At 63.1% G+C, this 56,106-nt stretch carries 54 protein-coding genes and 2 pseudogenes; 16 read left to right on the top strand and 40 right to left on the bottom strand.

What is annotated here, in order from left to right; translation table 11 throughout:
- Positions 1-20: 20 nt before the first annotated feature.
- The 9 genes from ACX80E_RS11290 to argC form a co-directional block, all read right to left on the bottom strand.
- The gene (locus tag ACX80E_RS11290) at positions 21-755 is read right to left on the bottom strand and encodes a maleylpyruvate isomerase family mycothiol-dependent enzyme (protein WP_459302035.1); all 735 of its coding nucleotides are present in this window, start codon (positions 753-755) and stop codon (positions 21-23) included.
- Between the two features lie 299 nt (positions 756-1,054).
- Positions 1,055-2,470 (bottom strand): argininosuccinate lyase, encoded by a 1,416-nt coding sequence (gene argH, locus ACX80E_RS11285; RefSeq protein WP_459302034.1) that lies wholly within the window; start codon positions 2,468-2,470, stop codon positions 1,055-1,057.
- Positions 2,471-2,472: 2 nt separating this feature from the next.
- The gene (locus tag ACX80E_RS11280; RefSeq protein ID WP_459302033.1) at positions 2,473-3,678 is read right to left on the bottom strand and encodes an argininosuccinate synthase; all 1,206 of its coding nucleotides are present in this window, start codon (positions 3,676-3,678) and stop codon (positions 2,473-2,475) included.
- Between the two features lie 134 nt (positions 3,679-3,812).
- Entirely contained in the window at positions 3,813-4,349 is a 537-nt protein-coding gene (locus ACX80E_RS11275) for an arginine repressor (protein ID WP_459302032.1), read from the bottom strand.
- Between the two features lie 2 nt (positions 4,350-4,351).
- A complete protein-coding gene (gene argF / locus ACX80E_RS11270) occupies positions 4,352-5,320 on the bottom strand; it encodes an ornithine carbamoyltransferase (protein ID WP_459302031.1) in 969 nt (322 codons plus the stop codon).
- Complete coding sequence (locus ACX80E_RS11265; protein WP_459302047.1) at positions 5,317-6,567, bottom strand: acetylornithine transaminase; 1,251 nt, start codon at positions 6,565-6,567, stop codon at positions 5,317-5,319. The genes argF and ACX80E_RS11265 overlap by 4 nt, the downstream gene beginning before the upstream one ends.
- 32 nt (positions 6,568-6,599) lie before the next feature.
- Entirely contained in the window at positions 6,600-7,496 is an 897-nt protein-coding gene (argB, locus tag ACX80E_RS11260; protein WP_459302046.1) for an acetylglutamate kinase, read from the bottom strand.
- Between the two features lie 197 nt (positions 7,497-7,693).
- Entirely contained in the window at positions 7,694-8,863 is a 1,170-nt protein-coding gene (gene argJ, locus ACX80E_RS11255) for a bifunctional glutamate N-acetyltransferase/amino-acid acetyltransferase ArgJ (RefSeq protein ID WP_459302030.1), read from the bottom strand.
- Positions 8,860-9,906 (bottom strand): N-acetyl-gamma-glutamyl-phosphate reductase, encoded by a 1,047-nt coding sequence (gene argC, locus ACX80E_RS11250; RefSeq protein WP_459302029.1) that lies wholly within the window; start codon positions 9,904-9,906, stop codon positions 8,860-8,862. The genes argJ and argC overlap by 4 nt, the downstream gene beginning before the upstream one ends.
- A gap of 140 nt (positions 9,907-10,046) precedes the next feature.
- Here argC and ACX80E_RS11245 point away from each other — a divergent pair, with 140 nt between their 5' ends.
- The 3 genes from ACX80E_RS11245 to ACX80E_RS11235 all read left to right on the top strand — a co-directional run bounded on the left by ACX80E_RS11245 (position 10,047) and on the right by ACX80E_RS11235 (position 16,508).
- Positions 10,047-11,021 carry a quinone oxidoreductase family protein gene (locus tag ACX80E_RS11245; protein ID WP_459302028.1) on the top strand — a complete coding sequence of 325 codons (975 nt, stop codon included), beginning with the start codon at positions 10,047-10,049 and terminating at the stop codon, positions 11,019-11,021.
- Positions 11,022-11,225: 204 nt separating this feature from the next.
- A complete protein-coding gene (locus ACX80E_RS11240; RefSeq protein WP_459302045.1) occupies positions 11,226-15,107 on the top strand; it encodes a Pls/PosA family non-ribosomal peptide synthetase in 3,882 nt (1,293 codons plus the stop codon).
- 30 nt (positions 15,108-15,137) lie between these two features.
- Positions 15,138-16,508, top strand: coding sequence for a M1 family metallopeptidase (locus tag ACX80E_RS11235; RefSeq protein ID WP_459302027.1), 1,371 nt, complete (start codon positions 15,138-15,140; stop codon positions 16,506-16,508).
- Here ACX80E_RS11235 and ACX80E_RS11230 read toward each other — a convergent pair.
- Positions 16,505-17,206, bottom strand: coding sequence for a 4'-phosphopantetheinyl transferase family protein (locus tag ACX80E_RS11230; protein ID WP_459302026.1), 702 nt, complete (start codon positions 17,204-17,206; stop codon positions 16,505-16,507). The genes ACX80E_RS11235 and ACX80E_RS11230 overlap by 4 nt on opposite strands.
- Before the next feature lie 55 nt (positions 17,207-17,261).
- Here ACX80E_RS11230 and ppk2 point away from each other — a divergent pair, with 55 nt between their 5' ends.
- Entirely contained in the window at positions 17,262-18,146 is an 885-nt protein-coding gene (gene ppk2, locus ACX80E_RS11225) for a polyphosphate kinase 2 (RefSeq protein ID WP_459302024.1), read from the top strand.
- Positions 18,147-18,178: 32 nt separating this feature from the next.
- A complete protein-coding gene (locus tag ACX80E_RS11220) occupies positions 18,179-18,799 on the top strand; it encodes an MBL fold metallo-hydrolase (protein WP_459302023.1) in 621 nt (206 codons plus the stop codon).
- Between the two features lie 97 nt (positions 18,800-18,896).
- Here the strand turns inward: ACX80E_RS11220 and pheT are convergent, their stop codons facing one another.
- A complete protein-coding gene (gene pheT, locus ACX80E_RS11215; protein WP_459302022.1) occupies positions 18,897-21,440 on the bottom strand; it encodes a phenylalanine--tRNA ligase subunit beta in 2,544 nt (847 codons plus the stop codon).
- Between the two features lie 3 nt (positions 21,441-21,443).
- Positions 21,444-22,529: a phenylalanine--tRNA ligase subunit alpha gene (gene pheS / locus ACX80E_RS11210; protein WP_459302044.1), complete on the bottom strand. Its 1,086-nt coding sequence runs from the start codon at positions 22,527-22,529 to the stop codon at positions 21,444-21,446.
- 193 nt (positions 22,530-22,722) lie between these two features.
- On the opposite strand from pheS, the gene ACX80E_RS11205 reads away from it, so the two are divergent.
- From ACX80E_RS11205 to ACX80E_RS11185, 5 genes are read left to right on the top strand one after another with little or no spacing between them, the layout of a single operon-like run.
- On the top strand, positions 22,723-23,160 hold the full coding sequence (locus ACX80E_RS11205; protein ID WP_459302020.1) for a hypothetical protein: 438 nt from the start codon (positions 22,723-22,725) through the stop codon (positions 23,158-23,160).
- A gap of 28 nt (positions 23,161-23,188) precedes the next feature.
- Positions 23,189-23,806, top strand: coding sequence for a hypothetical protein (locus ACX80E_RS11200; protein WP_459302019.1), 618 nt, complete (start codon positions 23,189-23,191; stop codon positions 23,804-23,806).
- Positions 23,803-24,366, top strand: coding sequence for a hypothetical protein (locus ACX80E_RS11195; RefSeq protein WP_459302017.1), 564 nt, complete (start codon positions 23,803-23,805; stop codon positions 24,364-24,366). The genes ACX80E_RS11200 and ACX80E_RS11195 overlap by 4 nt, the downstream gene beginning before the upstream one ends.
- Positions 24,363-24,848 (top strand): hypothetical protein, encoded by a 486-nt coding sequence (locus tag ACX80E_RS11190; RefSeq protein WP_459302015.1) that lies wholly within the window; start codon positions 24,363-24,365, stop codon positions 24,846-24,848. The genes ACX80E_RS11195 and ACX80E_RS11190 overlap by 4 nt, the downstream gene beginning before the upstream one ends.
- Positions 24,849-24,863: 15 nt before the next feature.
- Positions 24,864-25,502 (top strand): SIMPL domain-containing protein, encoded by a 639-nt coding sequence (locus ACX80E_RS11185; protein WP_459302013.1) that lies wholly within the window; start codon positions 24,864-24,866, stop codon positions 25,500-25,502.
- An 85-nt stretch (positions 25,503-25,587) separates the two neighbouring features.
- Here the strand turns inward: ACX80E_RS11185 and ACX80E_RS11180 are convergent, their stop codons facing one another.
- Positions 25,588-27,087 carry a long-chain-fatty-acid--CoA ligase gene (locus tag ACX80E_RS11180; protein ID WP_459302012.1) on the bottom strand — a complete coding sequence of 500 codons (1,500 nt, stop codon included), beginning with the start codon at positions 27,085-27,087 and terminating at the stop codon, positions 25,588-25,590.
- 185 nt (positions 27,088-27,272) lie between these two features.
- On the opposite strand from ACX80E_RS11180, the gene ACX80E_RS11175 reads away from it, so the two are divergent.
- Positions 27,273-28,385 carry an Rv2578c family radical SAM protein gene (locus tag ACX80E_RS11175; protein ID WP_459302011.1) on the top strand — a complete coding sequence of 371 codons (1,113 nt, stop codon included), beginning with the start codon at positions 27,273-27,275 and terminating at the stop codon, positions 28,383-28,385.
- A 39-nt stretch (positions 28,386-28,424) separates the two neighbouring features.
- On the opposite strand, the gene ACX80E_RS11170 is transcribed toward ACX80E_RS11175, so the two are convergent.
- The gene (locus ACX80E_RS11170; protein ID WP_459302010.1) at positions 28,425-28,616 is read right to left on the bottom strand and encodes a DUF5302 domain-containing protein; all 192 of its coding nucleotides are present in this window, start codon (positions 28,614-28,616) and stop codon (positions 28,425-28,427) included.
- Between the two features lie 77 nt (positions 28,617-28,693).
- Complete coding sequence (locus ACX80E_RS11165; protein ID WP_459302008.1) at positions 28,694-29,122, bottom strand: (deoxy)nucleoside triphosphate pyrophosphohydrolase; 429 nt, start codon at positions 29,120-29,122, stop codon at positions 28,694-28,696.
- Between the two features lie 135 nt (positions 29,123-29,257).
- Here ACX80E_RS11165 and ACX80E_RS11160 point away from each other — a divergent pair, with 135 nt between their 5' ends.
- Positions 29,258-30,469 (top strand): MFS transporter, encoded by a 1,212-nt coding sequence (locus ACX80E_RS11160; protein ID WP_459302007.1) that lies wholly within the window; start codon positions 29,258-29,260, stop codon positions 30,467-30,469.
- Between the two features lie 38 nt (positions 30,470-30,507).
- The gene (locus ACX80E_RS11155) at positions 30,508-31,692 is read left to right on the top strand and encodes a cation:proton antiporter (protein ID WP_459302006.1); all 1,185 of its coding nucleotides are present in this window, start codon (positions 30,508-30,510) and stop codon (positions 31,690-31,692) included.
- Between the two features lie 109 nt (positions 31,693-31,801).
- Here ACX80E_RS11155 and ACX80E_RS11150 read toward each other — a convergent pair whose 3' ends face one another.
- From ACX80E_RS11150 to infC, 5 genes are all read right to left on the bottom strand, one after another.
- The gene (locus ACX80E_RS11150; RefSeq protein WP_459302004.1) at positions 31,802-32,734 is read right to left on the bottom strand and encodes a cation diffusion facilitator family transporter; all 933 of its coding nucleotides are present in this window, start codon (positions 32,732-32,734) and stop codon (positions 31,802-31,804) included.
- Between the two features lie 152 nt (positions 32,735-32,886).
- Complete coding sequence (locus tag ACX80E_RS11145; protein WP_459302002.1) at positions 32,887-33,798, bottom strand: TrmH family RNA methyltransferase; 912 nt, start codon at positions 33,796-33,798, stop codon at positions 32,887-32,889.
- Positions 33,799-33,865: 67 nt separating this feature from the next.
- Positions 33,866-34,249, bottom strand: a complete 384-nt coding sequence (gene rplT, locus ACX80E_RS11140; RefSeq protein WP_459302001.1) for a 50S ribosomal protein L20 — start codon at positions 34,247-34,249, stop codon at positions 33,866-33,868.
- A gap of 107 nt (positions 34,250-34,356) precedes the next feature.
- On the bottom strand, positions 34,357-34,551 hold the full coding sequence (gene rpmI, locus ACX80E_RS11135; RefSeq protein ID WP_459302000.1) for a 50S ribosomal protein L35: 195 nt from the start codon (positions 34,549-34,551) through the stop codon (positions 34,357-34,359).
- A gap of 103 nt (positions 34,552-34,654) precedes the next feature.
- On the bottom strand, positions 34,655-35,809 hold the full coding sequence (gene infC, locus ACX80E_RS11130; RefSeq protein WP_459301999.1) for a translation initiation factor IF-3: 1,155 nt from the start codon (positions 35,807-35,809) through the stop codon (positions 34,655-34,657).
- 277 nt (positions 35,810-36,086) lie between these two features.
- On the opposite strand from infC, the gene ACX80E_RS11125 reads away from it, so the two are divergent.
- Complete coding sequence (locus ACX80E_RS11125) at positions 36,087-36,494, top strand: DUF1844 domain-containing protein (protein ID WP_459301997.1); 408 nt, start codon at positions 36,087-36,089, stop codon at positions 36,492-36,494.
- 77 nt (positions 36,495-36,571) lie between these two features.
- Here the strand turns inward: ACX80E_RS11125 and ACX80E_RS11120 are convergent, their stop codons facing one another.
- The 9 genes from ACX80E_RS11120 to ACX80E_RS11080 all read right to left on the bottom strand — a co-directional run bounded on the left by ACX80E_RS11120 (position 36,572) and on the right by ACX80E_RS11080 (position 42,751).
- A complete protein-coding gene (locus ACX80E_RS11120; RefSeq protein WP_459301996.1) occupies positions 36,572-37,516 on the bottom strand; it encodes an MFS transporter in 945 nt (314 codons plus the stop codon).
- Between the two features lie 9 nt (positions 37,517-37,525).
- Positions 37,526-37,756, bottom strand: coding sequence for a hypothetical protein (locus ACX80E_RS11115; protein ID WP_459301994.1), 231 nt, complete (start codon positions 37,754-37,756; stop codon positions 37,526-37,528).
- A gap of 31 nt (positions 37,757-37,787) precedes the next feature.
- Positions 37,788-38,678 (bottom strand): SseB family protein, encoded by an 891-nt coding sequence (locus ACX80E_RS11110; protein ID WP_459301993.1) that lies wholly within the window; start codon positions 38,676-38,678, stop codon positions 37,788-37,790.
- Positions 38,679-38,681: 3 nt separating this feature from the next.
- Positions 38,682-39,416 carry a bifunctional 1-(5-phosphoribosyl)-5-((5-phosphoribosylamino)methylideneamino)imidazole-4-carboxamide isomerase/phosphoribosylanthranilate isomerase PriA gene (gene priA / locus ACX80E_RS11105; RefSeq protein ID WP_459301992.1) on the bottom strand — a complete coding sequence of 245 codons (735 nt, stop codon included), beginning with the start codon at positions 39,414-39,416 and terminating at the stop codon, positions 38,682-38,684.
- Positions 39,417-39,482: 66 nt separating this feature from the next.
- Entirely contained in the window at positions 39,483-39,632 is a 150-nt protein-coding gene (locus tag ACX80E_RS11100) for a hypothetical protein (protein WP_459301991.1), read from the bottom strand.
- Positions 39,632-40,312, bottom strand: a complete 681-nt coding sequence (hisH, locus tag ACX80E_RS11095; RefSeq protein WP_459301990.1) for an imidazole glycerol phosphate synthase subunit HisH — start codon at positions 40,310-40,312, stop codon at positions 39,632-39,634. Before hisH ends, ACX80E_RS11100 begins: the two co-directional genes overlap by 1 nt.
- On the bottom strand, positions 40,309-40,935 hold the full coding sequence (gene hisB / locus ACX80E_RS11090; RefSeq protein WP_459301989.1) for an imidazoleglycerol-phosphate dehydratase HisB: 627 nt from the start codon (positions 40,933-40,935) through the stop codon (positions 40,309-40,311). The genes hisH and hisB overlap by 4 nt, the downstream gene beginning before the upstream one ends.
- 175 nt (positions 40,936-41,110) lie before the next feature.
- The gene (locus tag ACX80E_RS11085; RefSeq protein WP_459301988.1) at positions 41,111-42,208 is read right to left on the bottom strand and encodes a histidinol-phosphate transaminase; all 1,098 of its coding nucleotides are present in this window, start codon (positions 42,206-42,208) and stop codon (positions 41,111-41,113) included.
- Positions 42,209-42,310: 102 nt separating this feature from the next.
- Positions 42,311-42,751, bottom strand: a complete 441-nt coding sequence (locus ACX80E_RS11080; protein ID WP_459301987.1) for a LysM peptidoglycan-binding domain-containing protein — start codon at positions 42,749-42,751, stop codon at positions 42,311-42,313.
- 275 nt (positions 42,752-43,026) lie between these two features.
- On the opposite strand from ACX80E_RS11080, the gene lexA reads away from it, so the two are divergent.
- A complete protein-coding gene (gene lexA / locus ACX80E_RS11075; RefSeq protein WP_459301986.1) occupies positions 43,027-43,770 on the top strand; it encodes a transcriptional repressor LexA in 744 nt (247 codons plus the stop codon).
- 147 nt (positions 43,771-43,917) lie between these two features.
- Here the strand turns inward: lexA and ACX80E_RS11070 are convergent, their stop codons facing one another.
- Both ACX80E_RS11070 and hflX read right to left on the bottom strand, forming a co-directional pair.
- Positions 43,918-45,945 (bottom strand): ATP-dependent DNA helicase, encoded by a 2,028-nt coding sequence (locus ACX80E_RS11070; RefSeq protein ID WP_459301985.1) that lies wholly within the window; start codon positions 45,943-45,945, stop codon positions 43,918-43,920.
- Positions 45,938-47,599, bottom strand: a complete 1,662-nt coding sequence (hflX, locus tag ACX80E_RS11065; protein ID WP_459301984.1) for a GTPase HflX — start codon at positions 47,597-47,599, stop codon at positions 45,938-45,940. Before hflX ends, ACX80E_RS11070 begins: the two co-directional genes overlap by 8 nt.
- Before the next feature lie 153 nt (positions 47,600-47,752).
- On the opposite strand from hflX, the gene ACX80E_RS11060 reads away from it, so the two are divergent.
- Positions 47,753-48,397 (top strand): class I SAM-dependent methyltransferase, encoded by a 645-nt coding sequence (locus tag ACX80E_RS11060; RefSeq protein ID WP_459301983.1) that lies wholly within the window; start codon positions 47,753-47,755, stop codon positions 48,395-48,397.
- 83 nt (positions 48,398-48,480) lie between these two features.
- On the opposite strand, the gene dapF is transcribed toward ACX80E_RS11060, so the two are convergent.
- From dapF to ACX80E_RS11015, 9 genes and pseudogenes are all read right to left on the bottom strand, one after another.
- On the bottom strand, positions 48,481-49,413 hold the full coding sequence (gene dapF, locus ACX80E_RS11055; RefSeq protein ID WP_459301982.1) for a diaminopimelate epimerase: 933 nt from the start codon (positions 49,411-49,413) through the stop codon (positions 48,481-48,483).
- A gap of 67 nt (positions 49,414-49,480) precedes the next feature.
- On the bottom strand, positions 49,481-50,398 hold the full coding sequence (miaA, locus tag ACX80E_RS11050) for a tRNA (adenosine(37)-N6)-dimethylallyltransferase MiaA (RefSeq protein ID WP_459301981.1): 918 nt from the start codon (positions 50,396-50,398) through the stop codon (positions 49,481-49,483).
- On the bottom strand, positions 50,395-51,876 hold the full coding sequence (gene miaB, locus ACX80E_RS11045) for a tRNA (N6-isopentenyl adenosine(37)-C2)-methylthiotransferase MiaB (RefSeq protein WP_459302043.1): 1,482 nt from the start codon (positions 51,874-51,876) through the stop codon (positions 50,395-50,397). Before miaB ends, miaA begins: the two co-directional genes overlap by 4 nt.
- 380 nt (positions 51,877-52,256) lie before the next feature.
- Positions 52,257-52,403, bottom strand: coding sequence for a helix-turn-helix domain-containing protein (locus tag ACX80E_RS11040; protein ID WP_459301980.1), 147 nt, complete (start codon positions 52,401-52,403; stop codon positions 52,257-52,259).
- A 17-nt stretch (positions 52,404-52,420) separates the two neighbouring features.
- Positions 52,421-52,780: pseudogene (locus tag ACX80E_RS11035) on the bottom strand (recombinase family protein).
- 750 nt (positions 52,781-53,530) lie between these two features.
- Entirely contained in the window at positions 53,531-53,965 is a 435-nt protein-coding gene (locus ACX80E_RS11030; protein ID WP_459301979.1) for a DUF2599 domain-containing protein, read from the bottom strand.
- 148 nt (positions 53,966-54,113) lie between these two features.
- Positions 54,114-54,482, bottom strand: a complete 369-nt coding sequence (locus ACX80E_RS11025; RefSeq protein ID WP_459301978.1) for a hypothetical protein — start codon at positions 54,480-54,482, stop codon at positions 54,114-54,116.
- A gap of 288 nt (positions 54,483-54,770) precedes the next feature.
- A pseudogene (locus ACX80E_RS11020) lies at positions 54,771-55,643 on the bottom strand (ISAzo13-like element transposase-related protein); the annotation flags it as partial.
- Positions 55,644-55,763: 120 nt separating this feature from the next.
- Complete coding sequence (locus ACX80E_RS11015; RefSeq protein ID WP_459301977.1) at positions 55,764-56,021, bottom strand: hypothetical protein; 258 nt, start codon at positions 56,019-56,021, stop codon at positions 55,764-55,766.
- Between the last annotated feature and the right edge of the window lie 85 nt (positions 56,022-56,106).

Below are 56,106 nucleotides of genomic sequence, written 5' to 3'. Positions count from 1 at the left end.
AAGGGAGGGGCGAGGGTGGGCTATTTGGCGGTGAACGCCGACGGCCACGGCAACAGCACCGGCAATTCCACCGAATCCGCAGCCGCCTCGGCCCGCAAACTGCCCATGGTGGGCGTGCGCCCGGACAGCCAGGCGGCAATGTCCGTCAGCATGCCCGAAACCGACACCGTGTTCGAACCCGAGCCCACAGTCATGGGCGGCAGCGCCAGCGGCAACAGCTTCAACTGAATCCCGGCGGGCACCCGGGCGCTCAGGAACTCGATCAGGTACAGGCAGAACTCCTTGGACCAGGTCTCGGGTCCGCGCCCCAACTGCAGGTCAGCCACATGAATGACCAGTTCACGCCAGTACGCCAACGCGGCGTCACGCACCACACCGTCGCGGTAGCTGATGGGCAAGTCCCACTGGGCATCGTCCAGGCCGTCGAGCACGCTCAAGGCACGGGTCAACCCGGCCGAAATGTACTCCCTGTGCTGCTCGGCCGAGTGCCCGGCGTTCATTTCGATCGCCTGCGTCCGTCCGCCCTGGCCGCCGTCGTAAAAATCTATCAACTCACCACGCAGGGCGTACTCAACCTGCCGAGCCACAGCGTTGGAAACATGGGCAATATGCGCCACAAGGTGGCCCCGGGTCCAGCCCGGCAAATCGGTGGGCACCAGGACGTCGTCGTCGCTCAAGCCCACCAACTTTGCGCTCACAGTGTCCGCCGCAGCCTTGAGGCGGTCCATCAGCTGCGCGTTTGAAATATCAGTCATGCCCCCCAGCATAGCGGCCGAGGGGCCCGCGCCGAGCTGGCGAGGGGTGGGAGGTCGCTGTGCGATAGCGGCCGAGGGGCCCGCGCCGAGCTGGCGAGGGGTGGGAGGTCGCTGTGTGATAGCGGCCGAGGGGCCCGCGCCGAGCTGGCGAGGGGTGGGAGGTCGCTGTGTGATAGCGGCCGAGGGGCCCGCGCCGAGCTGGCGAGGCGTGGGAGCTGATAGGCGCTAAAGCAGGAAATGCCCGCATCCACCATGGATACGGGCATTTCCTTGCGCTCACGTGCGCGGTACGACGCCGGTCAGGCCAGGAAGGCCCGGACCTCGCCCAGCTGCCCCTCAAGGGCCGCAAGCTGCGCCACCACCGCCGAGGGGGCGGTGCCGCCCTGGGCGTTGCGGCTGTTCAACGAGCCGTTGGTGCTCAGGACAGTGCGCACCTCGGGTGTGAGGTGATCCGAAATGCCCGCATAGTCGGCATCGCTGAGATCCCACAACTCCACGCCACGGCCTTCGGCGAGCTTCACAGCAGCACCGGAGAGTTCGTGGGCGTCACGGAACGGTACGCCCTGGCGGACCAGCCATTCGGCAATGTCGGTCGCTAGGGCAAAGCCCTGCGGCGCCAGCGACTCCATGCGCTCGGTGTTGAACACCAGCGTGGCCATCATGCCGGACATGGCCGGCAGCAAGAGTTCAAGGGTGTCAGCGGCGTCAAAGACGGGCTCCTTGTCCTCTTGCAGATCCCTGTTGTAGGCCAGGGGCAAGCCCTTGAGAGTTGCCAACAAGCCTGTCAGGTCGCCAATGAGGCGCCCGGCCTTGCCACGGGCCAGCTCTGCCACGTCGGGGTTCTTCTTCTGCGGCATGATCGAGGACCCCGTGGAGTACGAATCATGCAACGTCACAAAGGAGAACTCCTTGGTGGCCCACAGGATGACCTCCTCGGAGATCCGGGACAAGTCCACCCCGATCATGGCGGACACCCAGGCGAACTCGGCGAAGACATCGCGGGAGGCGGTGCCGTCAATGGAGTTCCATGCTGCAGAGTCAAAGCCAAGCTCAAGAGCGACGGCGTTCGGGTCCAGACCCAGGGAGGAACCGGCCAAAGCACCGGAACCGTAGGGTGAGACGGCTGCGCGCTTGTCCCAGTCAACCAGGCGCTGCACATCACGCAACAACGCCCAGGCGTGAGCCAACAAGTGGTGACTCAGCAGGATCGGCTGCGCATGCTGCAGGTGTGTGCGCCCCGGCATGGCGACACCGTGGTGCGCCTTGGCCTGCTCGACCAGGGCGTCAATCACGGAAAGCACCCCGGCGGCGATGATCCTGGCGTGGTCGCGAAGGTACATGCGGCCCAGCGTGGCGATCTGGTCGTTGCGTGAACGGCCGGCACGGAGCTTGCCGCCCAAGGCTGTTCCCGCACGCTCAATCAGGCCGCGCTCCAAGGAGCCGTGCACGTCCTCATCGGACTCGGCCGGACCGTAGGCGCCGGAGATCACATCGGCTTCGAGCTCGGCAAGGGCCTTGAGCATGCCCGCCAGTTCGTCGGCGTCAAGCAGGCCTGCCGTGCTCAGGACGCGGGCATGAGCCTTGGAGCCGGCAATGTCGTACAAGGCCAGACGCCAGTCAAAGTGTGTTGACTTGCTCAGTGCCGACAAGGCGTCCGCGGGGCCGCCCTGGAAACGGCCACCCCACAGCGCCCCTTCGTTGGTTCCATGAGCCATGGTTACAGGCCTGCGACGCGCTGGTCGCGGGTTGAGGCAACCTTGGAGGACATGCCCCACAACTCGATGAAGCCCTTGGCCTGTGACTGGTCGAACGTGTCGCCGGTGTCGTAGGTGGCCAGGTCGAAGTCGTAGAGGGACGTCTCGGAGCGGCGGCCATTCACAATGGCTTGGCCACCGTGGAGGGTCATGCGGATGTCACCGGACACGTACTGCTGGGTGTCCTCAATGAACGCATCCAAGGAGCGCTTCAGTGGGGAGAACCACTGTCCGTCGTAGACCAGCTCGGCCCAACGCTGGCTCACAGATGCCTTGAAACGGGCCTGCTCGCGCTCCAAGGTGATGTCCTCGAGGTGCTTGTGGGCCGTCATCAGGGCCATGGCGCCGGGAGCCTCGTAAATTTCGCGGCTCTTGATGCCAACGAGGCGGTCCTCGACGACGTCGATGCGGCCAACACCCTGGGCACCGGCGCGGCGGTTCAGTTCCTGGATGGCCTGCAACGGGGAAACCTTGATGCCGTCAATGGCCACCGGGACGCCCTGGTGGAAGGAGACGATGACCTCATCGGGTGCCGGCGGGAATTCCGGGGTGGCCGTGTAGTCGTAAATGTCCTTGGTGGGAGCATTCCAGATGTCCTCCAGGTAGCCGGTTTCGACGGCGCGGCCCCAGACGTTCTGGTCGATGGAGTACGGGTTCTTCTTGGTGGTTTCGATCGGCAGGTTGTTGGCCTCGGCGTAGGCAATGGCCTTGTCGCGAGTCAGGGCCAAGTCGCGAACCGGCGCAATGCACTTCAGGTCCGGGCCCAGGGTCTGGATGCCCACTTCAAAGCGGACCTGATCGTTGCCCTTGCCGGTGCAACCGTGGGCAACCGTGGTGGCGCCAAATTCGCGGGCAGCCTTGACCAGGTGCTTGACGATCACGGGGCGGGAGATGGCCGAAACCAGCGGGTAGTGCCCCTGGTACAGAGCGTTGGCCTTCAAGGTCGGCATGGCGTAATCGTTGGCGAACTCGTCGCGAGCATCTGCAACGTAAGCTTCAACAGCGCCACAGCCCAGGGCGCGCTGGCGGATGTCTTCCAGCGACTCCCCACCCTGTCCCACGTCAACAGCGACGGCGATCACTTCCGCCCCGGTTGCTTCGCCGATCCAGCCGATGGCGACGGAGGTGTCGAGGCCACCCGAGTAAGCCAATACAATGCGTTCAGTCACGTTCTTATCTCCCTATTGTGTAAAACTCGTCAGAGTGTTGTTTCACATTACTTCACAGCATAATGCATGATTATGCATTCTAACTAAAAGATATTCAGTCGGGTGTGGCGGGCCACCCCGACAGGCGGGGCCAGCTAGCTGCCGGCACCCGATTCGGCAGCAAATTGCAGGAACCGCTCGGCAACGTCGGCGCCACCGAGGGGGTCCCGGGTGATGACCATGACGGTGTCATCCCCGGCTATGGTGCCAAGAATGGCCGGCATGACCGAATGGTCAATGGCCAGCGCCAAAAAGTTTGCAGCACCCGGCGGAGTCCGCAACACCGCAATGTTTCCGGAGGCCTCGGCAGTGACCAACAGCTCCCCGCACAGGCGGATCAGCCGGGTGTCCAACAACTCCTGCGAGGACACCGAATGCACACTGCGGTCCCCGCCCTCCCGTGGCAGCGCATAAATCAAGGCACCGTCCTTGCCGCGCACCCGCACTGCCCGCAATTCCACCAGGTCCCGGGAAAGCGTTGCCTGGCCCACCACCAAACCGTCGTCGGCCAGTAAAGTGGCCAGTTCCGCTTGTGAGCGCACTGCCCGGCTGCTCAGCAGTGCTTGCACCCGGGCCTGCCGGGCAATCTTGGTGGCCGGCATCCCTCCCACGGGAGGCATTGATTTAGCCATGACTAGCTGCCGGCCACACTGTGTGCTGCCTCAGCAGCGGACTTTTCCACCAGCCACACCATGAGCGCCTTTTGGGCGTGCAGGCGGTTCTCCGCCTCATCCCACACCACTGACTGCGGCCCGTCGATGACGGAGGCTGAGATCTCATAGCCGCGGTAGGCCGGCAGGCAGTGCAGCACGATTGCCGACGGGTCCGCCTGAGCCAACGCGGCGTCGTCGAGCGCGTAATCCTTGAACAGTTCCAGGCGCTGGGCCTTCTCATCTTCCTGCCCCATGGACACCCACGTGTCCGTGACCAGCACGTCGGCACCGGCAACGGCGTCGGCCGCGTCGGTGGTCACCAGAACCGAGCCACCCGTCAGCAGGGCACGCTCCTTTGCTGCACGTACGACGGCGTCGGCTGGCAAATACCCGCCCGGCCCGGTAATACGAACGTGCATGCCCGCTGTGACGCCGGCCAAAAGGTAGGAATTGGCCATATTGTTGGCACCGTCCCCCATGTACGTCATGGTCAGCCCGGCCAGGGCGCCCTTGTGCTCCTGGATGGTGAGCAGGTCAGCAAGCAGCTGGCAGGGGTGGTAGTCATCCGAGAGGGCGTTGATGACGGGAACCTTCGAATGGGCCGCCATCTCCTGAAGCCCGGCCTGGCTGTAGGTGCGCCACACAATGGTGGAGACCATGCGTTCAAGCACCCGGGCGGTGTCGCTGACCGATTCCTTGTGGCCGATCTGGGCCTCACCGGGGTTGATGATCAGCGGGTTGCCGCCCAGCGCAGCAATACCGGCAGCAAAGGAAACGCGGGTGCGGGTGGAGGTTTTGTCAAAGATCACCGCCACCGTTTGTGCGCCGGAGCCGACACCGGCGAACGTGTTCTTGGAGTAGGGCGCCTTCTTCAAAAGCGCGGCAAGTTCCAAGACTTCGGCCTGTTCGGCCGGGCTCAGATCCGTGTCAACGAGAAAATGCCGTGTCATGGTTGGTTCCCTTCCAGTTTCTGTGCGGCCACTGCTGTGGCAATCAGTGATGGTAGCGCCGCGATGAAGGACTGGGCCTGTGCAGCGGTCAAATTCAGTGGCGGAGCCAGCCGGACTGTGTTGGGGCGCGGGGCGTTGATAATGAATCCTGCCTCCAGCGCCGCACTCACAACACCTGCGGCCACCGGTTGCGTCAGGTCAAAGCCAATCAGCAGGCCGAAGGCACGCACCCGGGTGACGCCGTCGACGGCGGCCAGGCCTTGGCGGAAAATGTCGCTGACGGTGCGCACATTGGCCAGCACGTGTTGGGACTCCAGCACATGCAAGGTGGCCAGCGCCGCGGCGGTGGCCACGGGGTTCCCGCCAAAGGTGGTGCCGTGCTGCCCGGCACTGAGCAGCTTCGAGGGGCCGTCACCAAAAGTGATGATGGCACCGATGGGGAACCCGCCGCCTAGACCCTTGGCCAAGGTCATGGCGTCGGGGATGATGCCGGCGGCGATGCCGGCAAACCAAACGCCCGTGCGGCCAACACCTGTCTGAACCTCGTCAAGGATGAGCAGTGCACCATGGGCGCGGGTCAGGTCACGGGCCGCTTGCAGGTATTCCGCCGAGAGCGGGCGCACCCCCGCCTCACCCTGGATCGGTTCGATGACCAAAGCTGCAACGCTCTCATCCATGGCCTCCCGCAGGGCGTCAATGTCATCAAACGGCAGGTGGCGCACACCTGCGGGCATGGGCTCGAACGGTTCCCGGTACGCCTGTTTGGCCGTCATGGCGAGGGCACCCATGGTGCGGCCGTGAAAACCGCCCTCGAGCGCCAAAATGGTGGGCCGTTCTTGGCCGCCGTGGGCGCGGGCCAGTTTGAACGCGGCCTCATTGGCCTCCGTGCCGGAGTTCGCGAAGAAGACCTTGGAACCGGCCGGGGCCTGGCTCAGCTCAAGCAGTTTCTCCGCCAGAGCAATCTGTGTGGGGCTGGTGAAGAAGTTTGACACGTGACCGAGCGTGGCCAGCTGGCTCGCAATGACCGAGGTGACAAAGGGGTGGGCGTGGCCTAACGCGTTGACGGCGATGCCGCCGAGCAGGTCCAGGTACTCGTTGCCATCGGCGTCCCACACCAGGGCTCCGGCCCCGCGCACCAGAACTCGCTGCGGGCTGCCAAAGACACCCATGAGTGAATCGCTGTAGCGGGCCAGCCACTGGGCGCTGGTTCCCGAGCCGGTGACTGCGGCAGCGTTGGCGTTGTTCATATCCAGGCTTGCGCCGTCGGTTTGTTCAGTCATCAGTTGTCATCCTCATCGGGGAAAATTTGGGTCCCATTGCCCTCAAATGTCATCAATTCCAGCAGCATCGAGTGGGCGCTGCGCCCGTCCACGACTGCCGCGCGGGCCACGCCACCGTCAACAGCCGCCAGGCAGGCACCCATTTTGGGGATCATGCCCGATTCCAGCTGGGGCAGCATCTCACGCAGGGCGTTAGCGCTGAGCTCGCTGAGCAGCGAGGATTTATCCGGCCAGTTGGCGTAGAGGCCTTCGACGTCGGTCAGGATCACCAGGCGCGATGCTTGCAAGGCGATGGCCAGCGCTGCCGCCGCCGTGTCGGCGTTGACGTTTAAGACTGTTGAGGGATCGCCCAGCTCAGGCGCCACGGTGGAGATCACAGGGATCCGCCCGGCTTCCAACAGGTCAAGTATGGCGCCGGGGTTCACCCCCACCACCTCGCCCACAAGACCCAAGTCAACGGGCAAGCCGTCCACAATGGTGCCCGTGCGCTCAGCCTGCAACAACGCCCCATCTTCACCGGAAAGGCCCACAGCATAGGGGCCATGCTCATTGATCAGGCCCACCAGTGCCCGCCCCACCTGGCCGGTGAGGACCATGCGCACAACGTCCATGGCCTCAGGGGTGGTGACGCGCAGGCCGCCCTTGAACTCGCTGGCAATGTCCAGGCGTTTGAGCATGGCGTTGATTTGCGGGCCGCCACCGTGCACCACCACCGGCTTGATGCCCACATGGTGCATGAACACGATGTCTTCGGCGAAAGCCCGGCGCAGCTCGTCGTTGATCATGGCGTTGCCACCATATTTGACCACCACCACAGTGCCAGCGAACTGCTGAATCCAGGGCAAGGCCTCAATCAACGTGCCGGCCTTGTCCTGCGCTGTTGCCACCGAATTCATCATGCTCTTCCCTCAATCATGTTGTGTTCTGCCTTGTGTCGCGCCGGCAGGCGACGGAGCCAGCATTTTTTGTAGGCGACGTAAAGGAGACGCCAAAGGCCGCCCGCGGCCGACGTGTCGGATAGTCGCCGGAAAAATGCTGGTCCGCCGCCGACCCTGATCGTGATCCGGACCGGCGACCCGGGCGACCACCCCGGTTACGAGGAGTAGGCGCTGTTTTCTTCGACGTACGCGTGCGTGAGGTCATTGGTCCAGATAGTGGCGGAGGCCGAGCCGGCGTTGAGGTCGATCTCCACGGTGACCTCGCGGCCGCTCAGATCCACCAGGTCCCGGGAGTCGCCGATGCAGCCGTTGCGGCAGATCTGGACACCGTTGATGCTGACGTTGATCTTGTCCGGGTCAAAGACGGCGTCGGTGGTGCCCACCGATGCTAAGACGCGGCCCCAGTTGGGGTCGTTGCCGAAGATGGCTGCCTTGAACAGGTTGGAGCGGGCCACCGAGCGGGAGACGATTTCGGCGTCTCGTTCGGTGGCTGCGTGGGTGGTGATGATGGCGATGTCGTGGCTTGCACCCTCGGCATCGGCAATCAAGCCACGGGCCAAGGCGGCGCACACCCGGGTCAGTCCGGCGGTGAATTCGTCCATGTCCGGGAATGTTGTGGAGGCGCCGGAGGCCATGAGCAGCACTGTGTCATTGGTGGACATGCACCCGTCCGAGTCGGCACGGTTGAAGGTGACCCTGACGGCGTCGCGCAGGGCCGCGTCGAGGCCTTCCGCCGCGAGGGCGGCATCGGTGGTGATGACCACCAGCATGGTGGCCAGTCCGGGGGCGAGCATGCCAGCACCCTTGGCCATGCCACCAATGGTGTAGCTCAGGCCCTCGGCATTGGGTTCGGAGGTCCAGGACGCCTCCTTGGGGACGGTGTCGGTGGTCATGATCGCCGTGGCGGCGGCAGCCCCGCCGTCGGTGGTCAGGGCGGCTGCGACGGCGTCAACGCCGGGCAGGATCTTATCCATGGGCAGTTGCTCACCAATCAATCCCGTGGAGCAGACGGCCACGTCGGTGGCGGAGATACCCAACACCTCGGCCACCTTCTCGGCCGTGGCGTGCGTGTTTTGGAAGCCCTCGGGGCCCGTGCAGGCATTGGCGCCTCCGGAGTTCAGCACCACGGCATCAACCCTGCCGTCTTGGAGGACTTGGCGGGACCAGTGAATGGGCGCGGCCGCAACACGGTTGCTGGTGAAGACGGCTGCCGCTGTGCGCGCCGGGCCGTCATTGATGACCAGGGCCAGGTCCGGCTTGCCGGATGTCTTCAGCCCGGCAGTAACGCCGGCTGCCCGGAATCCTTGTGCAGTTGTCACGCTCATGGTGCTACTCCTTGGAAGGTCAAGCCCGTGGTTTCGGCCAGGCCGAGGGCAATGTTCATGGACTGTACGGCTCCGCCGGCGGTGCCTTTGGTCAAGTTGTCAATGGCGCAACAAACTATCACGCGGTTCACGTGGGCGTCGTAGGCGATTTGCATGGCAGCATAGTTGGAGCCTTGCACGGACTTGGTGGAGGGCCATTGGCCCTCCGGGAGAACGTGCACAAACGGTTCGTCCTCGTAGGCTTCCACCCAGATCTGACGGAGCGCCGAGGCGGGGTCGGCGAGGGCCGCGATCTCCGCGGACACCTTCGCGGTGGCTGTTGTGAGGATGCCGCGGCTCATGGGGGCCAGGGTGGGGGTGAAGGAAACCCGCACATCCAGTCCCGACGCGGCGGACAGGCCCTGCTCAATCTCGGGGGTGTGGCGGTGCCCGCCGCCCACACCGTAAGGGCTCATGGAGCCCATGACCTCGGATCCGATCAAGTTGATCTTGGCGGCCTTGCCGGCACCGGAGGTGCCCGAGGCGGCAACAATCACCACGTCATCGGGGACCAGGGCGTTGGCGGCGAAGCCTGGCATGAGGGCCAGCAGCGAACTGGTGGGGTAACACCCGGGCACGGCAATGCGCTTGGAGCGGCGAATCCGTTCCCTGTGCCCGGGCAATTCCGGCAAGCCATAAGGCCAGGTGCCGGCGTGGGCGGATCCATAGAACTTCTCCCACGCTGCGGAATCTTCCAGCCGGTGGTCGGCGCCGGCGTCGATCACCAAGGTGTCAGCGGGCAGCTGTGCGGCGATGGCCGCGGAGGCGCCGTGCGGCAGTGCCAGGAAGACGACGTCGTGCCCCGAGAGGTTCTCCACCGTTGTGTCCACCAGGATGCGGTCGGCCAGCGCGTGCAGATGGGGGGCCAGGGAACCCAGCCGGGCACCTGCGTTGCTGTGGGCGGTGATGGCCCCTATGTTCACGTCGGGGTGGCTGGCCAGCAGGCGCAGCACCTCTCCCCCGGCATATCCACTGGCTCCGGAGACGGCTACAGAAATTGTCATATGACGACTATACAGCTGAACTATTCACCATCACCGATATTTATGCATATTGTGTGGTTCGGCTTTCTGTACCCGGCCCTATGATGATCATGGGGGCTTGCCTCCTCACGAAAACGCTAGTAACCGATTGGGAGTTCATCATGACCGAGCAGTGCAATGCCATCCTCGCTGCATCCCCCGGCGGCCCCGAGGTCTTGAAGCTCACCCGGATTCCCAGGCCCGTCGCACAGGCGGGTGAACTGTTGATCAAGGTCGCGGCCGTTGGTGTGAATTTCATTGAAAGCTACCAGCGTCAAGGCATCTACCCGGTGCCTTTCCCTTTCACCCCGGGCGCCGAAGCCGCTGGAACCGTTGTTGCCGTGGGGTCCGGTGTCCACGGCTTTACCGTGGGTGACCGTGTTGCCACGGCAGAGGGCAGCGCCTGCTACGCCGACTACGCCGTGATGGCGGCCGCGAAGGCCTTGCACGTGCCCGCAGCCGTGCCGCTGGATGTGGCCGCAGCCCTGCCGTTGCAAGGCATGACAGCCCACTACTTGATGAACTCAACGTACCGGGTGGCGCCGGGGCAGACTGTCCTGCTCCATGCCGGTGCCGGCGGCGTGGGCCTGTTGCTGACACAGCTGTTGAAGGACCGTGAGGCCCGGGTCATCACCACCGTCTCCTCGGCGGAGAAGGAGGAACTCTCCCGGGCTGCCGGCGCCGATGAGGTGCTGCGTTATGAAGACTTCGCCACGAACGTCCGCGAGCTCACCGAAGGCGAGGGTGTGGATGTGGTGTTCGACGGCGTAGGCAAGGACACCTTCGACGGCTCGCTGGCATCGTTGCGCACTAGGGGCACGATGGTGCTTTTTGGTGGAGCCTCCGGCCAGGTGCCGCCCTTCGACGTGCAACGGCTGAACTCCGGCGGGTCCCTAACACTTGTCCGACCCAAGCTTGGCGATCACCTGCTCAACGCCCAGGAGCGCTTGTGGCGTGCAACCGAAGTGTTCGATGCCGCGGCCACGGGTCATTTGGCGGTCCGGATCGGTGCCCGCTTCCCGCTCGCTGAGGCAGGAGCTGCACACACTGCACTCCAGGGCCGCCTCACCGCAGGCAAGGTCATCCTCGAGCCATGAACAGGGCCACGTCCGCGGTGACCGGACAGCAGAGGCAGGGGCAGCTGGGGCAGCTGGGCGCAGAGCAACTTGTTGCCTGCCATTCAACTTCCGTTCATCTCGCTGGTGCACGGTGAGGCAGTGAACCGTGCCCCAGTGAATATCCCCCCGATTCAAGCGACAGCATCCCTCGAACAGCCGCCGGCAGCCCTATTTTCAGCACAAATGCCCGGCAGCGAGCTGGCGCCCGAACCCAGAACGCTGTGGGAGATTGTGCAGGCCACGGCAGCACTGAACCCTGACGCCACTGCGTTGGATGACGGCACGAAGGCCCTGAGCTACGAGGACTTGGTGCACGCCGTGCGGAGCAAGGCCGACGAACTCACCGCCGCCGGGCTCGGTGCCGGTGACAGGATTGGGGTGCGGATCCCCTCGGGCACCTCGGAGCTGTATCTGGCAATTTTGGCCATCCTGTCCCTTGGCGCCACCTACGTCCCCGTCGATGCCGACGACCCCGCGGAGCGGGCAGCACTTGTTTTCGGTGAGGCAGCGGTTGCCGCCGTGCTCGGAGACCCGCTGACAGCTAAGGCCCTCACGCTCTCCGGCGACCGGCCGGCCCCGTTCCCCCATCCCCGGCCCCCGCTCCCGACGGACGACGCGTGGATCATCTTCACCTCCGGGTCCACGGGCACCCCGAAGGGTGTGGCCGTCAGCAACCGCTCAGCGGCAGCCTTCGTTGACGCCGAGGCCCGGATTTTCCTGCAGGCGGAGCCGATAGGGCCCGAGGACAGGGTCCTTGCCGGTTTGTCGGTGGCCTTCGATGCCTCCTGTGAGGAGATGTGGCTGGCGTGGCGTTACGGGGCGGCACTGGTCCCGGCGCCGCGGTCGCTGGTCCGTTCGGGCATGGATCTGGGCCCGTGGCTGATTTCCCACGGCATCACGGTTGTCTCGACGGTGCCCACGTTGGCGGCCCTGTGGCCCGCGGAGGCGCTGGAATCGGTGCGCCTGCTCATTTTTGGTGGCGAGGCCTGCCCGCCGGAACTGGCCACCCGCTTGGCCGTGCCGGGCCGCGAAGTCTGGAACACGTACGGCCCCACCGAGGCGACGGTCGTTGCGTGCGCCGCGCCGCTGGGCGGTCCCGGTCCGGTTCGGATCGGGCTGCCGTTGAACGGTTGGGACCTGGCCGTCGTCGACCCTGCCGGCACGCCGGTGGCCGAGGGTGAGGTCGGCGAACTGATCATTGCCGGTGTGGGTTTGGCCCGCTACCTTGACCCGGCCAAGGATGCCGAGAAGTACGCGGCCATGCCGGCGTTTGGCTGGGATCGCGCCTACCGCAGCGGCGACTTGGTGCGTCTGGACAGCGTCGGACTGGTGTTCATGGGCCGCGCCGACGATCAGGTGAAGCTGGGCGGACGGCGGATCGAACTCGGTGAAATTGATGCGGCGCTGCAGTCCCTGCCCGGCATTTCAGGTGCCGCCGCCGCCGTCCAGGAAACGGCTGGTGGCAGCCAGCTGCTGGTCGGCTACCTGGTCCCGGCGCCCGGCAGCAGCCCGGATGCCGGCGCCCTGCGCTCCCTGCTGGCCACTTCGCTGCCGGCCCCCTTGATCCCGCTGCTCACCTTCACCGATGCCCTGCCCACCAAAACCAGCGGAAAAGTGGATCGCAAGGCTTTGCCGTGGCCCCTGGCACAGCCCGTGGGCGACGACGGTTCCCTCGCCGGGACGCTGGCGCCGGAGGCTCAATGGGTCCTTGAACAATGGCAGGCCGTCCTGGGCGGCACACCATCGTCCCTTGACACCGATTTTTTCGCCAGCGGCGGCGGTAGCCTGGCGGCGGCCCAGCTGGTGTCGGCCCTGCGCAGACGCTATCCGCGCATCACGGTGGCCGATGTTTATTCACATCCGCGGATCGGCGCCTTGCTGGAACTGGCCTTGGGCTCAGCGCCTGTCGCTGAGGCGGGTGACATGGTCAACCGCACGGTGGGGCGGACCCGGCGACGCTCGCAGGTGTTTCAGACGCTCATGGGTGTGCCCCTGCACGTCCTGGTCGGGATGCGTTGGCTGACGTACCTGATGGTGCTGAACAACATCGCTGCCTGGCAGGGCGTGCTGCCGGGCGCGCCGACCATTTCCTGGTGGTGGGTTGCGGCGTCGTGGGTCGTTTTTGTTTCACCGTGGGGGCGGATGGGGATTTCGGTGCTCGCGGCCAGGCTCCTGCTCCGCGGGGTCCGCCCGGGTAGTTATCCGCGCTCGGGCAAGGTGCATTTGCGGCTCTGGCTGGCCGAGCAAATTGCCGACATGTCTGCCGCCGTGTCCCTGGCCAGCGCACCGTGGGTGCCCTACTATGCCCGGGCCTTGGGTGTGACGATGGGCAAGAACGTTGACCTGCACTCGGTGCCACCGGTCACCGGCCTGTTGAGCCTCGCCGAGGGTTGCTCCATTGAACCGGAGGTGGATCTTTCCGGCTGGTGGATCGACGGCGACTGGGTGCACATTGGCGAAATCTCCGTGGGTGCCGGTGCCGTCGTGGGCGCCCGCAGCACGCTGATGCCCGGGGCACGCATCGGCGCCGGCGCTCAGGTGGCGCCGGGATCCGCTGTGCGCGGCAAGGTCAAGCCCGGCGTCACGGTCTCCGGTTCGCCGGCGGAACGAACCGGCAAGGCCAAGCACTCCTGGCCGGATCTGCGCACCGCCACCACCTGGCGTGGCGAACTTCCCTTTGCCGGCGCGTCCGCGCTGCTGTCCATGATGCCGTTTGTGGCGGCGGCGGCTGCCGTGTGGACAGTGTTGGCGGCCGTCGCCGGCCAGCAGTCATTCTCGGCGTCACTTCCCACCCTCCTGTGGGCTGTTCCGCTGGCGGCCCTGGTCTGGTTCCTGACGCTGCTGGTGCTGATCCTGGTGACGGTGCGCCTGTTGGGCGTGGGTTTGCGTGAGGGGCACTACCCGGTGCGCAGCCGGATCGGGTGGCAGGTGTGGGCCACCGAGAGGGTGCTGGACATGGCCCGTGATCTGTTGTTCCCCATCTATGCCAGCCTCTTCACCCCCGTCTGGCTGCGCCTGCTCGGCGCGAAGGTTGGTAAGAATGTGGAGGCCTCCACGGTGCTGCTGCTGCCAAAGATGACAACCATCGGTGCCGGCGCTTTCCTGGCCGATGACACCATGATCGCCTCCTACGAACTGGGCGGGGGCTACATCCACATTGCCCCAGCCAAGGTGGGTAAACGCTCCTTCCTGGGCAATTCGGGCATGGCCGCTGCCGGGCGCACCATGCCGCGCAACTCGCTCGTGGCTGTGCTGTCGGCAGCACCGGCCAAGGCCAAGGCCGGCACGTCATGGCTGGGCAGCCCGCCGGTGCGCCTGCGCCGCACCAACTTGAACACCGACGAGTCGTTGACCTTCGCCCCGCCGCTGCGGCTCAAGGTGGCACGGGCCCTGTGGGAAAGCTGCCGACTGGTCCCCACGGTCCTCTCGGTGGCCATCGCCGCCGCAGTGCTGGCCGTGTTCGACGCCGTCGCCCTCGCCGGGGGTTATTGGCTGGCCGCCCTGCTCACTGGCGTCGTGATCCTGGTGGCGGGCGCCGTGGCTGCGGGCAGCGCCGTCGCCGCCAAATGGTTGCTGGTGGGCCGCATCAAGCCCGGCGAACACCCGCTCTGGAGCTCCTTCATCTGGCGTAACGAGGTGGTGGACACGTTCATTGAGCTGGTCAGTGCGCCATGGTTTGCGCGAGCGGCCGTGGGCACACCTGCCATGGTGTGGTGGCTGCGCGCGCTCGGGGCAAAGATCGGCCATGGCACCTGGTGTGAAAGCTACTGGCTGCCCGAGGCAGATCTTGTCTCGCTCGGTGAAAGTTCCACCGTCAACCGCGGCTGTGTGATCCAGACGCACCTGTTCCATGACAGGGTCATGGCCATTGATACCGTTACGCTAGAGGCGGGGGCCACCATGGGCCCGCATGGGGTGATCCTGCCTGCGGCCTGCATCGCCACCAGCGGCACCGTGGGACCGGCGTCGCTGGTGATGCGCGGTGAAAGCGTACCCGCCAGCAGCTACTGGATGGGCAATCCCATCAGCCCCTGGAAGGGTCCGGAATTTGCGGACCGTGCCTGAGACCCAACCGATTCGGAAACCACACCCAGCATGAGAATCCTGCACCGCCCCCGGCATTTGGCAACCCCGGAAGTCCCGGCCGCCCCGGACCCGTACACCCCCCTGCACGGCAGCACCCACTATGCGGTGAAACACTATGACCTGGAGCTGACAGTCCGGCTCGCGGGGAACCAGGTGCAGGGCCGCGCCATCATCTCGGCCACGGCCCTTGTGCCACTGGCTTCGGTGGACCTTGACCTGATCGGGTTGGGCCTGGACAAGGCGTTCGTCGACGGCATCCGGGTGGTCAAGCATGCCCAGCGCGCGGGGAAGGTGCAACTGCGCCTGCCCGCCCCCGTGGAGGCCGGCACCGACTTCACCATGGACGTTCGTTACAGCGGTATTCCCGCACCCGACGACGGCGCATGGGGCGAAGTTGGGTGGGAAGAGCTGGACGACGGCGTCCTGGTCGCCGGCCAGCCCACCGGGGCGCCCACCTGGTTCCCGTGCAATGACAGGCCCGACGACAAGGCCTCCTACCGCATCTCCGTCACCACAGACGCCGACTACACGGCCGTGTGCAACGGCACGCTCGTCTCACATTCGAAGAAATCGAGCCGAGAAACGTGGGTGTATGAGCAATCAGCCCCGATGGCCACCTACCTGGCGACCGTGCAGATTGGCCGGTACAAGTTGCTGGCGCTTCCGGCCCGGGCGGGCGAGTCACGGCTGCCCATCACGGTGGCTGTGCCGAAACAGTTGCAGGCGAAGGCGGCCACAGCCCTGAGCAGGCAACGGGAAATGGTGGACGTATTCACGCAATCCTTCGGACCGTACCCGTTTCCCACGTACACGGTGGTGGTGACCGCTGACCAGCTGGAAATACCGCTCGAGGCGCAATCCCTGTCCATTATTGGCTGCAACCACCTTGATACCGGGTGGGAATCCCAGCGCCTGATTGCCCATGAGCTCTCGCACCAATGGTTTGGCAACTCCCTGACGCTTGCCTCATGGCGTGACATCTGGCTGCACGAGGGCTTTGCCTGCTATGCCGAATGGCTCTGGTCCGAAGAGAGCGGATCCCTGACTGTTGCCGAACGGGCGGCCGCGGCTCACGCGAAACTGCTCGCCGAGCCGGTCGTGTTGACTGTCGGTGACCCCGGTGTGGAGCTGATGTTTGATGACGCGGTTTACAAACGTGGGGCCCTCGCCCTGGAAGCCCTGCGCGCTGCTGCGGGTCAGGAGAACTTCTTCACCCTGCTCCACCGCTGGGTGGCGGAGAACCGCCACGGCTCGGTATCCACGGCCGCCTTTGTTGCCTTGGCCGATCAGCTGTGCGCCGGGGTGCCGGGTTTCTCGGCCACAGCCATCCTCACCCCGTGGCTATTCCGGCAGCCGCTGCCGCCATTGCCGCGCCGTTAGACGCCGGGTCGGCCCAACGCCACTGCTGCGGCGAAACCGTCCGGCAGCCCCACCTCGTTCGGGGCCACATCCCATACGAGAACGGCTGTGTCAGTGGTTGTTGTGTCGGCAAAAGCTTCGATGGTGGTGGGGTCCGTGCGCAAGCCAAGGCCCGAGTGTTTGGCCAAGGCTTCCTTGCGCGCCCAGGCCGCAGCACGCCACGCGTTGCGCGCGCCTGGGGCGAGTCCGGGCAGCCGCAACTTTTCCGCAGGACTGAGCGCCACGTCGTCGAACCCGGCAAAACCAAGCTGCGCCACATCCTGCAGATCCACCCCCAGCGGCAGGCCCGCCACCGGCACCATGGCGGCCAGGGCCCAGCCGCGGCTGCGCGAAAAGCTGATTGACAGGGCGGCCGGCCCACCACGCAGCCAATAGCGAGGTCGGCCGTGCGAGCGGACCGGGTTGGGGCCGCAATCGGGGCAGCTGTACGCGGCCAGCAGCTCTTGCGGGGCGGCGCCGAGCAGTTCGGCCGCCATGAGCCGCTGCACCACGCGCCCGGCCATGAAGTCCCGGCGCGTGGCTGCCGCGGTGAAGGTCGCTGCCCGGCGCGCTTCGGCAGCGTCCAGCAGCACGGCCAAGTCCTGATCCACGGCGTCCAGCTCGAAGGCACGCACGGCGACCTGGCTGGGCCCACCTGCCGTAGAGCCGAACTCGTTCACTCTTGCTCCACCTTCTGTTAACTTTCGGTAATTTCCGCCGCGTTAGGCTTCAGTCATGACTCGACCCGCCCCGGATTTCACCGGCTTCACCGTTATTGACAACGACGATGACGATCCGGTACTGTTGGCCCCGGACGGCTCCCAGGTGGACACCTGGCGGGACGGCTACCCCTATGCAGCGCGGCTGGAGCGGGACGTCTACGACCTTGAAAAGCGGTTGCTGCAAATTGAGTTGCTGAAACTTCAGCAATGGATCAAGGGTACCGGGCGGCGGGTGGTCATCCTGTTCGAGGGCCGCGATGCCGCCGGCAAGGGCGGGACCATCAAGCGGTTCACCGAGCACCTGAACCCGCGCGGCACCCGGGTGGTGGCGTTGGAAAAGCCCAGCCGCCGCGAGTCCACCCAATGGTATTTCCAGCGCTATGTGGCGCACCTGCCCAGCGCCGGGGAAATGGTGTTGTTTGACAGGTCCTGGTACAACCGGACAGGGGTTGAGCGTGTCATGGGTTTTTGCACCAAGGAGCAGTATGACGAGTTCATCCGGCAGGCGCCGCTGTTTGAACGCATGCTGGTCAACGACGGTGTGACAGTCATTAAGTTTTGGTTTTCCGTCACTCAGGCGGAGCAACGGACCCGCTTCATCATCCGCCAGGTGGACCCCGTGCGTCAGTGGAAGCTTTCGCCGATGGATGTGGCCTCCTTGGACAAGTGGGATGCGTACACCTCGGCCAAGGAACGCATGTTCAAAAAAACCGACACCCGCCATGCACCGTGGACTGTGGTGAAGTCCAACGATAAGAAGCGGGCCCGGCTGGCAGCGATGCGCCATGTGCTGAGCTTGTTTGACTACACGGGCAAGGATCATGACCTGGTCGGTGTGCCCGACCCGCACATTATTGGCCCGGCCTCTGCCGTGGTCGGGGAGGGCGAGGAGTTCTAGCGTTGCCCCTCCAGCGAACGTAGGATTTGAGCATGCAAGAACTTTCCAACGGAGCCTTTCAACTCAGTCGGTCCCGCGGCGCCAACGGCTATGTGGTTGCCTCCGGGGAACAGCTTGTCGTCATCGATCCGGGCCTGGCGTCGGGCGCATCGGGCGTCGTGACGGAGCTGCGCGAGGCCGGCCTGCTGAAAGCTGTGCGCCACGTGCTACTCACACACTACGACCTGGACCATGCAGGTGCGGCGGAAGCTGTTGCCGCCGCGGCCGGGGCAACGGTGTGGATCAGCCGGCTCGATGCCCAGGTGTTGACCGGCCAGTTGCGCCCGGGCACCGTTTTTAGGCGCCTGAGCACTGCCTTCGGGAAGCCTCATCTGCCGGACGCTGTCGCCTACCTTGGGGAGTCTGGGGGCTTCCCCACGGGGATCACAGCAGTTGCGGCGCCGGGCCATACTGCCGGCCACTACGCATATCACTGGGCGGACACGCTGTTCATCGGTGACGCGGCCCGGGTGCGACAAGACGGCTCGCTGAAACAGTTCCCGGGGTTCATGAATACTGACAAGGCCGCGGCCCTGCACACTGCCGGCCAACTTGAAGCCCTGGATGTTGCCTGGGTTTGCCCGGGCCACGGCAAGGTCACCCGCAAGCTTTAAGCAACTGACCCGCAGAAAACGCCGAAAATGCACGAAATTCGTGCAATTTTCGGCGTTTTCTGCGGGTCAGTTCTAAGGGTGTGTCAGTTGCTGCGGCTTATCGCTGGGTGGCGCCGAACCGCTCGGCGGCCAGTTCCACGGCTGCCGCACGGGCGGCCGACGCTTCATCAGCTGTCAAGGTCCTGTCCGCTGCACGGAACCGCAGGCCAAACGCCAGGGACTTGCTGCCCTCGGCGATGCCCGGGCCCTGATATTCATCGAACAAGGCAACGTCCTCGAGCAAATCGCCGGCACCTTCGCGTAAGGATTCCAGCACGGCCTGTGCCGGAACCTCCACCGGTACCACCAAGGCAACGTCCTGGGTGGCCACCGGGAAGGTGGAGATGGGCTTGGCCACAATGACGTCGGCCGCGGCCGCAAAGACCTTCTCGGCGTTGATTTCCATGGCCACGGAGCGGGCAGGCATGTTCAGCTCAGCCAGCAGCTTCGGGTGCAGCTCACCGGCGTAACCCACCACATCCCCGTTGCGCAGCGTCAAAACTGCCGCGCGGCCGGGGTGAAACGCCTGATGCGAACCTTGGGAAACCACAAGCTCCACGCCGGCAACGTCGGCAACCAGACGGGCAGCATCCAGGGCGTCGGCCCAATCCCAATGCCGCGGCGTGTGGCCCGGCGCTGCCGGTGAATCCTTGCCGGTGAAGATGGCCGCCATGGTCAGCGGCTGGTACGGGATACCGTCGTAGAGGGCATCCAGGACGTCCTCGGACGGTTTGATGCCCAGCGGCGGGATGGACGGGGTGCCCACAGTACCGCTGGGCAGGAACACCAGACCCGATTCGAACAAGGCCAAGTCGTGGAAACCACGTGAGTGGTTGCGCTTGGCAATCTCCAGCAGGCCCGGCAGGATCGAGGTCCGCAAGAAGCCGAACTCTTCACTCAACGGATTGGCCAGCTTCACGGCGGCACGAACAGCACCGGCATCAGCCACGCCAAAGGTGTCGTTGGATGCTTTTGAAACAAACGGGTACGCCAGAATCTCGGTCAGACCGGAGTCGGCCAGGGCCTGGACCGCGCGGCGGCGCTGCTGTTGCGTGCGTGAGTAGCCACGTCCGGGAGGTGCCGTGGGCAGCGTTGCCGGGATCAGGTCGTAGCCCACCAGGCGGGCAACTTCCTCGGTCAGGTCCTCCTTGGTGAGAAGATCGTAACGCCAGGTGGGGGCTGTGACGGAATATCCGCCGTCGACCTTTTCCACCACAGCACCCAAATCCGTCAGGGAGCCGAAGATCTGGGCCTGGGAGAAATCGATGCCGATGCGGGCCGAGGTGAAGCCGGATGGCAGGAACACCGGCGTCGGTGCCACAAACGTGGCGACGTCGGTGGAGGTGGTCTCCTCCGTGCCGCCGGCCAGTTCAACCAGCAGGTTCACCGCACGCTGGGCAGCCACGTCAGCAACCGCCACGTCAACGCCGCGCTCAAAGCGTTTGGACGCCTCGGAGGGCAGCTTGTGGCGGCGGCGAGACCGGGCAATGGACACTTCTTCAAAGTGGGCGGCCTCAATCAGCACGGTGGTGGTGCCGGAGGAGACCTCGGTGGAGGCCCCGCCCATGACGCCGGCGATGCCGATCGGCCCCGATGAATCGGTGATGAGCAGGTCCTCGGGGTCCAGTGTGCGGACCTTGCCGTCAAGGGTTTCCAGCGTTTCCCCGGCAGCTGCGCGGCGCACCACAATGGCGCCGGTGACCGTCTCGGCGTCGTAAAAGTGCAGCGGCTGACCCAGTTCCAACATGACGTAGTTGGAGATGTCCACGGGCAGCGAGATGGCGCGGATGCCGGCCAGGCGCAGGCGCGAGGACATCCACGGCGGGGTGGGCGCGGCGGCGTTGATGCCGCGCACAGTGCGTGCCACGAAACGGTCGCAACCGGCCTTGCCGTAGATGGGCGCGCCGTCGTCGATTACGACGGCCTGGCCGGCGCCGGTGGCTGCTGTGACCGACACCAGGGACGCCGGGTCGGTGAAGACGCTGTCCGTGGCGTGCGCGTATTCGCGGGCGACGCCGCGGATACTGAACGCGTAGCCGCGATCGGGGGTCACATTGATTTCGGCGGCTTCCTCACACAGGCCCAAGAGCTCCAGTGCGTCGGTGCCCAATTCCGGGTCAAGGCCCAGGGTGGAGAGCACCAGGATGCCGTCGTGGTCATCCCCGATGCCGAGCTCGCGCACCGAGGCGATCATGCCGGCAGAGACGTGGCCGTAGGTGTTTCGCGGCGTGATGTGGAAGTCGCCGGGCAGCACTGCTCCGGGCAGGGTGACAACAACCTTGTCACCGACCACGAAGTTGTGCGCGCCGCAGACAATGCCCTGCACGCCCGAGGGGTCGATGCCCTCAATGTCCAGGGTTTGTGCGGCGCCCTCGGGAACCACCCGCACGGTGCACCAGTTGATGGTCTTGCCGTTGGTCTGCGGTTCCTTCTCGAGGGTCAACACCTGGCCCACCACAATGGGGCCACTGATGTCATCCAGCGGACGGTGCACATCTTCTTCTTCGAAACCAACCTTGACCAGCTCGGTCATTACATCTTCGGCAGTTGCTCCTGCCGGTACCTGCGCGTATTCGCGCAGCCAAGTCAGTGGAATACGCACCGCTTAGATCTCCATCCCAAAGTGTTCGCTGAAACGTACATCGCCCTCGATCATGTCGTGCATGTCGCCCACTTCGTTGCGGAACATGAGGGTGCGTTCAATGCCCATGCCAAAGGCGAAGCCTGAGTACTCCTCCGGGTCAATCCCTGCAGCGCGGAGCACATTGGGGTTGACCATGCCGCAGCCGCCCCATTCGATCCAGCGCGGGCCGCCCTTGGCGCCGGGGTGCCAAATGTCCAGTTCCGCCGACGGCTCGGTGAAGGGGAAGAAGTTCGGGCGCAGCCGGATGCTGGCTTCGGCACCAAACATTTGCCGGGCAAAGTGCTCCAGGGTGCCGCGCAGATCCGCCATGGACAGGTTCTTGTCAATGGCCAGACCCTCGAACTGGTGAAACACGGGGGTGTGTGTGGCGTCGAGTTCGTCGGTGCGGAACACCTTGCCGGGGCACAGCACGTACACGGGCAGTTCGCGTTCCAGCAAGGAACGCACCTGCACGGGCGAGGTGTGGGTGCGCAGCAACAGGTGTGCCTCGGGCGGCTCCACAAAGAAGGTGTCCTGCATTTCGCGGGCGGGGTGGTCCGGCTTGAAGTTCAGGGCGTCAAAGTTAAACCACTCGGACTCCAGCTCGGGTCCTTCAGCAATTTCCCAGCCCATTCCCACGAAAATGTCGCAGACGCGGTCCTGGAGGGTGGAGAGCGGGTGTCGGGCGCCTGCCCTGCGGCGGCGCGGAGCTGCAGTGACATCCACAGTCTCCTCGACCAAAATACGGGCAGCGTCCTCGGCTTCGAGCACCTGGGTGCGAGCGGCGAGGGCCTTGGCGACCCGGCCGCGGGAAGCGCCCATGATCTTACCGGCGGCGGCCTTGAACTCCTTGGCCAGCCCGCCGATGACTCGGTTGGCAAGGCTCAGCGGCGACTTCTCCCCGGAGTGCGCCAGCCGGGCGGCTTTGAGCTCATCCAGGGTGGTTGCTGCGGCAATGGCTGCGAGCGCGTCTTGAACGGCAACACCAATGGCGGCTTCGTCAAGCGGGTCCGGGACCGTTGTGGGTTCGGTGGTTGATTCGGGCATCTCGGCCGTCTTCTGGGGCATCTCTGACATCTACTGTTTTTACCTAAGCTCGTGTGCGAGTAAGCGGCGGGGTAGCTCCTCCCGCCGGAACTAGTCTAGTTGACTGCGCCTGAGTGTTGAATTCCGCCCAGGCCACTGGCCTGTATCCCAATTGGCCCCGACTCTTTAGCGTTCCGAGACCCAAAGGTGTTCCCGGCTTGCTACGCTTTCGCTCATGCGGATCCGCTCTGCGTTTCGTTGTGGAAGTACGACGCCGGTCACTCCCCCGGCGCTGCGCCGTACCCTGTTGCTGTTCTCTTCCCCGGCCCTGGCCTGCAGTGCCCTGCTGCTGGGTGGGTGCATAGTGTTTCTAGGCGGCTTCACCGAGTACCCCCCACCCCCTGCCACCATTGTGGCGTCGGTGGACTGCGAGCGCTCCGTCAGCGACGCTTCCTCCTCCCCGGGCTCCCCACCTTCGGCTGATCCGCTGGCGGGCAGTGTGCCGGCAGGTTTTGTGCCGGTCCAACTGGTGGAGTGCTTCCTCCCTGAGCGGGTGGCAGACGCCGCCGGCCAGGCAGCCAAAGTGCTGTGGCCGGTGGATGTTTGGGGCGTGTCCAAACCCGAATTGACCACGGCGCTCAATGGCCTAACCCTGGGCGGTACAAAATCCTGACAGTGAAGGGGTCACCACCATGAAAATCATGAAGAGATCAGCCCGCGGGGGTTCACAAGTATTCGGCGGTGTTGCCCTGGCGGGGGCTGCGGCCATTCTGCTGGGCGCTTGCACCGCTGGAGACGGCGAAGTCACCCCCACCACTGGGGGCAGACCGTCGGGCGCGAATGCGCAGCTCACCCACTACACCCCGGCCCCTGCAGCCCTGCAGGACAACGTGGATTGCCTTGCCTCGTCCGAGTGGCGGCTCGACCTTGGCGCCGCCTCCCCTGCGCCGACGTTGATGGGCTCCGTGCCGGAGGGTTTCGTGCCGGTGGAGGTGGTGCGCTGCCGGCCAGACTACTTCCAGAGCCCCGATCCCTCCGGAAAGGTGGGGCAAGTCATTGCCCAGGAACAGCTGACGGGAGATTACACGGCGTTACTGGCGGCGCTGGCCCAGCCCAGTGACCGCCAAGACGGCATTGCGTGCACAGCAGATGCGGAAACCCTGCCCGGGCTGTGGCTCATCAATGCCGCCGGCAAGGCCGTGCACGTGATGTGGCCCCTGGACGCCTGCAACAAGGCCCGGGGCAAACCCGCGACCGCCAAGGCGTTGGAGGAGCTCACCGTCAGTAAGACCACTGTGCTGACGGCACCTATCCCATGAAACGTCCGGGGCAACCACTGACCAGGGCTGTCGAGGTGGCTGCGTTGAACGCCATGGCTCTCATGTGCCTCCTCCTGTCCGGCTGTACGTTCGTGAGCCACTACCAGCCGGAGCCGGCAGCCCTCCAAGATGCCGTGGACTGCTCCACCGCAACGGGCATGATCGCCAATCCGAGCGCCCCCGGCGCACAGTTGAAAGGCCGGGTCCCTGACGGTTTTGTCCCCGTCGACGCGGTTACGTGTACCCGGGAATTTCCGGCGCATCCACCCTCAGCAACCACTGCCCCCAACCCTGTCATCACCGAGGAGCACCTCTCCGGCGACTACACAGCCCTCTTGGCAGCCTTGGCCCAATCGAGCGACAGCGGCGGCGCCCGGAGCTGCGCTGACTACGCCGAAATCCTGCCCGAGTTGTGGCTTGTCAATGCCGAAGCTGCGGCCATTCACGTCCAGTGGCCCCTGGATTCCTGCGAGAAATCCAAGCCCGGCACCGCCACTGCCCTGGCCGCACTGACTGTCACCTCAACAACCACCATGCCAGCCAAGGAACCTGCCCCGTGAAAGCTTCTCTCCACGTACGGGCCCTGGCCAACGCCCTGAACCTGTCCACCGCCGCCGGCTTGCTGCTGGCAGGGCTCAGCCGCACACATCTGCAGAAGGGGCCGGACGGGCTGATCCTGGGTACGCACTACACGCCGGCATTGCCGCTGGCGGGTGCGTTCACCGTGGGGAATGTCATTTTTTACCGCGCAGATAGGGCTCGTATTGAAGCACGCCCCGAGTTGCTGGCCCACGAATCCGCCCAGGCCACCCAATACGCTTGGTGCCTGGGCCTGCCGTTTCTGCCCCTCTACGCCGGCTGCGCAGCGTTTTCGCTGTGGCGCACGGGGGATCCGGGCAGTAGAAACTTCTTTGAGCGCAACGCCGGACTTGCCCGGGGCGGGTACCGTGAACTGCCCACCCTGGCCCGGCTCCCAGCCCTGCGGAACTATTTGCAACGCTTTACGTTATTCAGGTCACCACGCCCCGACACGCACGCCTAAGGAGAGGAACCATCCATGACCGAGCCAGGCAATTCCATCACCGTCACCGGCCAGGGCACTGTGCAAACGGCGCCGGACTTTTTCAACATCAACATCGGCATTGAAGCCCAACGGCCCACGGTGCGGGAGGCCTACGCGACAGCCAGCGATGCCCTCAACGCCGTCAACGCCAAACTGCTGTCGCTGGGCGTGGGCCGGGAGGTCATCGGCTCGACGTCCCTTGATGTCCGGGCCGACACGCGCTGGCAGGAAGGCACCGGCTCGGTGCTGACTGGCTACACGGTCTCCAGCACCTTGACTGTCTCCTTGCGCTACGACCAGGGCGCCCAGGACGTCATTGCCGCAGTGGTGGACACCGGCAACAACAGTGTTCGCCTCAACGCCCTGACACCGGTCCTGTCCAACCCCGCCGCGGCACAGGACGCAGCCCGGGCCCTCGCCTGGGCCGACGCCGTGCGGGCCGCCGAACTCTACGCCCACCTGGCTGGCCGGTCCCTGGGCGTTGTCAGTTCCGTCATGGAAGGAGCCGTTCACGACGGCGCACCCAGGCCCATGCTGGCCCGCGCGGCCATGAGCATGGACAGCACCATGGCTGTTGAACCGGGGCAAAGCAACGTCTCCGCCGCTGTGCAGGTGACCTGGTTGCTGGCCTAGCTGGTCTAGCGCGCCAGCCCACAAAAATGCCCCTGGCGTGGCACCCGGCCGGGGCCACGCCAGGGGCTTTGTGGGCCACCAGGAACTAGGAAATGACTATCTCGCGTTTGAGGATCTTGCCCGTGGGCCCCTTGGGCAGGGCGTCCATGATGATGACGCTTCGTGGATATTTGTAGGCCGCCACCCGCGCCTTGACGAACTCCTGGATCGCGGCGGCGAGCGCCGCCGGATCGTCGGCACCTGCGGCACCGTCCTTGAGCGACACCGCAGCGCAGATTTCTTCGCCGTGGACGTCGTCGTGCCTGCCCACCACGGCCGCCTCAGCCACGGCCGGGTGCTCGTAGAGGACCTCTTCGACTTCCCGCGGGTACACGTTGTAGCCGCCGCGCAGGATCATGTCCTTCTTCCTGTCCACAATGTAAAAGACGCCGTCCTCATCCTTGCGGCCCAGGTCTCCCGTGAAGAACCACCCGTCCTTGATGGCGGCAGCAGTCGCCGCCGGATTCCGCCAGTACCCCTTCATGATGTAGGCACCCGAGGCGACGATTTCGCCCACAACACCTGCTGCCACCTCCTGACCGGCGTCATCGACCACCTTTAACTGGGCGCCCTCCACGACCGTGCCGATTGAGCCGGGCTTGCGAATCCCGTCCACCTGGTTGAAGCAGATCACCGGTGAGGTCTCCGAGAGCCCGTATCCCTCAAGTAGGGTAGCGCCGAAGGTTTCCTCAAACTCGTGCAGGATCTCCACGGGAAGTGCCGAGCCGCCCGACGCGGCCACCCGCAGGCTGGAAACGTCAAAGTTCTCCCGCCCCGGCGCGCGCAACAAGGCGATGTACATGGTGGGTACGCCCTCAAATATGGTGACCTTGTCCCGCTGGATGATGTCCAGGGCCTTCAGCGGCTCAAATCTGGGCAGGATGGTCACGGTGGCCCCGGCCATGACGGCAGCATTCAGGGCGCAGGTCTGGCCAAAGACGTGGAAGAAGGGCAGTCCGCCAAAGATCACGTCCGTGGCGCTCATGCTGAAGAGCTTCGCCGAGAGCTCGGCGTTGCCGCGCAGGTTCTCGTGCGTCAGCTCCGCACCCTTGGGCTTGCCTGTGGTGCCCGAGGTGTACAGAATGACGGCCGTGTCATTCTGCTGCGCCGGTGCCACCTCGGTGATCGCCTCCGTTTGGGCCAGCAACGCCATGAGCTCGGCGTCGATGGGAACAATGGCGGTGCCGGTGTTGCTCGCGGCAAGGCGCACCTCCGCCATGACGCCCTCCCAGGCAAAGGCGAGGCGGGCACCGGAGTCGGTGAGATGGTACTCAACTTCACGGGATTTCAACAGCGGATTCAGGGGAACCACCACGGCACCATACCGCAAGATCCCGTAGTACAGCGCAGGCATTTGCGGCAGATTGGGCGAGATGAGCGCCACCCTGTCCCCCGGTTTGACACCCCGGGCGGACAGCAGACCGGCCACTTTGGCGCTGAGCATCTCCAGCGCAGCAAAGGTGACTTCAATGTCATCGAGCTTAATGGCGATTCCGGCAGGATTTCGCAGCGCGGAGGCACTCACAATGGTGGCGAGATTGGTCATACTGGCTCCTTCTGACAGAAGCTGCCCGGGCGTCGACCAGCCTTTGAGCAGCAGGGGCACCGTCGCCCCCTGAACACAGCCTAGCGCCATCACAATGTGATGCACAGCACATAGTTACCGGCGAGTAGCAAATTGTCCACATCCGTAGCATTGCCAGAGATTCGAATATATGTTCTAATCGAGGTATGCGGTGGACAACTCAACAACTCAACCAGCCACAGCTCCCGGGTGGAGCGTCAGCCCCACAACCTTTGTTGCCGCTGGCCGGGCTGGTTAAGAGCGTGCAGACACCTGAGTTTGCGGGCATTACCTTTCATGAGGTGCTCGCCAGGTCGGCCCTGAACAAGGTCCCACCCAGCTCCACCATGCCGTTTGAGTGGACGGTGAATCCATATAGGGGCTGTTCGCACGCCTGCGTGTACTGTTTTGCGCGCAAAAGCCACACCTACCTTGATTTTGATTCGGGTGTCGATTTTGATTCGCAGGTGGTGGTCAAGGTCAATGTGGCACAGGTGCTGACCAAGGAGCTGCGCAAGGCTAGCTGGCAGCGGGACCATGTGGCACTGGGCACCAACACCGATCCGTATCAACGGGCAGAGGGCCGCTACCAACTCATGCCCGGGATCATCAAGGCACTGGCGGAGTCCGGTACCCCGTTCTCCATTCTGACCAAGGGAACACTGCTGGCCAGGGACCTCGGCTTGCTGCGTGAGGCGGGCCAACATGTCAGCGTGGGCATGGGCATTTCCCTGGCCTTGCTGAATGAGGATTTGGCCAACACCTTGGAACCGGGGACGCCCTCCCCCAAAGCTCGGTTGGCGCTGATCAGCAAGTTGCGCGACGCCGGATTGCCGTGCGGTGTCATGGCCATGCCCATTCTGCCGTGGCTCACCGACTCCGATGACGCACTGGATTCGCTCTTTGCAGCCTTGGCCCACGCAGGTGCCACCGGGTTGAGCGCCGGCGCCTTGTATTTGCGCCCCGGCACCAGGGAATGGTTCATGCAGTGGCTGGCCCGTGAACACCCGGCACTGGTGGGCCGGTACCAGCGCTTGTACGGCTCCGGTGCCTACGCACCAAAGGAGTACCGCCAGTGGCTGGCCAGCCGAGTCAATGAGGCCAAGGCGCGCCATGGCTTTACCGCGCAGGGTTTTATTCATGACGCCCGGCGCGAGGAAGCCCAATACCCTGCCGGCAGCATGCCGACGGGCGGTTTCAGGGGTGTTGCGCCCAGCAAAAAGGCGGGAGACCCCGTGGGGTCCCCCGCCTTCGCCGCACTAAACCCCACCCTGTTCTAAGACGTTCGGAACGGTGCTGATGGGGCGCAAACTCTTTAGCTATCCGCTCTTGCGGCGGAACTCGCGTTTGTGCGACGCCGATCCGTGCGATGAACTGATCTTGGAACCATTGGCAGCTTCTACGCTGCCGTGTTGCTTGTTCTTCTTGTTTTCCAGAGCCTGGCGAAACTTTTCTTTCGTTTCATCACTGGCACCGGCGGGCGATGTTTCGTGGTGGTCTTCACTCGTCATGGCACAACCTCCTAAAATTCTTCGGTAGACCTTAGTCTGGCACAGCAGTTGCGGTTTCCAACACCCGCAGCGATTTTCTAAGGTGCGGCACCGAAAGCTATGAGCGCGTGAACAATGGGCAAATCCGCAGGAATCCATGCCAACTCAAGCAGACGCGGATCATCCAAACCCACCCACAGCAGCTGGTCATGGTCTTCCAACGGTTCGGCTGTGCCGTCGCTCACCTGTGCCAGCCACACGCGCATGGCGGCGTTGGCGTTCAGCGGCCAGCCGCCCGACGTCGGACTTTCAAGTTCTGCGCCCAGCCGCACAGTGACCCCCAACTCTTCGGCAAGCTCGCGGTGCAACGCCTGCTCGGGGGTCTCCCCTGGCTCAATCTTGCCGCCGGGGAATTCCCACATGCCGGCGAACTCCGGCGGGGCTGTGCGCCTGGCCGCTAAAACGCGCACGGGGGCCTGCAGCGAATCCACCACGGCTGCGCCTACTATCTGCTTTTTGATCGTCACCGCCCCAGTGTAAGGCGAACTAGACTGGTGAAGGCGTTTACCTGCCCCACCGCGCCGCCAAAAATTCTCAGGCACCGGCCCGACCGCCTAGCACAGTGCGGCAATAGAGGAAGACCACTTCGCGAAAGTTATGAGATGACACTGCTTAGAAACGCCCGCCCACCCAAGGCTGTCACCCCCAACGTCGTGGCCTGGGCCATCCTCTCCCTCGCCATTGGCGGCTTTGGCATCGGCACCACCGAATTTGCCATGATGGGACTGCTGCCCAACGTGGCCGTGGGAGTGGGCGTCAGCGTCCCGGAAGCCGGACACGTCATCTCCGCCTACGCCTTGGGCGTGGTGGTGGGCGCACCACTGCTGGTCGCCCTTGGCGCCAAAATGCCGCGTAAGGCCCTGGCGCTCGGATTGATGGCGCTGTTCACCGTGGGGAATTTGCTCTCTGTTTTCGCCCAGGACTACACCACGCTGATGATCACGCGCTTTGTCGCCGGTTTGCCGCACGGCGCATTCTTTGGTGTGGCTGCGGTGCTTGCCGCCTCCCTGGTGGCACCCACCAAGCGCGGCCGGGCCATTTCCATGGTCATGATGGGCTTGTCCGTCGCCAACGTTCTGGGGGTACCCTTGGCCACGTTTGTGGGGCAGCAGTTTGGTTGGCGCTGGCTCTTTGTCATGGTCGGTGTCATTGGAGTTATCACCATGATTTGCATGGCCGTGTTCGTCCCGGCGCAAAAAGCCCACCCCGACGCCAGCATCCGCAACGAACTGAGTGCCTTGCGTCGCGGCCAGGTGTGGCTGACACTGCTGGTGGGCGTTGTTGGGTTTGGCGGCTTCTTCGCCGTGTACACCTACGTTGCCAACACCATGACAGATGTTGCTGGTTTCGCCGCCGGCTTCCTGCCCGTCATTGTTGGCCTGTATGGCCTGGGCATGGTCGCCGGCAGCTACCTCGGTGGCCGGCTGGCCGACTGGTCAGTCATGGGCAGCATCTACACCATGATGGCTTTCATTGCTACTGTGCTGGTGATTTACTCCCTGACAGTGCATATTCAGTGGCTGGCCCTGGTCATGATCTTCGTCATTGGCGCCTCCGGTTCCATGCTGGTGCCGTCTCTGCAGACCCGGTTGCTGGACGTTTCACCCGGCGCCCCCACGCTGGCCTCCTCACTCAACCACTCAGCCCTGAACATGGCCAACGCGCTCGGCGCGTTTGTGGGCGGCCTGGTAATCAGCTGGGGCTGGGGATTCACGGCCCCGGCCATGGTGGGAGCGGCCCTGGCAGTCCTGGGTCTCGGCATTGCCCTGTTCAGTGGCCTACTGGACAAGCGTGGCCGCAGCACCGCATCATGACCCTAGCCCCGGCTTCCCACCGGGCATAGTATGTGGACATGTTTGACCTGTCGTTGAGCATTGCCATGGTCGCCGCGATTGCTGCGGCTTCACCCCTCCTCTCCGCACTAATGGGGCGCGTGGTGAAGGTGCCGTTGATCGTGTTCGAGATCGCCCTGGGCATCCTGGTGGGGCCGGCACTGCTGGGCTGGGTTAAGCCCACGGAGTTCATTGAGACGTTTTCCCAGTTTGGCCTGGCCATGCTGTTCTTCATGGCCGGCAACGAAATTAATTTTGCCGCCATCAAGGGCCGGCCGGTACGGCGGGCAGGCTTGGCGTGGGCCATCTCACTGGCGGCAGGAATTGCTGCAGGTTTCCTCATTGGTCCAACAGTTGAGGCCGCGATCCTGATCGGGATAGCCGTCGCCACCACGGCGTTGGGGACGCTGCTGCCGATTCTGCGCGATGCAGGCGAAACGAAAACACCGTTCGGCACGGCTGTGACGGCCGTTGGAACTGTCGGCGAATTTGGGCCATTGCTGGCCATCTCGCTATTCCTCAGCGGCAGGGACTTCGGGGCTTCGGCAGTGTTCCTCGTGGTCTTTGTGCTGATCGCGGGTCTGTCGATCTGGTTGACAGCCAGGAGCAGGCACCGGCATCTCCATCGCCTGACAGCAACAACCCTGCACAGCAGCGGCCAGTTCGGGGTCCGGCTGGTGCTGCTCATCGTGGCGTGCTCGGTGGCCCTGAGCGTCATCTTTGGCCTGGACATGTTGCTGGGCGCATTTGCCGGTGGCATCCTGTGGCGGGTTTTCATTGCCGGTGCCAGCCCGGATGACAGGCGGCTGGTCAACGCCAAGCTCGAGGCCGTCTCGTTTGGGCTCCTGGTGCCGGTGTTCTTCATCACCACGGGCCTGTCCTTTGATCTTGACGCACTCATGGAGAATGCGTACTCGATGGCCTTGGTGCCGATCCTGTTGATTGTCTTGCTGCTTGTTCGCGGTCTGCCCAACGTTTTGGCCGCACCTGCCGGCGCATCCAGGCAGGACCGTTGGGCCATTGCGTTGTTTGGCGCCACGGGATTGCCCATCATTGTTGCCGTCACGGCCATTGGCAAGGACAGCGGGTACCTGCCCTCGGGCCTGGCCACGGCTCTGATTGGTGCCGGGATGCTCTCGGTGCTGCTGTTTCCGGCCCTGGCCCTGGCGCTGCGAAATAACAGCCCCCGCGCTGACCCGCCCTAAGCAACTGACACCCCCTCAGCAACTGACCCGCAGAAAACGCCGAAAACTCACGGATTTCCGTGATTTTTCGGCGTTTTCTGCGGGTCAGTTGCGAGAGAGGCGGGGCTGCTTAGGGGTTGCTGGCGGCAGCCGCCGAGTAAATGTCAGGCTCCAGGTAAATGACCTTGGCGATGGGGACGGCGGCGCGGACCCTCTTCTCGGCGTCGTCAATGGCCTTGGCAATTTCAGCACCCGTCTCCGCGGCGTCCACAGCAATTTTCGCCGCAACAAGCAGTTCCTCGGGGCCCAGGTGCAGCGTCTTCAGATGGATGATCTTGCTAACGCCGGGGCCCACCAGGGCAGCCTCAACAGCGCGAACATCCTCCACAGTGGCTGATTCACCCAGCAGCAGGGATTTGGTTTCAACGGCCAAGATGATGGCAACACACACCAAAAGCACGCCAATCAAGGCAGTGCCGGCAGCATCCCAGAGGCCGTTGCCGGTGGCGATGGTCATGGAGACACCAAACAGGGCAAACACCAGGCCGAGGAGCGCCGCAGCGTCCTCCAACAGGATCACCGGCAGCTCGGGAGCCTTCGCCGTCTTGATGAACTGGCGCCAGCTGCGCTTGCCACGAGCCACATTGGATTCCTTGATGGCCACATAGAAGGAGCGGCATTCCAAGCCGATGGCACCAATCAGCACTGCCAACGGAACCCACGCCCATTGCGGCTCCATGCCGTGCGGGTGCTGCCACTTTTGGTAGGCCTCATAAAGGGCAAACAAGCCGCCCACGCTGAAGAGCACGATGGAGACGATGAACGCGTATACGTAACGCTCGCGGCCGTAACCGAAGGGATGCTCGGGGCTTGCCTGACGCTTTGCCTTCTTCCCGCCCACCAACAACAACAGCTGGTTGCCGGAGTCAGCCAGGGAGTGAATACCCTCGGCCAGCATCGAGGAGGACAAGGTCAGAAAATAGGCCACGAACTTCATGACGGCAATGCTTAGATTGGCAACTAGCGCAGCGATAATCGCTCTGGTACCACCTTCGTGAGACACAGTGGTTTCCCCTCAACTCATTGCAGGCCGAAACTCTCGCCTGCACGGGCACCTTGCCCACAACGGAAAAGCTTACAGTGTGTGCGCTCAAGGCCAGCGGAGGCGCCGTCATCGAAACCGGCGCGTGCCGACTGGCAGGTCCGTGCTGGCTGCTACCCCAGCCGGCGCTGCGCCCGGGCGCTGGCGTACAGGCAGACAGTGGCCGCCGTGCCAAGATTCAATGACTCGGCCTCACCATAGACGGGCACAGCCACGCGGTGATCCGCCAGAGCCTTCTCCTCCCCCGCCAAGCCTTGGGCTTCATTGCCAAAGAGCCACAGCGTGGGATCCTCCAGTGCGTAGCTGGAGTCGGGCATTTGCTGATCGAAGGCGCGGGCAGCGCTCTCATCCTGCAATAGATCAAGGTTCAAATGCCCATAGCCGTCGGCGGCCAGGACACCAACACCTGCAGCCTTGGCCGCAGCCACCACCTCTGCCACGCTGGCACCGAGCACCACGGGAAGGTGGAACAGCGAACCAGCCGTGGCACGCACAGCCTTGGGATTGTAAATATCCACGCTGGAGTGCGAGAAGATCACGGCGTCGGCGCCGGCAGCATCTGCCGCCCGCAACACGGTGCCGGCATTGCCCGGGTCGCGCACCTGACACAACATGGCAATCAGCTTCGGCTTGGCAGCCAGCACGGCTTCCAGTGGAACGTCCACAAAATTGCATACAGCCACCACGCCCTGCGGGGTCACCGTGTCCGTCATGGCGGAAAGCACCATCTCGCTGGCAATCCGCACCTGCAACCGGGTTCCTGGCGTGGAGGCCGCCTCGAGAAGTTCCGGGTAACGCTTGAGGCATTCAACAGTGGCGTACAGGGCTTCCACCACGGGGCTGCCGCCGGCTGCCAGGCAGTCGCTGTGCGCCTTCAAGGCTTCACGCACGCTTTGCGGGCCCTCGGCCAGGAACTGGCGGCGCTTTAAACGACCCGAGCGCCCAACCAGTTTGGCAACGTCCCGCACCCGATCTGCTCGAGGATTGGTCATTGCTTCTACTGGTGGGCGCCCGGATTCAATCATGCTTAGGACTTTATCAGTCACTGAGCAGGAACAAGGAACCGTCAAGCTCCTTGCGGCACTACAAGAATTACTTTGCTGCCGGAGCAGAAGTATCTGCAGGCAGGGCAGCCTTGGCAAGGTTCACCAGTGCAGCGAAAGCACCGGCGTCGTTGACGGCCAGGTCTGCCAGCATGCGACGGTCAACTTCGATCTGCGCAGCCTTCAGGCCCTGGATCAAGCGGTTGTAGGTCAGGCCGTTGGCGCGTGATGCAGCGTTGATACGCTGGATCCACAGGCGACGGAAGTCACCCTTGCGCTTGCGACGGTCACCGTAGCTGTACACAAACGAGTGCAACAGCTGCTCTTTGGCCTTACGGTACAGGCGTGAACGCTGTCCGCGGTAGCCCTTTGCGCGCTCAAGAATAACCCGACGCTTTTTGTGGGCGTTTACAGCCCTCTTCACACGTGCCACGTGCGTACTCCTTCAAGTTTAAAGATCCCAAGCCAATCATGCCAGGGAAGGCTTTGATGAATGGTGTTACTCCCGGAACTGGGAATCACACCGATTGACTTGCGAAATTAGATGCCGAGCATCTTCTTGATGTTGCGAACATCAGCCTTGGCGACCAACATGTCACCCTTGAGGCGACGCTTCAAGCTGGACGGCTTGTGCTCCAAGTAGTGGCGGCGGTTGGCCTGCTGGCGAACGAGCTTACCGGAACCGGTGAGCTTGAATCGCTTCTTCGCACCACTATGTGTCTTCATTTTAGGCATGAGGACCTGTCTCCTTACGTATCCACCGGCGCTGCCTGTGGTTCTCTTGCAGCGACTGGTTGGGTCACTGTGGGGGTGTATTCACCGCTGAAAAGGAGGAACCTTATTCAGCTGAGCTGGGGGTTTCGACTGCAGGCTCGCTCTTTGCAGAGGCGGGCTTTGCGGCCGTTTTTGCTGCTGACTTCGCAGCAGGCTTGGCTGCCGGCTTGGCGGCAACGGGCTTCGCCATGGGCTTGGGCATCGGAATCGGCTTGGCAACTACCGGCTTCGGTGCGGCAACGGGCTTCGCGGCGACTGCCGGCTTGGCGGGAGCCTTGACGGCAACCTTAGCGGCGGGCGCCTTGGCAGCAGGTGCCTTGACGGCTGCGGCCTTGGGAGCTGCAGCCTTGGCCGGAGCCTTTGCAACAGGGGCGACGGCGGGAGCTGATACAGCTTCCGGCGCACTGGCTGCGGGGGCAACAGTTGCGGCAGGAGTTTCAACAACAGCAGCACTCTCAGCAACTGCGTCAGCGGCTTCGACAACAGGTGTCTGGGCTGCTTCGGCGGCGGGAGCCTCGGCGTCGTCGTTCAAGCGAAGACCGGCTGGCAGCAGGTCTGCCAGGGACTGAGTCAAGGGGGCCTTGTTGTCCCGGTCAACATCAACGCGGGCCGTGCCGTTGGCCACTGCCTCGTTGTGCGCCTTCGCGTCGGCACGCTGCTGGTTGCGTCGGGCTTCAGCCTTAGCTTCAGCCTTGTTCTTCAGCGGGCCAATGACCATAACCATGTTACGGCCATCAATGCGCGGGCTCGACTCGATGATGCCGACCTCGGCAACATCTGCGGCGAACTTCTGGAGCAGGCGGATGCCCATTTCGGGGCGCTGCTGCTCACGTCCACGGAACTGGATCATGGCCTTGACCTTGTCACCGGCGCCGAGGAACTTCTGCGCATGTCCGCGCTTTGTCTCGTAGTCGTGTGTGTCGATCTTGAGGCGGAAGCGGATTTCCTTCAGAACAGTGTTCGTCTGGTTTTTCCGTGCTTCACGGGCCTTGACGGCGGCCTCGTACTTGTACTTACCGAAGTCCATCAGTTTGCACACCGGCGGCTTAGCCGTCGGCGCTACCTCAACCAGATCCAAGTCTGACTCAGCGGCAAGACGAAGGGCATCCTCAATGCGGACGATCCCCACTTGCTCGCCTGCTGGCCCTACCAACCGCACCTCTGGGACACGGATTCGATCATTGATGCGTGGCTCGCTAATGTGTAGCTCCTGTTGCATAAGAAAGGTGAGTACCACCAGCAACGGAGAAGGCCCCCAATTTGCTGATGCAATGGAGGCCTCGAAGAATCGGCGTGGCGCCCTGTTAAGGACTTACCTAACCTCACCCACAGGGCAAGGCGCCAACCTGAACCAGACAACGCCATGATTGGGTCGAAAGGTGGGAGAGGACTCCACTTGCAAACTCGAAACAACCACTTCTTTTCGGCCCCCGGCTTTCGCACAGTGGGTAAGAAGAAATAACAGCATCGAGTCGGTCTATGACAAGCTTAGCAGTATGAGTAGCTCAGATAATAATTCGGACACCCGCAACACCTTTCAGCCCTCCCCGGAGGAAGCCCTTAGCGACGCACAGGCTGCCTCCGTGGTGCGTGACATCGCCGAAGTTCCGGCCATTGAAGTCATTACGACGGCGGCCGTTCACCTCATGAGCGCCGCCGCGGTTAAGTGCGGCCTGGCGGATGGGCCCGACGCCGAGGAACTCAAGGATCTCGATGAGGCCCGCAAGTTGATCACAGCCCTGGCCGGCTTTGTCACAGCAGCCGCCCCGGAAATTGGCAGCCAGCATGCCGGACCGTTGCGCGACGGCCTGCGTTCATTGCAGCTCGCCTTCCGTGAAGCCTCCACCATTCCCGACGCACCGGGCAAGGGCCCGGGCGAAAAGTTCACCGGAGCCGTCAACTAGGACCCTCCTGACAACTCGAACGGGCAGTTGTGGCTGATGTTTGCGTTAAACATCAACCACAACTGCCCGTTCGAGTTTTAAGAGGTGCCGGCAAACGGTGCGCCCATGGCGCTGCCGATGGTCATGGAAGAGCCGTACCAGCCCATGGCTTCACCACGCCGCTTCTCGGCCACAAGATCGGCAATATGTTCAGCGCTTGAGGTCAGCACGGGTGCACACAACAAACCGGGCAAGATGTACAGCATCCCCAACGTCCAGGCGTTCATGGCAAACCCCATGGGGATGACCAGGACGGCCATGGCACCGAGCAGCCACAAGGGGTTGATGGATCGTTTGAGTGCGCCGTAGATGATGCCACCCACAATGGACGCACCACACCAGAAGATGAACACAATGCCAAGGTCCCCGGTGCTGTCGTTGAAATTCATCAGGGCCACCATGCTGACGTTCACACCTGCCAGGACCAGTCCGGCGCCAAGGGAGGTGCCCAAGATGGCCAGCACAGCAATGTTGACCCAGCGCAGATTGTGCCGGGAGGTTCCCCAGATGCGCTGCACGTAGTTCTTGTTCGAAAGATCCGGCGCCTTCTCATCCTCCACCGGATCGTGCAGTTCCGCCGTGCCCCCAGCGACGGCCACGTAGGAGCCCTTTTGTCCGGTCCGGGTGGGCGGGTTGAACACCATAAGGAACACCCCTGCCAGGGAGGCCGTCACACCAACGATGACCAGGCCCACCACTGTGTGGGTTGTGGTGGCCAGCACGACACCGGCGGCCGGGCCGATCATGAAGGTGACCTCCCCACCCATGGAGTCCAACGCGTACGCCGTGCGGCGTTGTGCGGTGGGAACCATGACGCTCAGCGCCTGGCGAACCACGGAGAAGATGGGGACAGCGAAGAGTCCGCCAATAACGGCAGCCACAATCAGCAGCTGGAAGTTCAGGAACGGGGCAACGCTCCAAACAGTTACCTCAGCAACAACTGACGGTATGAGCGCCCGGCGCAGGCCATAAATATCGACCATCCGGCCACGTCAGGGCGCCCCAAGGGCGATGCCGATGGTGATGGCCGCGGCGACGGTGCCCGCTGCCGCGTAGCTCAGCTTCATGGACTCCACCACGTGCAGGGTCAGCAAGACTCCTGCCGCTGCGTGCGGAATGCGCGCAACCATGCCAACGAGCAACAGCCGGCGCACGGACCCAATGGCGAGGATCTCGCGGTACGCAGCAAAATTCACTGTGGTGACTACTCTCTTGTGATCCATCACAAATGAGCATCATGCTGCCTTGCGAGGGTTAGGTACGTGGGTGCGGGTTGCGCAGCCGGATCTGAATCGAATCAACAGCATTGGTGAAGTATTCGTCGGCAGCCCACATTTCTTGCAATTGGGCCAGTAGCCCGGTGACCTGGTGCTGATCGAGCCCGGGTAGCAAGGTGATAGTGACACACAGTTCCGGTCCGGGTCCGCCACCCATCACCACCTGGTCATCCGCGGTGACTTTACTGCCCCACAGGGATTCTATGCCCTGACCGGCGCCGGCGGAAATACCCACCACGGCACTGTTGCCAAGCGCTGACACAGATTGCGCCAAGACCTTCTCCACTGCCGCATCAGCGTAACTGGGCAGCCACGTTTTTTGTTGGGCAAGCGCCCACATGGCCGGACGGCGAACCACAAACGGCCGCTGCGAACCGGGATCCAGAACCATCAACTGTGCTTCCTCAGCCACCGCCGACAATGCTGCGCGGGCCGCATACACCGCCACCGGCCTGGCCTCGGGATGCCATGCGGCCAAGGCTTCGGCGTGGGTAAACGCCGGCAACACCGATCGCCCGTCGGGTCCTTGCAAGGTCACCAGAGCCATATCCGATTCCTTGTCCGAGGCAAGGCCGTTCTCCCCCACAGTTTGCTCAGCTAGCTGGGCAACAATGGGGATGAAAACGCGGGCCTGCGCCAAGGCGGCAATGACCTGCGACTCGGTACCCGAACCTTCGCCCAGCGCCTGTAGGGCGGCGGCGAAGCGGGAGTCCATGGCGCCGTCGTCGGTGTCAAAGTTGTGGTACTTTTCCTGCGCCGGCAGATCGCGACCCGCCCACGGCTGCCCGGCCGAATCTGTGGCGCCCCCGGCACCAGCCAAGGCCTGGGCAATGTGGCCGGGCAGCTGTTTTTTGGGCATCTCAGTCATGAGCTAGCGGCGGCCTGCAACGTCAAGGGCCTGCGGCAAGGTGAACTGGCCAGAGTAGAGGGCCTTGCCGATGATGGCTCCTTCGACGCCGTCACCCACCAATTCGCGCAGGACACGCAGGTCTTCCAGACTGGAAATACCGCCGGAGGCCACAACCGGCTTGTTGGTGCGGGAGCACATTTCACGCAGCAGTTCCACGTTGGGCCCGCGCAAGGTGCCATCCTTGGTGACGTCCGTGACAACGTAGCGGGCACACCCGGCGTCTTCCAAACGGGCCAGCACCTCCCAGATGTCCCCGCCCTCCTTGGTCCAGCCCCGGCCGGCCAGGGTGGTGCCCCGGACATCCAGTCCGACGGCGATTTTCTCACCAAACCGCGCAATGACTTTGGCTGTCCATTCAGGGTTTTCCAGTGCTGCCGTGCCGAGGTTTACTCGACCGACGCCCAGTTCCAGGGCACCTTCCAAGGAGGCGTCGTCACGGATGCCGCCGGAGAGTTCGACCTTGACGTCCAGGGCCGCCACCATTTCGCGCAACAAATGCAGATTGGAGCCACGGCCAAAGGCAGCGTCCAGGTCCACCAGGTGAACCCACTCGGCGCCGTCGTTCTGCCAGTTAAGGGCTGCCTCAAGGGGTGAACCGTAGCCGGTTTCGGAGCCGGCCTCGCCCTGAACAAGGCGTACTGCCTGTCCGTCGGCAACGTCGACTGCTGGCAACAATTCCAAAATGGGGGTGCTCATGGGGTCCTCAACATGGTTGGTACTTTCGGATATGACGTCGCGCCCGCGTGGTGTGGCTGCCGGCGCTCATTGGGTAAACATGTATGCAGCCACCAGCGACATGGCGGCAAGCACGGCAAAACTAATGGGAATCCATCGAGCAGTTTTCTGCTGATAGAACGTGTAGGCGCCACCAATGAGCAGTCCGGCCAGGCCCATCAAAAGCAGTGACCACATTATTTGGCCGCCTTGTTCAGTGACAGCACCCAGTTGCGCAGCAGGCGTGCGCCCGCATCACCTGACTTCTCGGGGTGGAACTGTGTTGCGCACAGGGGCCCGTTCTCCACGGCAGCAATGAAGGGCGCCCCGTGCTCGGACCAGGTGACCATGGGCGGGCGCATCTTGGGCTGGAGGACTTCAAAGTCCCATTTCTGCACGCCGTAGGAGTGCACAAAGTAGAAGCGCTCGTTCTCCACGCCGTCGAACAACATGGAACCTTCCGCGGCCTGAACAGTGTTCCACCCCATGTGTGGGACCACAGGCGCGGGCAGCAGCTCAACGGTTCCGGGCCACTCCCCCATGCCTTCTTCGTGAACGCCGTGCTCGAAACCTGCCTCAAAAAGTACTTGCATGCCCACGCAAATACCCAGCACCGCCCGGCCTCCGGCCACACGCCGTCCGATCATGCGCAGCGCATCAACACTCTTGAGCTCGCTCATGACGGAACCAAAAGCGCCCACGCCGGGCACTACCAAGCCGTCGGCGCTCAACACGTCATCGGCTTTGGCGCTGAGTTTCACTGTGGCGCCGGCCCGTTCCAGGGCCCGCACAGCTGAGCGAACATTGCCTGAACCGTAGTCCAGAACCGTGACGCTCGGCTGGTTTTCTACTGCTGTTGGGGTGGCTTCGGAGCTCACAAAAGGCCCTTCGTGGATGGAATTCCTGTGACGCGGGGATCTGATTCAATGGCTGAGCGCAGTGCGCGGGCAAAGGCCTTGAACTGTGCCTCAACAATGTGGTGCGGATCGCGACCGGCGATGAGGGTCATGTGCAGGCAGATTTGTGCGTGGAGGGTGATGGCCTCAAAAACGTGCCGGGTCAAGGAACCGGTGAAGTGACCGCCAATGAGGTGGTACTCCTGGCCCGCCGGCTCGCCGCCGTGCACCAGATAGGGGCGCCCGGAAACATCAACCACAGCATTGGCCAGGGCCTCATCGAGAGGGACGGTGGCTTCACCAAATCGGCGAATGCCTGCCTTGTTTCCCAAGGCTTCCTTGAGAACTTCGCCGAAGGAGATGGCCACATCCTCCACCGTGTGGTGCGCGTCGATGTGGGTGTCGCCGGTGGCCTTGATGGTCATGTCGATCAGGGAGTGCTTGGACAGTGCCGTGAGCATGTGATCGTAGAACGGGACGGAGGTGTCAATCGAGGAAACACCCGTGCCGTCAAGGTTGATTTCCACCAGCACGCTTGACTCGCTTGTTACTCGCTCCAAACGGGCTGTGCGTCCCTGGCCGGGCTGCGGGCTGTTCTCAGTCATTGCACAAGTCCTTTGGTTTTGTACGCACCGTGCCGCCCGGCAGGCGCGGGGCAAGGCCGGGCTCGCGAATTATTGTATGTATGACACCAGTTTAGAAGGGAAGGCATGATATTGCCCAAAACAGTCAGCGCCCGCGCCCCGGCGCCCGGAGTGGCAGCGTCCTGCATGGGTGATCTTAGCTGGCCAAAATGGCACGCAAGCCGTTGAGGAAGGCGCTTGTTTCCGCCTCGGTGCCGGCAGTGACCCGCAAATGTCCGGGAATTCCGACGTCGCGAATCAACACGCCATCAGCCAGCAAGGCTTCCCAGACGGCGTGGGGGTTCTCGAGCCCGCCAAAGAACACAAAATTCGAATCCGAGGGCGCGGGTGTCAGGCCTAGGGCTGTCAGCTCCCGCACGATTCTGTCGCGCTGGACCTTGATCGCTTCAACATTGACCAAGAGGGAAACTGATGTGCGCAGGGCGGCTACAGCTGTGGCCTGGGTGATGGCTGAGAGGTGGTACGGCAGGCGGACCAAACGGAGGGCGTCGGTGACCTCCGGAGCGGCCGCCAAGTAGCCCAGCCGGGCCCCAGCCAAGGCAAACGCCTTACTCATGGTGCGTGAAACGATCAGGCGCGGGCGGCCCTCGAGCAGGCTCAGTGCGCTGGGCGTTCCGGTGTGAGCGAATTCCGCATACGCCTCATCAACAATGACGATGCATGCCGATGCTTCACCGGCTTCGTAGACAGCCTTCACCACGTCCAAGCCCAGGGCAGTTCCGGTGGGGTTGTTCGGTGAGCACAGGAAGACGATGTTAGGGGCGTGCTGGCGCACCTGTTCGGCCGCCGATGCTGCGCTCAAACCGAAGTCCGCATCGCGCCATCCCGCGATGTAGCCGGTTCCTGTGCCGCTGGCCAGCAGGGGGTACATCGAGTATGTGGGCGGGAACCCCATGGCGGTGCGTCCTGGCCCACCAAATGCCTGAAGGATTTGTTGCAGTACTTCATTGGAGCCGTTTGCGGCCCACACGTTGTCATCGCTGAGGCCGTGGCCGAGGTAGGTTGCCAGCTCCTGGCGGAGAGTGCTGAATTCCCTGTCGGGGTACCTGTTGAGGCCTTCCAGTTCCGCAGCGACGGCTTTCAGGATGGCTTCCTTGGCGTCGGCGGGGACACCGAAGGTATTCTCATTGACATTCAGCAGCACCGGGACGTCAAGTTGGGGTGCACCGTAGGGGTGCAGTCCGCGCAGATCGTCGCGGAGTGGCAATTGGCCTAGGCGTTCAAACTGATCCATGGTTCCAGCTTAATTGCCGGGGGCGGCAAACACCGAAACCGTGACAGTATGCGGACACTTTGCCCCGGCCACCCGTTCGTGGGTTTGCCGGCTGCCGGTGTTCTACTGCGGGATGGGCACGAAGATCCGCTGCCCTGCTTGCAGTACGCCTGTGCTGAGTTCGTTCAGGGCAACGATCTCCCGTACCACTTCGCGGACGTCCCGATTCGGATTGGAGGCGCCGGCGATGCTCCATAAACTGTCGCCCTGGAGGACAGTCACCGAATGCGCGTAACTGTCCATATCGATGGCCGGATGCTCAGCGCTGGCGTTGGCAGGGCTTGCCAGGGAGCCAAAGACAATTGCCAAGGCGATGAACACCAGCAGTGAGGAGGCAACGATGGCCGGCACACCAAAGAGAACAAGCCTGCCCCTGCGCGTCAGCGCCAGCTTTGCCGCGGGGGCAGCTCGCCAATGATGCTGGGCGGAGCCGGCCGGGCCGGCGCCGAACAGGGCCTTGGGTGTACTACTAAGAGGTCCTGCAGAGATAACCATTGCATTCATGACTTCTCGTCCTTTCACAGTGGATCTAGATCCCTGGCCACACATGCCGACTGGATCGAAATTCCATACTTCGTATCCTCGATAGAACGTATGTTCTAATTTGCTACTAGTACAGTTTTAGCATCTATTGACGACACTTGCCAAGGGTTGATAGAACAAATGTTTGAAATTGGCCGTATTGTGGCTTAAACTTGAATCACAAGGATTGGCCGCTAGATGCAGTCCACCAGCAGGCACTGACATTGTTCAGGGCAGCCACGAAAGGACCCGGAACCATGGCGCTTCACGAACCTCCGCACCGCATCCCCCAAGCACCCAGCCGCGCTGGCATGAAGGGGCTCACTGTTCGGCAGAAAAAGATCCTTGAGTGCATCCAGCGCTCCATTGCCGACAAGGGCTACCCGCCCTCCATGCGTGAAATCGGCGACGCCGTCGGGCTGGCCAGCCTGTCCAGCGTCACGCACCAACTGACCCAGCTTGAGCGCCACGGCTACTTGCGGCGCGACCCCAAGCGCCCCCGCGCCATGGAAGTTCTTATCCCACTGGTTTTGGACAACGGCGAGGTGGAGATTGAAGGGGTCAGCGCACCATCACAGCTACGCAGCTCCAACGGGCTCAACTTCGCCGAACTCAGCAGCTCCTCTGACACTGCCTTTGTTCCGTTGGTGGGCCGTATTGCGGCCGGCGGTCCCATCCTGGCCGACCAGTCGGTCGATGACATCATGCCGTTGCCACGCCAAATTGTGGGCAGCGGGGAGCTGTTCATGCTCAAGGTTCAAGGTGATTCCATGATCGACGCGGCCATCTGCGACGGTGACTGGGTGGTGGTGCGCCAACAGCCAACAGCCAACAATGGCGACATTGTGGCTGCCCTGCTCGACGACGAGGCCACTGTTAAAACGTTCCGTCAGCGTGACGGGCACACCTGGTTACTGCCCCAGAACACCCGCTATGAACCCATTCTGGGGGACCACGCAACCATCATGGGCAAAGTGGTGTCGGTGCTCCGAAGCCTCTAGTCGCGCCAAATAACACGCATACGGATTCATGGTTCCTAAGGCCCAGGAACGGGCATTTTCCGGCTACTATCCGACACGTCGGCCGCGGGCGGCCTTTGGTGTCTCCTTTACGTAGCCTACAAAAATACCCGTTCCTGGGCCATAGCGTTATTTCCCGGAGAGCCGCTTCAGGGCCGCCAAGGCCACGGCGCGGTCCTTGGTGGCCCAGAACGGCGGCAGTGCCGCGCGCAAGAATCCGCCGTAACTGGCGTTGGCCAGGCGGGAATCAAGAACAGCCACCACTCCCCTGTCGGCGCTTGAGCGAATCAGGCGCCCCACGCCTTGGGCCAGCCGCACGGCTGCATGGGTTGCGGAGATGGCTATGAAGCCGTCGCCGCCGCTTTGTGCCACGGCCCGGGCCCTCGCTGTCACCAGCGGGTCATCGGGTCGCGGGAACGGAATCCTGTCAATGACCACCAGCCGGCAGGACGTTCCTTGAACGTCAACGCCTTGCCACAGTGACATGGTGCCGAACAGGCAGGTGTCCGGTTCGTCGGCGAATTCCTTGATGAGCCCAGCCATGGAGGAATCGCCCTGGCACAGAATCTTGACCGAGAGTTTCTTGCGCAATTTTTCAGCCGCGTCCTCTGCCGCTCGGCGCGAAGAGAACAACGCCAGGGTACCGCCACCGGCGGCAGTGATCAGCGCAGCCAGTTCATCAAGCTGCTCGGCCGACATGCCAAAGCCTGGTTTTTGCAGGTGCGCAGCCACGTACAGCATGCCTTGCTTGGGGTAGTCGAAGGGAGAGCCGACGTCGGCCCCCGTCCAGGCGGGTGCCTCGGGACCCAGCAGGCCCAGCCCGCCGGCCGTGGCCTGGAAGGATTCGCCAATGGCCAACGTTGCCGAAGTCAGCACCACTGTCCGGTCCGCGAACAAGCCCTCACGAAGTTTCATGGCCACACTCAAGGGGGCAATGTTAATGACCGCCGGTTCGCCGTCGTCAGCCTTCTGATAACCCTTGCCGGGGGTGAAACTGCCTGGCCGTGAAGCCCACACCACCTCACGCGCATCAGCGGCAGTGAGCAGCCGCTCGCACAGATCAAAGATCAAGTTCAGCCGGGCCCGGGCAATGGACCTGCCGCCGTCCACTGCGGCGTTGCCCTCCGGTTTGGAATCTGAGAGTGCCGCCCGCACGGCGTCGCGCACTTGTGCAACGGCCTGGCTTTGAACGTCGTTCAGGCCGTTGGGCAGCAAACCCTCCGCCGTCCCGGCAAAAGCCAGATCCAGTGCCGTAGCACTGGCGTGAATGGCCTCAACCGAAACAGCTGTGTGCTTGCGGGTACTGGAGGCTGCCGCCTGCACCATCTGCACCGACAGTTGCCCGGTGACGGCACCGGTGACCCTGTCCTGTAGTTCGTGGGCTTCATCCACCACCACCACGTCATAGTCCGGCAGAACCGCAATGCCCTCGAAGGCGCTGATGGCCAGCATGGCGTGGTTTGTCACCACGATGTCCGCTTCGGCGCCACGGGCGCGGGCCAGCTCCGAGAAGCATTCAGTGGCCAGCGGGCACTTCTGCGCCCCCAGGCATTCCATCGAGGTGACGGAGACTTGCCGCCACGCCTTGTCGGTAACGCCGGGGACTAACTCATCCCTGTCGCCTGTCTGCGAGTCCTGCGCCCATTCGCGCAGACGCACCACTTCCCGCCCGAGCAAGGAGGTGGGTCCGGTGGTGGCCCCGGGCAGGTGAGTCACGGAGGAATCCTCCCCCAGCGTGAACAGGGCCCCTTCACCGGTGTCCTCGGACGGGAAACCACCGCCCAGCTTCTGCTTGCACACATAGTTACTGCGGCCCTTGACAAGAGCCACGTCAATGGGGCGCGGCAAAACAGGTGCCAGGGCAGCCAAAAGCCGCGGCACATCGCGGCCCACAATCTGGGCCTGCAACGCCAGGGTGGCCGTGGCCACCACTGAGGGCTTGTCACTGGTGAGCGCATTGACGATCAGCGGGATCAAATAGGCAAGCGACTTTCCGGTGCCCGTCCCGGCCTGAACCAACAGGTGATCCCCACTTTCAATGGCGTCCACCACGCGGCGCACCATTTCGTGCTGACCGTCACGGCGCTGGCCGCCCATGGACTCGACAGCCCTGTCCAGAAGTTCCAGTGCTTGTTGCGACAATTCACTATCAGCCATGTTGGACAAACGGTTCAACCTCGGCTGCCAGATCTTCGCGGACCCGCACATGGGCCACAGTTCCTTGTTCGCCGTGTTCCAGCGTGATGATCTCGGCGTCGGAGCGGTGCAGCTTGTTCAAAACATCGCCGCGGTCGTAGGGGATGAGCAGCGTCAAGGTAACACTGGGGTGGGGAATTGCCACGCTGATGGCCTGGAGCAGCTCATCGATGCCCTGGCCCGTGCGTGCCGAAACCACCACCGTGTTGGCCTCGTGCTGGCGCAGCCGTTCCACCACGAACGGGTCGGCAATATCCACCTTGTTCAAGATGATCAGCTCAGGGATCGCCAACGCCTCCACTTCGGCGAAGACGGCTCGCACGGCTGCAATCTGACCCTCGGGATCGGGGTGTGAGGCGTCAACAATGTGCAAGATCAGGTCGGCGTCGGCCACCTCCTCCAGGGTGGAACGGAACGCTTCGATCAATTGGGTGGGTAGTGAGCGCACAAAGCCCACAGTGTCCACCAGGGTGTAGCCCAGGCCGTCGGCTGTCTCGGTTTTGCGCACCGTGGGGTCCAAGGTGGCGAACAAGGCATTCTCAACCAGCACGCCAGCATCGGTGAGGCGGTTCAGCAGCGAGGACTTTCCGGCATTGGTGTAGCCGGCAATGGCAACTGAGGGCACATTGTTGCGTTTGCGGTTGGCGCGCTTAGTGTCGCGCGCTGGTTTCATGGCGGCAATCTCGCGACGCAACTTTGCCATCTTGGTGCGGATTTTTCGCCGATCGAGTTCCATTTTGGTTTCACCCGGGCCACGGGAACCAATACCGCCACCGGCAGCGCCCACCCGTCCACCCGCCTGGCGGGACATGGATTCGCCCCAGCCACGCAGGCGTGGCAGGAGGTATTCCATCTGAGCCAGCTCCACCTGGGCCCGGCCTTCCCGGGATTTGGCGTGTTGGGCGAAAATGTCCAGGATCAAGGCTGTTCTGTCAATGACCTTGACCTTGACAACCTCTTCCAAGGTGCGGCGTTGTGACGGGGCCAGATCGCCGTCAATAATCACGGTGTCCGCCCCGGTGGCGTGCACAATTTCCTTGAGCTCCTGGGCCTTGCCGGTGCCAAGGTAGGTGGCCGGGTCGGGCTTGGCACGGCGCTGCACCAGACCGTCCAGCACCTCGGAGCCGGCTGTTTCGGCCAGTGCGGCCAGCTCGCGCAACGAGTTCTCGGCGTCGGCCATGGTGCCTTGGGACCACAACCCTGCCAGGACCACCCGTTCCAGCCGCAGCTGGCGGTACTCGACCTCTGTGACGTCTTCGAGTTCCGTGGACAGCCCGGAGCGGCGGCGCAGGGCATGCCGTTCGGCAAGTTCATCCTGCGCGCCGTCAAAGCTGCTGTGCTGGACGTCAAGGCTCGACACGGCCTGAGCCTGCCCACCCAAGGGCCGTGTGGCGGGAGTTCCTGCGTGGGGATCCTGGGCATCCACGTCATCATCGGCACGCACGGCGCGGCTTGTTGCTGCGTCCTTCGCCAAGATCCGTTCAATCACGGCTTCAATCTCGGCAACAGAGAGATCCGGGCCGTTCTGGCCGGACTCCTGCGTTGGTGTCCCGTTTTTGCCGTGTTCGGGCAGCTTGTTATCGTCGGAACCAGTGTGTGCAGATGCGTTGGACATATTCTCCTCATAGACGCTTACCCTCAATCGTAGTCTGGGCCGCCCACACTCACACCTTTTCAGCCCAGAGCTTGTGGATAACGCGGTTACCGCCTCCGCCCGGCCCTTAGGTGCGCCTAGATTCCCAATCACGGGAATTCGCACTAATCTGGCATGACTATGGGTACTCAGGGCGCAGATCACTATTTCAGTTCACAACCGTCAACACCGATGAAACGCCGTCCCCTCAGCGTGGTTTTAGCCGGTGAAAAACGTCAATTGCAAACGGCCGGCGGCATCTTCAGCCCCGACGGAGTGGACAAGGGCACCACCATTTTGCTCTCCGAAGCACCACCGCCGGCCTCCGACGGGAACCTGTTGGACATTGGCTGCGGCTGGGGCCCCGTTGCCTTGAGCCTTGCGCTGCGCTCCCCCGACGCCACCATCTACGCCGTGGACGTCAATGAGCGCTCCATCGACCTGACCAACGACAACGCCAAGGCCCTGGGGCTGAGCAATGTTCACGCCTCAACCCCGGACGCTGTTGATCCGGCTGTGCGCTTCAACACCATCTGGTCCAACCCGCCCATCCGCGTGGGTAAGTCGGAACTGCATTCGATCCTGCTGATGTGGCTGCCACGTTTGACGCACAATGGCACCGCCTATTTAGTGGTTCAAAAGAATCTGGGTTCGGATTCCTTGCAGCGTTGGCTGAGCACCGAACTCACCGAGCAGTTCCCCGACGCCGGATTCACCGTGGCCCGTGACTCCACCAACAAGGCCTTCAGGATTCTGCGCGTCACCCGCACCAAGCCCTGAGCCCCGGAAGCCCGCACAGTGAAGACGCCGCGCCCGTTACGGGCGCGGCGTCTTCGCGTTGGTGCTGCCCATTGCGGTCCCGGTTAGTGCACACCGTCGGCAAGGACGCCATCGGCAACGATGACGGCCGGGCCGCTGAGTTCCACGTGTTCGTTGCCGTCGGCGCCCGGAAAGAACCGCACACCCACTTCACCGCCGGGCACGGCAACAATCCAACTATCGGGGGCCTCAGTACCGGCCCAGAAGCGGATGGCCGCGGCGGCCGCGCAGGCTCCGGTGCCGCAGGAAAGCGTCTCCCCCACGCCACGCTCGTGGACGCGCATGCTGATGTGTCCGACGTCGTCCCGCACCAGGGGCTCGGCCGGCACCACCAACTCAACGTTCGTTCCGTACGGGGGCTGCGGCGTCACTGTGGGAGCCTCACCGAGCCGGGTCCCCGCCAGCTCGCTCAGGTCCGCCAAAGCCACTACCGTGTGCGGATTGCCCATGCTGATGGACAGGGCCGGGCGTTCCACCTCCAAGCCGGCAGCGGCCACCAGGGAATCCGATCCGCCCTGTGCCGCCTGTTCGGGGAAAATGAACGACCAAGGGCCCATGTCGACCCGGTAGCCGGTGGCCGTCCGTGCCACCACTTTAATGCCGGCCCGCGTGCCAATGGTGAGCTCTTCGCCGGGCTCGAGGGTGGCTAGGCCCTGGGCCAGCAGGAAGTGCACAAAGACCCGCACTCCGTTGCCGCACATTTCGGATCGGGTTCCGTCAGCGTTGCTGTAGTCCATGAACCATTCGGCGTCGGGGTGTGCCGCCACCAGCCCAGCCCCCTCGCTGACATGTCTGGAGCGAACCGCGCGAATCAATCCGTCGCCACCAATCCCCAGGTGACGATCGCACAGCCTGGCAATCTGATCGGGCGCAAGGTCACGCAGACCATCGGGGTCGGCCAGCAACACAAAATCGTTGCCTGTTCCGTGGCCCTTGGAAAAGCGCATGCCTGTCAGGGAAGTGGTGGCGTTAGTCATGGATTAACCCTAAAGCAAGTGGCGTTCGCCGCGGTACAAGTGTGCACTTCGCGGCACCGATGAGGTCTCAGCCCTCGATGGTGGCGCGTACCAGCCCGGCGGCTGCCGCAGCCAAATCGTTGCGGGCCCAATCAAGCCAGTGCACCCGCGGATCGGCACGGAACCAGGTCAGTTGGCGGCGGGCAAATTGTCGGGTGGCCACAATGGTCCCCTCGCTGGCTTGGGCCACTGTTGATTCGCCGTCCACGACGTGCAGGAATTGTTGGTAGCCCAACGCCTTCTGGGCTGTCCGCCCTTCGCGCAAGCCTTGTGGAATGAGTGCTTGAACCTCCGCCAGCAGCCCGTCGGCAACCATGCCGTGGACCCGCCCGGCAAGGCGCTGGTGAAGTTCGGCGCGGTCACCATTGAGACCTATCTGCACCGCCGGGGAAAAATACTCACGCTCCGGCATAAACGAGCTAAAGGGCCGTCCTGTCAGTTCATGGACTTCCAGTGCCCGCACCACCCGCTTGCCGTCGCTGATGCGTGCTGCGGACACGGGATCCACCGTTGCCAGGCGGGCTGCCAGGGTGGCCAGGCCCGCACGTTCCAGTTCAGCCTCCAGCGCCGAGCGAACTGTGGGGTCCGTGCCGGGAAACTCCAGCACGTCCAGGGCGGCCCGCACATAAAGTCCCGAGCCGCCTACCAGAATCGGCAGTTTCCCGCGCGACCGAACATCGGCAATGGCAGCGCGCGCCAGGTCCTGAAAGGTGGCCACTGTGGTGTCTTCACGCACAGTCAAAAAGTCCATCAGATGGTGCGGGATTCCGCGGCGTTGCGCCAACGGCAGCTTTGCTGTCCCAATGTCCATGCCCCGGTAGAACTGCATGGAGTCGGCGTTGATGGCTTCCCCGTCAAAGCGTTCGGCCAGTTGCAGGGCCAGCTCAGATTTCCCGGACCCCGTTGGCCCGACGACGGCGACCACCGGCAACGCTGCTGCGCTCACGCGGTGCGCACCGGCAGGGCTGGCATGCCCAAGCTGACCTTCGGCCGAGTGCCGCCGCCCGCGCCTGCTGTGGGCACGCCGCAGGAGTCGGCCTGCGCCAGATCCCAGGCGTCCCCTGCGCGTGAACGGCGCAGTTTAAAGTCGGCAGCTGTTGCGGGGTCGGCCACCACATGGAAGGCGGCCGTTTCGGTGATGGTGACGGTGACAAGATCCCCCGGGCGGGGGGTTTGCGCCCCTTCGGGAACACTGAAGTGGACCAGGCGCTGATCCCGGGCCCGGCCCGAGAGCCGGTTGGTCTGGGCTGCCTTGCGCCCGGAGGTCGCTGTCACCATGACTTCCACTTCTATGCCCAATTGGGCCGCGTTTTCTTCGGCCGAGATCCTGTCCTGGAGCGCTGTCAGGCGCAGGAAACGTTCCTGCACCACTTCCTTGGGCAGTTGCTCGGGCAGATCTGCCGCCGGAGTACCTGGCCGCTGTGAGTATTGGTACGTGAAGGCTGTGGCGAAGCGCGATTTTTCCACCACATCAAGCGTCGCCTGAAAGTCCTCCTCGGTCTCGCCGGGGAACCCCACGATGATGTCAGTGGAAATAGCAGCGGAGGGTATCTGATCCCGAACCTTGTCCAAAATGCCTAGGAACTTGGCAGAGCGGTAGGAGCGGCGCATATCCTTGAGGACCTTGTCCGAACCCGATTGCAGCGGCATGTGCAGCTGCGGCATGACGTTGGAGGTTTCCGCCATGGCGGCAATGACATCGTCGGTGAACGCGGCCGGGTGTGGGCTGGTGAAGCGGAGACGCTCCAAGCCCTTGATCTGGCCACAGGCGCGCAGTAGCTTGCCAAAGGCGAGCCGATCACCAAACTCAACACCATAGGAGTTCACGTTCTGGCCCAACAGCGTCACCTCAATGGCGCCGTCGTCCACCAACGCCTGCACTTCAGCCAAGATCTCTCCCGGGCGGCGGTCACGTTCCTTGCCGCGCAGCGACGGCACAATGCAGAAGGTGCAGGTGTTGTTACAGCCCACGGAAATACTGACCCAGCCCGAATAAACGGCGTCTCGCCGGGTGGGAAGAGTGGAGGGGAAGACTTCCAGCGACTCCAAAATTTCCATTTCAGCGTCGGCATTGTGGCGTGCCCGCTCCAACAGCACCGGCAGTGCGCCAACATTGTGGGTGCCGAACACCACATCAACCCAGGGCGCACGCTTTTGGATGGTGTCCCTGTCTTTTTGCGCCAAACAGCCGCCCACGGCGATTTGCATGCCCGGATTGATTTCCTTGATGTGCGCCAGCATGCCCAGATTGCCGTAAAGCTTGTTGTCCGCGTTTTCCCGCACGGCGCAGGTGTTGAACACCACAACATCCGGTACCGCATCACCGTTGGCGTCAAGAATTCGTCCCGGGCCTGCTTCCTCCACAGCCACCATGCCAGCGGTTTCCAACAGCCCAGCCATGCGCTCGGAGTCGTGAACGTTCATTTGGCAGCCGTAGGTGCGCACCTGATAGGTCCGTGGGAGGGCATCGGGTGCGGGGACACCGATCTCGGCAGTGCTGGCAGTGCTGGCTGGGGTGGCGGAAGAATCAACGCTGTTTTGGGCAAGGCTCACCACAACAGCTTAAGACCTACCGCTTGGTATCCGCTAAACCGGCACTCGGTGGACAGTCCGGCGCTAAACGAGGCTACTTAGGTGTCGATTTCAGAAGTCGTCTGCACTCTCTCCCGCGCAATTCCGGGGTTGTGCAGACGAGTATGGACACGGAAATGTCAGAGGTCCCCTGCGCGGAACTGCATTCTGCTCAATGGTCCTCTGCACCAACAGTCATTTTTTCAGAAGTCGTCTGCACCAAATAGCGGCGGCTATTGAGTCGAAGCCCCAGCGGCTCCTGTTGCCGGGACCCATCGGTAGAGGGTAGGGACGGAGACACCGAGGCTGTTGGCAACTTCCCGGGGCGGTGTTCCTTGGTTGAGGAGTTTACGGGCGGAGCGGATCTTGGCTTCCGTCATAATGCGTTTGCGGCCGCCTACTCGTCCTTGTTCGCGCGCGGCCCGGAGTCCGTAGTGGTATCGATCGCGTCGGTGAGGCTGACGAAGCCTACGCCCCGGTTGTTCAGGCCGCCGGCGAAGTCCAAGAGGTCTTTCACGCTCCGGCCCAGGCGGTCCAGCTTCCACACCACCAGGGTGTCACCGTCGCGCACGGTGTCCAGCGCCTAGTCAAGTCCGGGGCGTTGGGATGTGGTGCCGCTGACTGTGTCTTCGTAGATTTTGTCGCATCCGGTCTCCTTCAGGGCGTCGAGCTGCAGGTCCAGGTGCTGGTCCCTCGTGGAGACCCGGGCATAGCCGATGCGGTGTGCGGTCAGGTGTGTTCTCTTCTCAAAACTCAATCAGGGGCTTTGGTTTGACTGTACCGTTTCGAGAACTATTTGTGAGAACGGCCCACCTCGAGCTCGGTTTTCGTCCCCACGGCGGTTTTCCGCAGAAAGACGCCCCTTTGCGGCCGCTCGCCGCGAACACCACGATTCTCAAATCAACCTATTCTTGAAATCCTTCGTTTCCGAGAAAGGCTGCCGTGCCGCAGGAGGGAAAGTCCCGCCAACTTCGGCCAGCGTGAGCAGAACGCTGGGAGCAGCTTCCCACGAAACTCACCTAACGCCGCGCACCTGCGCATGGCGTAACTGGGCTTATCACTGCGATTCACGGAAGCAGGGGGTCGCTGATCGCAGCCAGGCTAACACCCTCGTCTAGCCGCGTTCTCGTCGCTCATCTGCCGAGGTCGGCTGTGAGGAATGACGTAGGGGAGGCCAGCCGTGACCGACGAGGCTCTCCCCGATATTGGTTGCATTCGTCTTTGCTGGAAATTTGTCAGTAGCCAGTCCGAGGCCAGGCTGCTAGGCGGATTGTCCTTTCCGCCGAGTAGCGAACCACGACGGCAATGAAATGACTAGGCCGACAATCCCGACTCCCAAAATGCCCCACAGCGAAGGGTGGAAGTTGTTTGTCAGGTTGTTCTCGTCCGCAACGAGACCAGCATTGATGAGACTGACCGATCCGCAAACAATTAACGTAATGCTAACCGCTAGGAGTAACCCCCAGCGCTTAGATGCCTTGCTGTTCAAGACGTCCCTCCAGTTCGATTAGTTGCAAGGGTTTAGAGAGTACTGAGCATAGGACGACCGATAACGATGCGGTTCGATATTCCGTGACCCCTTGAAGAACGCCGCCACCTGGCGGCACTGGTACTGCCAGTACATCTGCGTCGTGTTTGCAGTTGTCCTATTGTAAGTCCGGTGGTTCAGGTACGTACTCGGCGTTTTGACAAGGGCTTCCTTCCACCCCTCCGTAATTGCCGGTCCGAAGGTGGCGTTGAAGCGGTTCCACCGAGTGGGGACGATTGAGAGGGACACCGCTCCGTCGCGGAGTATCCATGAAGCACTCTGGATAGGTTTGGTTCCCCACAGCGGATCCGCTACAACTGGGTAACTAACCTTCTCGTCGTGGGCAACTACCTGAGTAACTTTTGATCCCTCGATCTCGTACCGGGCCGGTACGGTCTGACCTTCCGCATCCACCGCCCAAGCCGCGGCAACGCCCCCAATATAGCTTCCGTCTCCGTCTAGGAAGGCGATACCTCCTCGGTCTGCGTAAGGCTCGCGCCATCGGGCAAATCGAAGTCATAGACGTATTGAGTGGGAGCCTGTGCGTCGTCGATGACCGTTGTTACCTGGACGCTGCCATAGTCTTTGACGAGCGGAATAGTGTGGGGGCCGTCGGAATTATCGTAGGCAATGACGCCATCACCGATCTGCTCGGCAGGGCCCCCGTCTGCGCTTGCGGGAGCGTGAGTGAGATGAATGTTCCATCTTTATCCTGCATCTCGATGGGCAGCGAGGTGTCGGACGGGATGGTCACAATGGAGTTTCCCGCTTCAACATCGACTGACTCGCCAGTGGTTGCGATGTCCTCAATGGGTGAGTTCGCCACCATGGGAGCCAGGCCATTCGGGACCGATTCGCTACTGACCTGCTCAAGCGTGGAAAGTACGTCGCTTGACTGGACGGGCGCTGCATTGGCTGCGGGAGTTGTCATGGAAACTCCAATAGCTACGGCAACGCCAATACCTGCAATCTTCCTGCTTTTCGATTTCCCCCCCCCCCATATCGCGTGAATCCCATCTCCTTCGAGTAAGAATTGAACCTGACGGAATCTGCAAGTTCAATTGTTGATACTAGTGCAGGAGGGGGAGAAAACGACCCGATTTTGGTCGCGTTTCTATATCAAACGTTCTTTCCAGCTTCAGAGGTAGGGGCACCGTCAGGCCGTTCACATTGGAACGGCAGACCAGCAAAACACGGGAAGGCATCCCCGGATCTTCGACTACCAGCCAGGTGTGTTGCGTTGGGCGGGCCCGTCGATTAGGCGGGATACGGTGTTCTCCCCCGCGCATCCATTTACACCAATGATCCAAAGAACAGCAGAATCAGTCACATACCGTCGTGGAAGCCGATCTGCCGCAATACCTTCACGGACCAAGGCTTCACCGGCGCCAACCGGGCGCCTCCCGGGCTCATGGAAGCACGGTGCAGACGACTTCAGACATTCTGTGCAGTCGACTTCTGAAAACGACATAAGGGCTCGCTGATTATTTGGTTGGTGTGTCTCGTGTTTTAGGGTGTAGTTCCATTCGGGGTGCCATTCGGGCCTGTTGAGGGTGTCTGTTGATCATTCTTCTGGACTCCAGTGCTGCCCTGTCCTGATTGGGTATTTTGACGCCGGTGGGATGGATGCCTTGTCGAGTTCGGCGTGGACGGTGAGTCCGGTTTTGGTGGTGGTAGCGGCGATGAAATTGACGATGACTTCGTGGCTGGTCAGCGCTCGGTCGCGCCAGTTCAGGGAGATGCGAGAGAAGAGCTTGTGCTCGATCTTGTTCCATTTGCTGGTGCCCGGGGGCAGGTGGCAGACCGTGATGGACAGGCCCGTTTCGGTGGCCAGTGCGGCAAGTTCGGTCTTCCACAGGCGGGTCCGGTAGCCGTTGGAGCCGCGGCCGGCGGCGGTGATCAGCAACCGGCTGGCGCCCGGGTGGGTGGTGCCGACGTCATAGATACAGTAGGGGTTGGCCTTGCCTTTTCCTTGTCGATGAAGTCGTGAACCTTGACCTGTTCACAGTTCTCCGGTGGGGTGCCATTGTTTTTGTAGTCCCCGAGGAGTTCCTTCATTCTTCGTGTCCACGGAAATGACCGGTTTGTGGCCCTCGAGGTGGTTGGCGGCTTGGGCAGTTTCGCCACACTCTCCGCTCCCACACGGCGTCCTTCTTCGGTGAGCTCGGTGGCCAGTTTCACAGGTGGAGAGGGTTGTCCATGACAAGGGGATTTAGGGTCCCCGCTGCGGGTGGGTTCCACCTGCTTCCCGTTCGTTGACGCGCTGTTGGACCCTTGAGCGTGCTGCACCCGAGGCACGAGTCACCGCGGAGATCCCGCCATGACCCAGGGAACAAGCCTCGACCGCCAGCATCAAGCGCGTGGCAAGTTCATCGAGGTGGGGCAGGATCGTGGCGAACTTCGCACGCAGTAAATCGAGAACTTCAACGGAAATGGGCAAACATCCGAGGGTCAGAACCGTGCGGGCCATGCGGATTTCCGGGCCCATTTGATGGGGCGCGTGGCCTGGGTGGCGAGCGTCAATCCGGCGCGAGGGGCAACGCTGCGCACCATGT

The organism is Arthrobacter sp. TMN-49 (assembly GCF_054511095.1).
This window is presented reverse-complemented; position numbering and strand designations above follow the sequence as displayed.

Bases quoted from the DNA above. Each gene is read 5' to 3' on its own strand.
- ACX80E_RS11290 (WP_459302035.1), bottom strand. From the start codon at position 755: ATGACTGATATTTCAAACGCGCAGCTGATGGACCGCCTCAAGGCTGCG.
- argH (WP_459302034.1), bottom strand. From the start codon at position 2,470: ATGGCTCATGGAACCAACGAAGGGGCGCTGTGGGGTGGCCGTTTCCAG.
- ACX80E_RS11275 (WP_459302032.1), bottom strand. From the start codon at position 4,349: ATGGCTAAATCAATGCCTCCCGTGGGAGGGATGCCGGCCACCAAGATT.
- argF (WP_459302031.1), bottom strand. From the start codon at position 5,320: ATGACACGGCATTTTCTCGTTGACACGGATCTGAGCCCGGCCGAACAG.
- ACX80E_RS11265 (WP_459302047.1), bottom strand. From the start codon at position 6,567: ATGAACAACGCCAACGCTGCCGCAGTCACCGGCTCGGGAACCAGCGCC.
- argB (WP_459302046.1), bottom strand. From the start codon at position 7,496: ATGAATTCGGTGGCAACAGCGCAGGACAAGGCCGGCACGTTGATTGAG.
- argJ (WP_459302030.1), bottom strand. From the start codon at position 8,863: ATGAGCGTGACAACTGCACAAGGATTCCGGGCAGCCGGCGTTACTGCC.
- argC (WP_459302029.1), bottom strand. From the start codon at position 9,906: ATGACAATTTCTGTAGCCGTCTCCGGAGCCAGTGGATATGCCGGGGGA.
- ACX80E_RS11245 (WP_459302028.1), top strand. From the start codon at position 10,047: ATGACCGAGCAGTGCAATGCCATCCTCGCTGCATCCCCCGGCGGCCCC.
- ACX80E_RS11240 (WP_459302045.1), top strand. From the start codon at position 11,226: ATGCCCGGCAGCGAGCTGGCGCCCGAACCCAGAACGCTGTGGGAGATT.
- ACX80E_RS11235 (WP_459302027.1), top strand. From the start codon at position 15,138: ATGAGAATCCTGCACCGCCCCCGGCATTTGGCAACCCCGGAAGTCCCG.
- ppk2 (WP_459302024.1), top strand. From the start codon at position 17,262: ATGACTCGACCCGCCCCGGATTTCACCGGCTTCACCGTTATTGACAAC.
- ACX80E_RS11220 (WP_459302023.1), top strand. From the start codon at position 18,179: ATGCAAGAACTTTCCAACGGAGCCTTTCAACTCAGTCGGTCCCGCGGC.
- pheS (WP_459302044.1), bottom strand. From the start codon at position 22,529: ATGCCCCAGAAGACGGCCGAGATGCCCGAATCAACCACCGAACCCACA.
- ACX80E_RS11205 (WP_459302020.1), top strand. From the start codon at position 22,723: ATGCGGATCCGCTCTGCGTTTCGTTGTGGAAGTACGACGCCGGTCACT.
- ACX80E_RS11200 (WP_459302019.1), top strand. From the start codon at position 23,189: ATGAAGAGATCAGCCCGCGGGGGTTCACAAGTATTCGGCGGTGTTGCC.
- ACX80E_RS11195 (WP_459302017.1), top strand. From the start codon at position 23,803: ATGAAACGTCCGGGGCAACCACTGACCAGGGCTGTCGAGGTGGCTGCG.
- ACX80E_RS11185 (WP_459302013.1), top strand. From the start codon at position 24,864: ATGACCGAGCCAGGCAATTCCATCACCGTCACCGGCCAGGGCACTGTG.
- ACX80E_RS11180 (WP_459302012.1), bottom strand. From the start codon at position 27,087: ATGACCAATCTCGCCACCATTGTGAGTGCCTCCGCGCTGCGAAATCCT.
- ACX80E_RS11175 (WP_459302011.1), top strand. From the start codon at position 27,273: ATGCGGTGGACAACTCAACAACTCAACCAGCCACAGCTCCCGGGTGGA.
- ACX80E_RS11170 (WP_459302010.1), bottom strand. From the start codon at position 28,616: ATGACGAGTGAAGACCACCACGAAACATCGCCCGCCGGTGCCAGTGAT.
- ACX80E_RS11160 (WP_459302007.1), top strand. From the start codon at position 29,258: ATGACACTGCTTAGAAACGCCCGCCCACCCAAGGCTGTCACCCCCAAC.
- ACX80E_RS11155 (WP_459302006.1), top strand. From the start codon at position 30,508: ATGTTTGACCTGTCGTTGAGCATTGCCATGGTCGCCGCGATTGCTGCG.
- ACX80E_RS11145 (WP_459302002.1), bottom strand. From the start codon at position 33,798: ATGATTGAATCCGGGCGCCCACCAGTAGAAGCAATGACCAATCCTCGA.
- rpmI (WP_459302000.1), bottom strand. From the start codon at position 34,551: ATGCCTAAAATGAAGACACATAGTGGTGCGAAGAAGCGATTCAAGCTC.
- infC (WP_459301999.1), bottom strand. From the start codon at position 35,809: ATGCAACAGGAGCTACACATTAGCGAGCCACGCATCAATGATCGAATC.
- ACX80E_RS11125 (WP_459301997.1), top strand. From the start codon at position 36,087: ATGAGTAGCTCAGATAATAATTCGGACACCCGCAACACCTTTCAGCCC.
- ACX80E_RS11120 (WP_459301996.1), bottom strand. From the start codon at position 37,516: ATGGTCGATATTTATGGCCTGCGCCGGGCGCTCATACCGTCAGTTGTT.
- ACX80E_RS11115 (WP_459301994.1), bottom strand. From the start codon at position 37,756: ATGGATCACAAGAGAGTAGTCACCACAGTGAATTTTGCTGCGTACCGC.
- ACX80E_RS11110 (WP_459301993.1), bottom strand. From the start codon at position 38,678: ATGACTGAGATGCCCAAAAAACAGCTGCCCGGCCACATTGCCCAGGCC.
- priA (WP_459301992.1), bottom strand. From the start codon at position 39,416: ATGAGCACCCCCATTTTGGAATTGTTGCCAGCAGTCGACGTTGCCGAC.
- ACX80E_RS11100 (WP_459301991.1), bottom strand. From the start codon at position 39,632: ATGTGGTCACTGCTTTTGATGGGCCTGGCCGGACTGCTCATTGGTGGC.
- hisB (WP_459301989.1), bottom strand. From the start codon at position 40,935: ATGACTGAGAACAGCCCGCAGCCCGGCCAGGGACGCACAGCCCGTTTG.
- ACX80E_RS11085 (WP_459301988.1), bottom strand. From the start codon at position 42,208: ATGGATCAGTTTGAACGCCTAGGCCAATTGCCACTCCGCGACGATCTG.
- ACX80E_RS11080 (WP_459301987.1), bottom strand. From the start codon at position 42,751: ATGAATGCAATGGTTATCTCTGCAGGACCTCTTAGTAGTACACCCAAG.
- lexA (WP_459301986.1), top strand. From the start codon at position 43,027: ATGGCGCTTCACGAACCTCCGCACCGCATCCCCCAAGCACCCAGCCGC.
- ACX80E_RS11070 (WP_459301985.1), bottom strand. From the start codon at position 45,945: ATGGCTGATAGTGAATTGTCGCAACAAGCACTGGAACTTCTGGACAGG.
- hflX (WP_459301984.1), bottom strand. From the start codon at position 47,599: ATGTCCAACGCATCTGCACACACTGGTTCCGACGATAACAAGCTGCCC.
- ACX80E_RS11060 (WP_459301983.1), top strand. From the start codon at position 47,753: ATGACTATGGGTACTCAGGGCGCAGATCACTATTTCAGTTCACAACCG.
- dapF (WP_459301982.1), bottom strand. From the start codon at position 49,413: ATGACTAACGCCACCACTTCCCTGACAGGCATGCGCTTTTCCAAGGGC.
- miaB (WP_459302043.1), bottom strand. From the start codon at position 51,876: ATGAACGTTCACGACTCCGAGCGCATGGCTGGGCTGTTGGAAACCGCT.
- ACX80E_RS11040 (WP_459301980.1), bottom strand. From the start codon at position 52,403: ATGACGGAAGCCAAGATCCGCTCCGCCCGTAAACTCCTCAACCAAGGA.
- ACX80E_RS11025 (WP_459301978.1), bottom strand. From the start codon at position 54,482: ATGACAACTCCCGCAGCCAATGCAGCGCCCGTCCAGTCAAGCGACGTA.
- ACX80E_RS11015 (WP_459301977.1), bottom strand. From the start codon at position 56,021: ATGGCCCGCACGGTTCTGACCCTCGGATGTTTGCCCATTTCCGTTGAA.